The 57,164-nt window shown below is 54.7% G+C and carries 55 protein-coding genes (1 of these 55 running past the window's edge); 7 read left to right on the top strand and 48 right to left on the bottom strand.

What is annotated here, in order from left to right:
* The 10 genes in view from tssH to tssB are tightly spaced (at most 56 nt apart) and all read right to left on the bottom strand, a layout consistent with a single transcriptional unit that may run on beyond the window.
* Window positions 1–1,676, bottom strand: partial view of a type VI secretion system ATPase TssH gene (gene tssH / locus ACT3TF_RS08305; protein ID WP_444672008.1) — the 5' portion only. It extends 976 nt beyond the left edge of the window; only the first 1,676 of its 2,652 coding nucleotides appear in the window; it begins with the start codon at window positions 1,674–1,676; its stop codon lies beyond the left edge, outside the window.
* 8 nt (window positions 1,677–1,684) lie between these two features.
* On the bottom strand, window positions 1,685–2,527 hold the full coding sequence (gene icmH / locus ACT3TF_RS08300; protein ID WP_441686018.1) for a type IVB secretion system protein IcmH/DotU: 843 nt from the start codon (window positions 2,525–2,527) through the stop codon (window positions 1,685–1,687).
* 3 nt (window positions 2,528–2,530) lie between these two features.
* Window positions 2,531–3,865 carry a type VI secretion system baseplate subunit TssK gene (tssK, locus tag ACT3TF_RS08295; protein WP_096277937.1) on the bottom strand — a complete coding sequence of 445 codons (1,335 nt, stop codon included), beginning with the start codon at window positions 3,863–3,865 and terminating at the stop codon, window positions 2,531–2,533.
* Window positions 3,865–4,419 (bottom strand): type VI secretion system lipoprotein TssJ, encoded by a 555-nt coding sequence (gene tssJ / locus ACT3TF_RS08290; RefSeq protein WP_225734152.1) that lies wholly within the window; start codon window positions 4,417–4,419, stop codon window positions 3,865–3,867. The genes tssK and tssJ overlap by 1 nt, the downstream gene beginning before the upstream one ends.
* Window positions 4,416–5,810, bottom strand: coding sequence for a type VI secretion system-associated FHA domain protein TagH (tagH, locus tag ACT3TF_RS08285; protein ID WP_444672007.1), 1,395 nt, complete (start codon window positions 5,808–5,810; stop codon window positions 4,416–4,418). The genes tssJ and tagH overlap by 4 nt, the downstream gene beginning before the upstream one ends.
* 3 nt (window positions 5,811–5,813) lie before the next feature.
* The gene (tssG, locus tag ACT3TF_RS08280; RefSeq protein ID WP_444672006.1) at window positions 5,814–6,836 is read right to left on the bottom strand and encodes a type VI secretion system baseplate subunit TssG; all 1,023 of its coding nucleotides are present in this window, start codon (window positions 6,834–6,836) and stop codon (window positions 5,814–5,816) included.
* On the bottom strand, window positions 6,800–8,563 hold the full coding sequence (gene tssF / locus ACT3TF_RS08275) for a type VI secretion system baseplate subunit TssF (RefSeq protein WP_444672005.1): 1,764 nt from the start codon (window positions 8,561–8,563) through the stop codon (window positions 6,800–6,802). The genes tssG and tssF overlap by 37 nt, the downstream gene beginning before the upstream one ends.
* 18 nt (window positions 8,564–8,581) lie before the next feature.
* Entirely contained in the window at window positions 8,582–9,073 is a 492-nt protein-coding gene (gene tssE, locus ACT3TF_RS08270) for a type VI secretion system baseplate subunit TssE (protein ID WP_096277931.1), read from the bottom strand.
* Between the two features lie 12 nt (window positions 9,074–9,085).
* Window positions 9,086–10,573, bottom strand: coding sequence for a type VI secretion system contractile sheath large subunit (gene tssC, locus ACT3TF_RS08265; protein ID WP_444672004.1), 1,488 nt, complete (start codon window positions 10,571–10,573; stop codon window positions 9,086–9,088).
* A 56-nt stretch (window positions 10,574–10,629) separates the two neighbouring features.
* Entirely contained in the window at window positions 10,630–11,133 is a 504-nt protein-coding gene (gene tssB / locus ACT3TF_RS08260; RefSeq protein ID WP_096277926.1) for a type VI secretion system contractile sheath small subunit, read from the bottom strand.
* Between the two features lie 659 nt (window positions 11,134–11,792).
* On the opposite strand from tssB, the gene ACT3TF_RS08255 reads away from it, so the two are divergent.
* Complete coding sequence (locus tag ACT3TF_RS08255) at window positions 11,793–12,311, top strand: Hcp family type VI secretion system effector (RefSeq protein ID WP_096277924.1); 519 nt, start codon at window positions 11,793–11,795, stop codon at window positions 12,309–12,311.
* A 372-nt stretch (window positions 12,312–12,683) separates the two neighbouring features.
* Here ACT3TF_RS08255 and ACT3TF_RS08250 read toward each other — a convergent pair whose 3' ends face one another.
* Entirely contained in the window at window positions 12,684–13,478 is a 795-nt protein-coding gene (locus ACT3TF_RS08250) for an AraC family transcriptional regulator (protein ID WP_444672003.1), read from the bottom strand.
* Window positions 13,479–13,566: 88 nt separating this feature from the next.
* Between ACT3TF_RS08250 and ACT3TF_RS08245 the strand changes: the two genes are divergently transcribed.
* Complete coding sequence (locus ACT3TF_RS08245; RefSeq protein WP_444672002.1) at window positions 13,567–14,757, top strand: CynX/NimT family MFS transporter; 1,191 nt, start codon at window positions 13,567–13,569, stop codon at window positions 14,755–14,757.
* Between the two features lie 9 nt (window positions 14,758–14,766).
* On the opposite strand, the gene ACT3TF_RS08240 is transcribed toward ACT3TF_RS08245, so the two are convergent.
* Window positions 14,767–15,672 (bottom strand): LysR family transcriptional regulator, encoded by a 906-nt coding sequence (locus ACT3TF_RS08240; RefSeq protein ID WP_444672001.1) that lies wholly within the window; start codon window positions 15,670–15,672, stop codon window positions 14,767–14,769.
* 136 nt (window positions 15,673–15,808) lie between these two features.
* On the opposite strand from ACT3TF_RS08240, the gene ACT3TF_RS08235 reads away from it, so the two are divergent.
* Together ACT3TF_RS08235 and ACT3TF_RS08230 are read left to right on the top strand one after the other, a co-directional pair.
* Window positions 15,809–17,221: an amidohydrolase family protein gene (locus tag ACT3TF_RS08235; protein WP_444672000.1), complete on the top strand. Its 1,413-nt coding sequence runs from the start codon at window positions 15,809–15,811 to the stop codon at window positions 17,219–17,221.
* Window positions 17,218–17,691 (top strand): DMT family transporter, encoded by a 474-nt coding sequence (locus tag ACT3TF_RS08230; protein WP_444671999.1) that lies wholly within the window; start codon window positions 17,218–17,220, stop codon window positions 17,689–17,691. The genes ACT3TF_RS08235 and ACT3TF_RS08230 overlap by 4 nt, the downstream gene beginning before the upstream one ends.
* Before the next feature lie 299 nt (window positions 17,692–17,990).
* Here the strand turns inward: ACT3TF_RS08230 and ACT3TF_RS08225 are convergent, their stop codons facing one another.
* The 16 genes from ACT3TF_RS08225 to ACT3TF_RS08150 form a co-directional block, all read right to left on the bottom strand.
* Entirely contained in the window at window positions 17,991–19,013 is a 1,023-nt protein-coding gene (locus ACT3TF_RS08225) for a tryptophan--tRNA ligase (RefSeq protein WP_444671998.1), read from the bottom strand.
* Window positions 19,014–19,106: 93 nt separating this feature from the next.
* Window positions 19,107–19,541, bottom strand: a complete 435-nt coding sequence (locus ACT3TF_RS08220) for a pilus assembly PilX family protein (RefSeq protein ID WP_444625035.1) — start codon at window positions 19,539–19,541, stop codon at window positions 19,107–19,109.
* Window positions 19,538–20,023, bottom strand: a complete 486-nt coding sequence (locus tag ACT3TF_RS08215; RefSeq protein ID WP_444625034.1) for a PilW family protein — start codon at window positions 20,021–20,023, stop codon at window positions 19,538–19,540. Before ACT3TF_RS08215 ends, ACT3TF_RS08220 begins: the two co-directional genes overlap by 4 nt.
* A complete protein-coding gene (gene pilV, locus ACT3TF_RS08210; protein WP_444625033.1) occupies window positions 20,020–20,484 on the bottom strand; it encodes a type IV pilus modification protein PilV in 465 nt (154 codons plus the stop codon). Before pilV ends, ACT3TF_RS08215 begins: the two co-directional genes overlap by 4 nt.
* Window positions 20,471–20,866 (bottom strand): type IV pilin protein, encoded by a 396-nt coding sequence (locus ACT3TF_RS08205; RefSeq protein WP_096277906.1) that lies wholly within the window; start codon window positions 20,864–20,866, stop codon window positions 20,471–20,473. Before ACT3TF_RS08205 ends, pilV begins: the two co-directional genes overlap by 14 nt.
* 170 nt (window positions 20,867–21,036) lie before the next feature.
* Complete coding sequence (gene ispH / locus ACT3TF_RS08200) at window positions 21,037–22,032, bottom strand: 4-hydroxy-3-methylbut-2-enyl diphosphate reductase (RefSeq protein ID WP_444625032.1); 996 nt, start codon at window positions 22,030–22,032, stop codon at window positions 21,037–21,039.
* Between the two features lie 78 nt (window positions 22,033–22,110).
* Window positions 22,111–22,557: an FKBP-type peptidyl-prolyl cis-trans isomerase gene (gene fkpB / locus ACT3TF_RS08195; RefSeq protein WP_444625031.1), complete on the bottom strand. Its 447-nt coding sequence runs from the start codon at window positions 22,555–22,557 to the stop codon at window positions 22,111–22,113.
* Window positions 22,558–22,576: 19 nt separating this feature from the next.
* Window positions 22,577–23,128 (bottom strand): signal peptidase II, encoded by a 552-nt coding sequence (lspA, locus tag ACT3TF_RS08190; RefSeq protein ID WP_444625030.1) that lies wholly within the window; start codon window positions 23,126–23,128, stop codon window positions 22,577–22,579.
* Window positions 23,121–25,979 carry an isoleucine--tRNA ligase gene (gene ileS, locus ACT3TF_RS08185; protein WP_441685992.1) on the bottom strand — a complete coding sequence of 953 codons (2,859 nt, stop codon included), beginning with the start codon at window positions 25,977–25,979 and terminating at the stop codon, window positions 23,121–23,123. The genes lspA and ileS overlap by 8 nt, the downstream gene beginning before the upstream one ends.
* On the bottom strand, window positions 25,963–27,102 hold the full coding sequence (ribF, locus tag ACT3TF_RS08180) for a bifunctional riboflavin kinase/FAD synthetase (RefSeq protein ID WP_444671997.1): 1,140 nt from the start codon (window positions 27,100–27,102) through the stop codon (window positions 25,963–25,965). Before ribF ends, ileS begins: the two co-directional genes overlap by 17 nt.
* Before the next feature lie 82 nt (window positions 27,103–27,184).
* Window positions 27,185–28,768, bottom strand: a complete 1,584-nt coding sequence (murJ, locus tag ACT3TF_RS08175) for a murein biosynthesis integral membrane protein MurJ (RefSeq protein ID WP_444671996.1) — start codon at window positions 28,766–28,768, stop codon at window positions 27,185–27,187.
* Window positions 28,769–28,877: 109 nt separating this feature from the next.
* A complete protein-coding gene (rpsT, locus tag ACT3TF_RS08170) occupies window positions 28,878–29,144 on the bottom strand; it encodes a 30S ribosomal protein S20 (RefSeq protein ID WP_008959243.1) in 267 nt (88 codons plus the stop codon).
* A 283-nt stretch (window positions 29,145–29,427) separates the two neighbouring features.
* Complete coding sequence (cysQ, locus tag ACT3TF_RS08165) at window positions 29,428–30,207, bottom strand: 3'(2'),5'-bisphosphate nucleotidase CysQ (protein ID WP_444671995.1); 780 nt, start codon at window positions 30,205–30,207, stop codon at window positions 29,428–29,430.
* 29 nt (window positions 30,208–30,236) lie between these two features.
* Window positions 30,237–30,992: an amino acid ABC transporter ATP-binding protein gene (locus ACT3TF_RS08160; RefSeq protein WP_444671994.1), complete on the bottom strand. Its 756-nt coding sequence runs from the start codon at window positions 30,990–30,992 to the stop codon at window positions 30,237–30,239.
* Entirely contained in the window at window positions 30,989–31,657 is a 669-nt protein-coding gene (locus ACT3TF_RS08155; RefSeq protein WP_096277889.1) for an amino acid ABC transporter permease, read from the bottom strand. Before ACT3TF_RS08155 ends, ACT3TF_RS08160 begins: the two co-directional genes overlap by 4 nt.
* A gap of 105 nt (window positions 31,658–31,762) precedes the next feature.
* Window positions 31,763–32,533 (bottom strand): amino acid ABC transporter substrate-binding protein, encoded by a 771-nt coding sequence (locus tag ACT3TF_RS08150; RefSeq protein ID WP_441686158.1) that lies wholly within the window; start codon window positions 32,531–32,533, stop codon window positions 31,763–31,765.
* Window positions 32,534–32,929: 396 nt separating this feature from the next.
* Between ACT3TF_RS08150 and ACT3TF_RS08145 the strand changes: the two genes are divergently transcribed.
* Both ACT3TF_RS08145 and ACT3TF_RS08140 read left to right on the top strand, forming a co-directional pair.
* Window positions 32,930–33,262, top strand: a complete 333-nt coding sequence (locus tag ACT3TF_RS08145) for a hypothetical protein (protein ID WP_096277882.1) — start codon at window positions 32,930–32,932, stop codon at window positions 33,260–33,262.
* A 437-nt stretch (window positions 33,263–33,699) separates the two neighbouring features.
* Window positions 33,700–34,716: a serine hydrolase domain-containing protein gene (locus ACT3TF_RS08140; protein ID WP_444671993.1), complete on the top strand. Its 1,017-nt coding sequence runs from the start codon at window positions 33,700–33,702 to the stop codon at window positions 34,714–34,716.
* A gap of 3 nt (window positions 34,717–34,719) precedes the next feature.
* On the opposite strand, the gene ACT3TF_RS08135 is transcribed toward ACT3TF_RS08140, so the two are convergent.
* The 15 genes from ACT3TF_RS08135 to ACT3TF_RS08065 form a co-directional block, all read right to left on the bottom strand.
* Complete coding sequence (locus ACT3TF_RS08135) at window positions 34,720–35,172, bottom strand: TerB family tellurite resistance protein (protein ID WP_441686152.1); 453 nt, start codon at window positions 35,170–35,172, stop codon at window positions 34,720–34,722.
* A gap of 36 nt (window positions 35,173–35,208) precedes the next feature.
* Window positions 35,209–36,216, bottom strand: coding sequence for a nucleoid-associated protein (locus tag ACT3TF_RS08130; protein ID WP_441686150.1), 1,008 nt, complete (start codon window positions 36,214–36,216; stop codon window positions 35,209–35,211).
* 35 nt (window positions 36,217–36,251) lie between these two features.
* Window positions 36,252–37,013 carry an ABC transporter permease gene (locus ACT3TF_RS08125; protein ID WP_096277875.1) on the bottom strand — a complete coding sequence of 254 codons (762 nt, stop codon included), beginning with the start codon at window positions 37,011–37,013 and terminating at the stop codon, window positions 36,252–36,254.
* Window positions 37,010–37,945, bottom strand: coding sequence for an ABC transporter ATP-binding protein (locus tag ACT3TF_RS08120; protein ID WP_096277873.1), 936 nt, complete (start codon window positions 37,943–37,945; stop codon window positions 37,010–37,012). The genes ACT3TF_RS08125 and ACT3TF_RS08120 overlap by 4 nt, the downstream gene beginning before the upstream one ends.
* A gap of 70 nt (window positions 37,946–38,015) precedes the next feature.
* Window positions 38,016–38,294, bottom strand: coding sequence for a peptidylprolyl isomerase (locus ACT3TF_RS08115; protein ID WP_096277871.1), 279 nt, complete (start codon window positions 38,292–38,294; stop codon window positions 38,016–38,018).
* Window positions 38,295–38,362: 68 nt separating this feature from the next.
* Window positions 38,363–39,580 (bottom strand): serine hydrolase, encoded by a 1,218-nt coding sequence (locus ACT3TF_RS08110; RefSeq protein ID WP_444671992.1) that lies wholly within the window; start codon window positions 39,578–39,580, stop codon window positions 38,363–38,365.
* A gap of 31 nt (window positions 39,581–39,611) precedes the next feature.
* The gene (locus ACT3TF_RS08105; protein WP_444671991.1) at window positions 39,612–40,721 is read right to left on the bottom strand and encodes a heparan-alpha-glucosaminide N-acetyltransferase domain-containing protein; all 1,110 of its coding nucleotides are present in this window, start codon (window positions 40,719–40,721) and stop codon (window positions 39,612–39,614) included.
* 181 nt (window positions 40,722–40,902) lie between these two features.
* Window positions 40,903–41,202, bottom strand: coding sequence for a hypothetical protein (locus ACT3TF_RS08100; protein ID WP_096277867.1), 300 nt, complete (start codon window positions 41,200–41,202; stop codon window positions 40,903–40,905).
* Window positions 41,203–41,520: 318 nt separating this feature from the next.
* Window positions 41,521–42,927 (bottom strand): sugar porter family MFS transporter, encoded by a 1,407-nt coding sequence (locus ACT3TF_RS08095; RefSeq protein ID WP_096277865.1) that lies wholly within the window; start codon window positions 42,925–42,927, stop codon window positions 41,521–41,523.
* Between the two features lie 68 nt (window positions 42,928–42,995).
* The gene (locus ACT3TF_RS08090) at window positions 42,996–44,051 is read right to left on the bottom strand and encodes an ABC transporter ATP-binding protein (protein WP_444671990.1); all 1,056 of its coding nucleotides are present in this window, start codon (window positions 44,049–44,051) and stop codon (window positions 42,996–42,998) included.
* Window positions 44,052–44,055: 4 nt separating this feature from the next.
* Window positions 44,056–45,672, bottom strand: a complete 1,617-nt coding sequence (locus ACT3TF_RS08085) for a glycoside hydrolase family 43 protein (RefSeq protein ID WP_444671989.1) — start codon at window positions 45,670–45,672, stop codon at window positions 44,056–44,058.
* A gap of 13 nt (window positions 45,673–45,685) precedes the next feature.
* The gene (locus ACT3TF_RS08080) at window positions 45,686–46,513 is read right to left on the bottom strand and encodes a carbohydrate ABC transporter permease (RefSeq protein ID WP_444671988.1); all 828 of its coding nucleotides are present in this window, start codon (window positions 46,511–46,513) and stop codon (window positions 45,686–45,688) included.
* Window positions 46,510–47,442, bottom strand: coding sequence for a carbohydrate ABC transporter permease (locus tag ACT3TF_RS08075; RefSeq protein WP_444671987.1), 933 nt, complete (start codon window positions 47,440–47,442; stop codon window positions 46,510–46,512). The genes ACT3TF_RS08080 and ACT3TF_RS08075 overlap by 4 nt, the downstream gene beginning before the upstream one ends.
* Window positions 47,443–47,508: 66 nt before the next feature.
* Window positions 47,509–48,798, bottom strand: a complete 1,290-nt coding sequence (locus ACT3TF_RS08070; RefSeq protein WP_444671986.1) for an ABC transporter substrate-binding protein — start codon at window positions 48,796–48,798, stop codon at window positions 47,509–47,511.
* Between the two features lie 41 nt (window positions 48,799–48,839).
* Window positions 48,840–49,610 (bottom strand): SDR family NAD(P)-dependent oxidoreductase, encoded by a 771-nt coding sequence (locus ACT3TF_RS08065; protein WP_444671985.1) that lies wholly within the window; start codon window positions 49,608–49,610, stop codon window positions 48,840–48,842.
* A 307-nt stretch (window positions 49,611–49,917) separates the two neighbouring features.
* Between ACT3TF_RS08065 and ACT3TF_RS08060 the strand changes: the two genes are divergently transcribed.
* Complete coding sequence (locus ACT3TF_RS08060) at window positions 49,918–51,138, top strand: ROK family protein (protein ID WP_444671984.1); 1,221 nt, start codon at window positions 49,918–49,920, stop codon at window positions 51,136–51,138.
* A gap of 6 nt (window positions 51,139–51,144) precedes the next feature.
* Here the strand turns inward: ACT3TF_RS08060 and ACT3TF_RS08055 are convergent, their stop codons facing one another.
* From ACT3TF_RS08055 to ACT3TF_RS08035, 5 genes are all read right to left on the bottom strand, one after another.
* Window positions 51,145–51,921 (bottom strand): SDR family oxidoreductase, encoded by a 777-nt coding sequence (locus tag ACT3TF_RS08055; protein ID WP_096277855.1) that lies wholly within the window; start codon window positions 51,919–51,921, stop codon window positions 51,145–51,147.
* Between the two features lie 55 nt (window positions 51,922–51,976).
* Window positions 51,977–52,993: an L-arabinose ABC transporter permease AraH gene (gene araH, locus ACT3TF_RS08050; protein ID WP_444671983.1), complete on the bottom strand. Its 1,017-nt coding sequence runs from the start codon at window positions 52,991–52,993 to the stop codon at window positions 51,977–51,979.
* 54 nt (window positions 52,994–53,047) lie between these two features.
* Window positions 53,048–54,541, bottom strand: coding sequence for an L-arabinose ABC transporter ATP-binding protein AraG (gene araG, locus ACT3TF_RS08045; protein ID WP_444671982.1), 1,494 nt, complete (start codon window positions 54,539–54,541; stop codon window positions 53,048–53,050).
* Between the two features lie 59 nt (window positions 54,542–54,600).
* Window positions 54,601–55,596, bottom strand: a complete 996-nt coding sequence (locus ACT3TF_RS08040) for an arabinose ABC transporter substrate-binding protein (protein WP_444671981.1) — start codon at window positions 55,594–55,596, stop codon at window positions 54,601–54,603.
* 73 nt (window positions 55,597–55,669) lie between these two features.
* On the bottom strand, window positions 55,670–56,899 hold the full coding sequence (locus ACT3TF_RS08035; RefSeq protein ID WP_444671980.1) for an aldose epimerase family protein: 1,230 nt from the start codon (window positions 56,897–56,899) through the stop codon (window positions 55,670–55,672).
* Window positions 56,900–57,164 lie beyond the last annotated feature (265 nt).

The raw sequence follows: 57,164 nt of genomic DNA, 5'->3' as shown, positions 1-57,164 counted from the left end.
GCAATCTGTGCTTCTTCAACGCTAGGATTAACCAACGCAAAGGTTTCTTGCAGCTGCGTCAACTGCTGTTCACGCTCGGCCAGCGCCTGATGAATGCCTGCAGGCAGTTGATCCAGCGCATCGCTATTGGTGGCGTCTAGCAACTGGCGATGCATCGCAACAATCGCATCAACACACTCACGCTGCGCCTGCCAAGCGGCTTCCAGGCTTGCTAGCTCCTGCTCAAGCTTGACTAGGCGCTCCGTTAATACGTGATGGTTTTCGCTATCGGGTTCGCGACCCAACAGTCGCTCACGCTCGAGCTGGTCGCGCTCACGCAATGCGGCGGTGTGCTCGCTTTGCAGATGGCTGAGCCTGCGCGGCGGCGTGTCTAACGCCTGTGCTAATCGCGTGCAAGCGGTATCCAGCACGTCGATCGCTTTGTCCGGCAGCTGCCGCCCGGCCAAGTAGCGTGCCGACAGTGCCGCAGCGGCGCGCAAACCGCTGTCGCCAATCAGCACCCCATGGGCACGCTCGTAAACATCGCGCAGGCCGCGCAGAATCACCAGCGCCTGCTCCACGCTCGGCTCAGAGAGCGCTATAGGCTGGAAGCGCCTTGAAAGCGCGGGGTCTTTTTCGAAGTACTTTTTGTATTCACGCCACGTGGTCGCGGCAATGGTGCGCAGCTCGCCGCGCGCCAGCGCAGGCTTGAGTAAGTTGGCCGCATCACCGCCCCCTTCCTGATTACCGGCACCAATCAGCGTGTGCGCTTCATCAATAAACAGCAGCGTAGGGCGCGGTGCGTTTTTTACCTCATCAATCACTGCTTTCAGGCGTTTTTCAAACTCGCCTTTAACGGCAGCGCCTGCCTGCAGGGCGCCTAAATCAAGAGTCAGTAGCTCAACATCTTTTAGCGCTGCAGGAACTTGCCCTGCCACAATGCGTGCTGCCAACCCCTCCACAACGGCGCTTTTACCCACCCCGGCATCACCGATCACAATCGGATTGTTCTTGCGTCGACGTCCCAAAATATCGAGCATCTGGTCGATTTCCGGGTCGCGCCCCAGCACGGGGTCAAGCTCGCCTTGGCGTGCCTGTTCGGTTAAAGAGGTGGCAAACCGCGCCAGCGCACTATCGTTTTCAGGCTTCTCGCTTCCAGACCCCAATCTTTCAGACCCCATGCCAGACTGACGCCCTGCGTTTGAGGATGGGTCACTGGGAGCCTCCGCCGATTCAGCGGCAAGGTGCTCTAAATGGCGGCGCAGCGTTTCGCGATTGATATCCGCCAGCAGGCGCACCGAACCCGCGCCAAGATAGCGCTCAGCGTTATGCAATAAAGCCGTTAGCACGGCGCCACTGCGTAATACACGGTGCTGATATTCGGTAGCGGCGAGCAGCCAGGCGTCTTGTAATAGCTCCACCAGCAGCGGTGAAAAGCTGGGCGTGATGATCTCCAGATCGCGTGGCGGGCGCGTTTCTTCGGCAAGCGTTGCACGCAGCGCCGCAGTATCGATCTCGAAATGCTCGCACAAACAGCGTACATCGCACAGCGGCTGGTCCAGCAGCGCTTGCAGCAAATGCGCGGCAGCAACTTCTGGCGCCTGTTGCTGTGCGCACAGCACTGCGGCTTGTTCGAGTCCTTGGCGGGTGATCGGGTTCAGGCGATCAATAAGCGCCGGTAGCTCTACCCTGAGCATGGTATCTCCTAACGATAGATTTGGTTAAGAAGCAAGGTGATCTGCTCAGCCTGCTGGTCAAGTGACCATGACAGGCCCATATACACCGCCACCATGGCAAGCCCAAATAGCCCAAAGATGCCCCAGATAGGAAAGCCCGTTCGCCGCCCTTGGCGAGCGTTAACAACGTTACGCAATGGCTGCGTAAGCGCCTCTTCAGAGGGCTGATCCAGAGTAGAAAGCTGCTCACCTAGCGCACGAACGATTTGTTCGTACTCATCACGGCCGTGGGTCATCACTCGATAGCGACCTTCAAAACCCAGGCATAGGCATAGGTAAATAAACGCCAGCATGTCGCGGTAACGCTTGGGCTCTTGCTGCAATCGCGCCAGGATAGAAAAGACTTTTTCGCCACCCCAGGTTTCGTTATGAAAGCGCGTTAGCAAGGAGTGTTCCGCCCACTTACTTTGCCGCCCCCAGGACATTCCCATCACCGCTTCATCGATGAAGGAGCACAGCACGTAGCGGTAAGCGAGCAGCGTTGCCCGGTCGTAGCCTTGTTCGGTCAGCTCGATTTCAATCGCGGCAATTTCGTCGACGACCTGGCGATAAAGCCGCTCAACATCGCCTGCGCTATCGAGCTGGCGCACACGTACCACCATGCCCAGCAGGCTGCTCGCGGCGTCTACCAGCGGATTTAAATTGTGGCCGCGCAGGCGAAACCAGTAGTCCTCATCGGCATCCAGCTGCTCGGCGTGGCTGTGTATTAAATGCTCTAGGCCACGCTCATTGATCAGGTCTTCATGGCGTGCTTTGCTGCGCTCAGCGCGTGGGCGCGCCAAATTGCGCTCGTCGGTCGTGAGATGTTGCATGGCTTAACTCCTGATGGCCCAGAACTGCATTTCCAGGCCGGGGAACTCCCCTGCGACGTGGAAGGCAAACCCGCTGGCACCGTTGAGCATTCCCCAGGCTTCGCTCTGACGGTCCAATTGGAAGTAGCTATAACCGGCGTGATAAGGCAGCTCGCGAGGAGCAACCGGCAACGGTTCAAGCGGCACACCAGGCAGCTGAAGACTGATAAGGTCGCGAATACGCTCGACGCTGGCCACTTTGGTTTGCTGTAAGAAAAGCTTACGCAGCCGCTCGTTGGGCATATCTGCCCGCACCGCCAGAATAAACTCCGCCGACTCGATCAGGCTGACATCGGAAAGCGGCGCCACCAGCAAGCCAAAACGGCGCGTTTGTAGCTGAATCGCCACCGCACGTGGCTCAAGCACGGTTGAAAGCGCCTGGCGCATCATCTTCATCAGCGGCCGGAACGCGCGATCAGGGTGATCGTGGTCATAGGCGGGGCACTCTGGCGGCAGCCGCGACTCATCGGTAAAGGTCACTAGCTCACAGGCCACTTCGTGCATGGTGTCGTAAAGCCGCTCAGGATGGAGCTGCCCTAGCCGTGCCAGATGCTGAAAACGCGGCTGAGCACGGTTAAGCAGTTGAAGCAGCATGAAGTCGGTCACATCGGCCACGCCGGCCTGGTGGGGTGTCGAGAGGCGCTGGGCAATATTGCGCGCCCGTTCGCGCATTAGCCCGGCCATTTCACCCACGAAACGCTGAAGCCCAGAAGCCGCCTGCACGTTAAGCAGCGTGGGCAGGAACTGCTCATCCAACACGAGGCTGCCATCCGGGCGACGCTCAACAATACGCGCAACCGCCAAACAGGCGTAGCCGCTGCGATCATCGCGTTCTAAAAGCAGCCGAGGGGAGACGCGTGCAACGTCTAGATCTGCCGAGTCGCCATCGCGGGAATGTAGGTCGCGCACGCTGCGTGACAAGAGACGATAGCGGGCCGGCAAATCATCGCCCGGCCAGCGCACTTCGCCCACGCCATCGGTTGCCAGCGGCAGACCTAAATAGACCACTTGGTTGGTAATGCTCGCATCGCTGATTTCTAGCGGGCTAGGCTCCATATCATCAGCGGGCAGATGAAAAGCAACGCCATCAGGCATAACGCCACTAGCGCGACTGATCGCTATCCGCCCAAAGCTTAAAAACTCGCTGTTCAGTTCCAGCGATAGGAAGCCATATAAATAGTGGCTAACCCCTTTTAGACGCGTATCGATTAAGCCTTCTAGGCTGCGCTGCTGCTGCTGGAAATGCTGGGGCTTGATGAATAAGCCTTCGCTCCACACCACACGATTTCGGCTGGCCATTATTCCTCCTTCCTTAGCTCGACTTCATTGGCACGGAGGTGAACCAGCAGGTGGTAATGCTCGCCACTAGCCTTTACCTTAACGACCTTTTTCCACTCGGCTTCGTTGGGCGTTGCATAAAACGCAATCAGCCCGATGTAACGCGTGTCTTCATCGACTTCAAACGGTTCGTAAAACTTCCACTGCCCGGGCAGTAAAGTGAAGTCGTCATGGGTCAGGTAATTCGTGCCTAGCGCTTCCTCTAAGTCACGGCTTAACTGACCCAAGTCGGCAGCCATTAGCATGGAATCGTCTTTTAGCTGCAGCACCTGAAAGCGCAGCGGCGTTCCTTCACCTTCCACATTGGGATTGACGTTCGGCTCGGCAATCATGCTCAGATCGACCGTGGTGGGCCGATCTTCGGGATAGCCAACGGGGATTGAAGGATCACGCATAACCTGCCACGTTTTCACACCCGCCTCACGGGTTGAAGCACAGCCGGCCAACAGCAGCATGAGGCCGGCCAACCAAACAAGCCGCAGCATCTTCGACATGCTCATGCTTGAGGCGATCATGCCTCCTCCCGCTGCTGGCGACGCACCGACTGGTCATACGCCTGCTCAAAAACTTCCCAAAACAGCTTTTGAAAACCTTGCTGGCGCCCTGAGTTGAGCTCGCGGTAATAGTGGTGATACATCTCCCACGCCCAGCCGCCTTCGTCTTCAATACGATTGCCCGCACCGCGGTAGGCATGAAAACGCTTTAACAGCGCTTCAGGTGAAAACGCATCAAGAATAGTGCCGAGCGCATGGCCAATGGCCTCCTCCACAGCGGCTTGATGCTGGCCTTGATGGCGCAAGCACTCGGCGACGGCCTCAGGGGCGGACAGATGCACAGGGCTACGCTGGGCCGAAAATAGGGTTTCAGCGGTCTCTTCGTAGGACTGCCCCAGCCGCAGAGGATTATCTTCAATCGGCTGTAAACGACGGTCGCGCAGCGGATATTTACTATTATCCTGGGCCTGCTGCAGTATCCGCAGGCCATCGATAGTGGCTCGCAGCGTTTGGCCTGCTTCTTCTAGAAACGCCTGCTGTTCTTCGCTGTCACGAAAACTTAGATCCAAACCTAAGCCTTTAAGCAGCGGATCTGCGCCAACATGGCCAAGCGCCTGTGTTGTGGGTGCTTGCCAGCGATCTTCCAATTGCTCACCAACCGAGCGCTCTAAGTCGTTTAGCTGCCGCTCATCCATGCCACTGCTCCTCTGCGTCGTTGTGCTAGTTGTGCTAAAAGACGGTTTATTAAATGCCTGTTCTTGATAAGACGGCTCTTGATAGCCCGAACCTTGATAGCCTGATCCTTGATAGGTCTGACGCTGTGAAAACGCCACACTCTCCAACGGCTCAATGACGTCTGAAACGGCGTCATCACGGTCTAAGGCCACCATCGGGTCATGCTGAATAGAGCCTGGCAGGGCACCACCCAACGCCTCGATGGGGTCACCCTTTTCAGCCTCATGGCTAAACGTTTCGCCAGCACCCGCTGGCCATAGCGTGGCATCAGCCGTCACGTCGTCATGCTCTTCGTCGATGAGCCGAGAAAGCGAATGGACACCGGGCTGCCAAGCGTGCCGATCGCCTAGGTGCACCTTTAAGCAGTACTCACCGACGAGCAGTTCATCGCCATCGCGCAACGCCACTTTTCGGTTGCGCCCCACCGGCAGCGTGGTGCGGTTGATATAGGTGTGGCCGCTGAGATCGACCAAGCAATACTTGCCGTCAATCTTGATGATTTCGGCATGGCTGGGCCTAATTTGCCCACCGTGATCCTGGAGCAGCCAGTCGTCATGAGGGCTGCTACCCAGCGTGCCGCCGTCCTGTTTAAAAACAAAGCTGCTGACTGAGCGGCCTTCAAGCTGCTCGCTGTTAGTTACCACTAACGTTATGGCTTCAAGCTGATTAGCGTGCATGGCTTAACTCGTCATCTGAATGCGTACACAGCGGCGCGCTGTGCTGTCGTCGCTTTCTGGGTCAACAAACGTGGTCCACCCAAGCTGGCATGAGCCGGTGTCGCCTAAACGCATCGGCTTGACCTCACTCTCCAATAATTCAAGTTCAAGGTCGTAGGCCAGCGGCTCGCGCAGTACGAAGCTCACTAGGGTTCGTAGCGGTTTGTGTTCTTCACCGTCGGGCAGAAAATCTCTGAAACGCGCTAAGTTCAGCCCGCGCAAACAAAGTGCAAACTTGCCTTTAACATCGGCGACACGCTCCCCGGTGACCATATCTTCTCCTAGGGTCATTCCTGCCATGCCGGCGCGGCTTCGCTGGTCCGCTGGAATTTCTACCCAGCGCATCACCCACTCGTCTATCTCGACACTGGCTAAATCAAAGCAGTGGCCCACAATGCCGCACACCACATCCGGCGAGCGCGAGCGCCCCGCTAACAGGCCTGCGTAGGCGAGCATTTTGCTCCAGTTGATTGGCGTTTCGCCGCGCAGGTCGCTGTCGGCAAGCCCAACCAACGCAAAAATGGCGGCGGAAAAACCATCGGCAGCGTCATCTTGATAGCGCACGTAATGGCGATATTTACGCCAATTACGGTGGGCGAGCGTCAGCAGCCGATGGTTGAAGAAGTCTAGAAAATCGCCTGCGGCACCTTCCTGGTGGGCGGCGCTATGCGCCAACGTTTCCAAGTAGTAACCGGGTAGCGGGGACTGCGAACCCTGCAACCCGAGAAAACTGACTTCCATCTCATACTGGCCTGCCTGGCTTTCTCGCAGGGCGAGCACGTCACTGCTGGGAAAGCCTAGCGACGCCGATGCGCTGTAGCGCACTCGTTGAAAAGAGGGCACGCTACCGCTATACCGCTGCTCTAAGTCATCGCCATGATGCCGGTGCAGAAGCTCGACGAGTTGATAAAACTCGTAGCGTCGCGCCCCCTGAATCACGGGGGCAAGCGCTACATTAGGGGCTGCTGCCCCGCCTGTAAGGTCCATGTGTAGCGCTCTTGGTTATGGCGATTAATGACATGCAACTCGTGAAAAGAGTTGATGCTTGCGTAAAGCGAAAAGAAGCGCGCCAGCACGCTACCAAACAAATAGAGGCCGCCTTCGTCACCAAAGGCCTCCTGATCAAGCGTCATCACCGAACGCAAGCCACGCACGGGCAGCCCTTTACGCAGCCGGTCAACCGACTGAGTGTCGATATCGATAATCCCGGCTAAGCGTTTTTGCGCCACCCGCTCAGCCTGGCGGTCCACCAGCGCACGAAAGTCATACGCCCGTAGTACCGAGCACAACGCATCACGCTCAAGCAGCGAGAGATAGTTAAGCGACAGGTTGGAAATCAGTATCCACAGCAGCCCATCGTCAAGCGCAGGGCGCAGCACCGGCGTTGGCCGGGTGATATTGCGAAACGCAGCGTAAGCAGGGCTCTCTTCGGTCGGCACGCACAGGTCGCCAATAGTCAGCTGCTCGGGCAGCTCACGGTTACTGCAGGTCAACTGTAAAGAAATCGTTTCGCGACGCCCCACGCGGGCCCGCTCATCACCGCGCACAAACGCAATGTCATGATCAAAACCATCGCTGCGCAGGCTGTCGCGCACGCGAACGCGGTAATACAGCGCTTCACGCCCCCGGTCTTGCTCTATTTGGTGTTGAAAGCTTTCAAACGGGACGTAGTTTCTTGGATTTCCCTGGGCATCCGCATGCTCGCCCGCCAACCCGCCCTGCACCTGATCAACGCTGAATACCTCGTAGTGAGAAGGCGATCGGCTGCTAGGTCGAATACGGTATTCGCTGCGTTCACCGCTTAAATCGATGGGCTCAGCATCATGCTCAAAGAGATTGATCGCCGGCGTGCAGTACAGCGCCAAGTGCTCATCTTGCACCCGCGCATCGGTCGGCAAGATGCGTGAAAACACACAGCGCAACGTCACGCTGCGCGCCGCTTCCACAGGCAAATACTGGTTTAAATTCAGCACATCGAAAAAATGGAACGCCTCAGGAAAGCAGAGGTACTCCTGCAGTATGCGGTAACCTTGATGAACGTTCTGCGGGTACGGCAGCAGTGCCTGATCGCGCTCAAACCCAACGGCTTTTAAAGCGCTAGCAGGTAATGTCTGTACCTTACCGTCGATCTCTAGCTCAAGGCGGGCCAGGTAATGGCTCATCCATAGGTACAGCGTACGAGCGGTATAGCCATCGCCGCCCAAATGCAGGCGCAGAGCGTTAATTCCCATGGCATTCATCGGCTGATCGCTGCGTACGTCCATGGTCAGCTCAACGATAGACGACTCGCGCGTATGGCGAGCATCTACACCGGCATGCGCTAACGGATAAAGCACCACGTCATGGCAGGTACGAAACTGACACGCAGTACCGTCTACCGGCTCGCTAGCAAGTTCAGTGCCGCGCGTCACTTGCTGCTGCTGGCTTAGCGCGTGCCACGTCGGCGTGAACTGCACCACGGTCATGCTGGGTACGGGGCGAAGGTAGTTCGGCCACAGCATGCTTATTAAGGAGTGAGTGAGTTCCGGGAACTCATCATCCACCTTCTCGCGCATTCGCCCCGTGAGGAAAGCGAACCCCTCTAACAAACGCTCTACGTCAGGGTCCGTGCTACGCTCAGAAAGAAAGCGGCTCAGGCCGGGGTTTGCATCTGCAAACTCCCGCCCCTGGCGCTTCAAGAAGTTGAGTTCATCTCGATAGTAGCGGTTAAGCATGCGTGCCTCTTGGGTCTATCAGTTAAGGCACTGATAACGCTTGTTGTTGAGCAACAAATCGATAGTGGCGTGGGTGTTATCTCTGCCCAGCGCAACCGTTGCATGCACCTGAAAACGTAGCTGCAGCGGGTCACCGTGATTGGGCAACGACTCAACGTCCACGCGTTTGACTCGCGGCTCAAAGCGTTCAATACACTGGCGGATGGCTTGCTGAATATTGAGCTCTAGATCCAAAACGCCGATCGTGGCGTCGTTGAAATCAAGCAGCCCCAGCTCAGGAGCGCACGCACTGTTGCCTGGGTGGCTATTGAGCAAATCAACCAGGTGGCGCTTGACCGACGCCACCACCGCCATTAGCTCGTCGCCTTCGTCCCGCAGCACGGGCTGGTGAGGCGCCGCAAGGCGTTCGAATAAGCGGCTCCCCAACGACTCTCTTCCCTGCGACTCATTTATCAACGACTTGCTTCTCAACGACCCACTTCTCAGCAATCCACCGCTGTCAGCTGCCATGACGGTGTTCCTTTATTCTTTGTCGAGGCGTCCAACAAGTGAGAGTTCGAAGTTAGCACCCATGTATTTAAAGTGCGGACGCACGGACATGGAGACTTGGTACCAGCCTGGCTCACCCTCAACATCAGAAACCTGAATAGAGGCAGCACGTAGCGGGCGGCGGCTACGCACATCTGCAGGCGGATTTTCCTGATCAGCCACGTACTGACGTATCCAAGCATTCAGCTCACGTTCAAGATCCTGACGCTCCTTCCAGGAGCCGACCTGCTCACGCTGAAGCACTTTTACGTAGTGTGCCAAGCGGTTGATGATGAACATGTAAGGAAGCTGTGTGCCCAGCTTAAAATTGGTCTCTGCCGCTTTTCCCTCAGGGGTATTGGGGAAGACCTTGGGCTTTTGAACGGAGTTGGCTGAAAAGAACGCAGCGTTATCGCTACCCTTACGCATGGTTAGTGAAATGAAGCCTTCTTCGGCCATTTCAAACTCGCGTCGATCGGTGATTAACACCTCGGTAGGAATTTTCGCCTGTAGCTGGCCCAGCGCTTCGTAGGTGTGCACGGGTAAATTCTCAACCGACCCGCCGCTTTGTGGCCCAATGATATTGGGGCACCAGCGATACTTGGCAAAACTATCGGCGAGCCGCTCGGCTAGCAGATAAGCGGTATTGCCCCACAGATAGTCTTCGTGACCTTCACTCACATTTTCACGGTAGTTAAAGGTCTTGATGGGATTTTCTACCGGATCATAAGGCGTCCGTAGCAAAAAGCGTGGCGCGGTTAAGCCCAGGTAGCGGGCATCTTCCGACTCACGCAGGCTGCGCCAGCGAGCATACTTGGGCCCTTCAAAAATCGCTTTGAAGTCTTTGATATTCGGCAGCTCCTCAAAGCTATCGATACCAAAAAACGAAGGGGCAACAGATGACATAAACGGCGCGTGTGCCATGGCGCCCACGGCTGACGCATACTGCAGTAGCTTCATGTCCGGCGTGGAAGGTGAAAAGTCATAATGGCCAATGATGCCGGCAACGGGCTCACCGCCGAACTGGCCGTAGCCAGCGTTATAAACGTGCTGATATAAGCCGCTCTGGCTGATTTCAGAGGCGAATTCAAAGTCTTCTAGCAGTTCTTCTTTGGTCGCATGCAGCACATCAAGCTTAATATTCTCACGAAAATCGGTGCGATCAACCAGCAGCTTCAAGCCGCGCCACGCTGACTCTAGCTGCTGAAAGCTGGTTTCGTGTAATACTTCATCAACTTGATGACTAATTTTGCGATCAAGCTCAACAATCATGTTATCAACAAGTGATTTATTGACCTTGGGGGCCGCCTCGCCGCCATTCAGCAGCTCAGCGATAAACGCCGCCACGCCTTGCTTGGCAACATCGTACCCTTCATCGGCAGGCGCCATGCGCGTTTGCGCCATTACCTGATCAAGTAGCGATACCTCTGCTTCTGTCTCTACCGATGCTGCTGTGCCCTGCTGCTTTGCTGACTTACTCATCACTTTGCCTCGAATACGCTATATCGCATTGAAAAAACGCTGCTAATACCTAGGATTTATTTATCCTTATCGGCATCCAGCAAGTGCAGCTCGTTTAACAGCTGCTGGCGCGCTTCGTCGTTTTCCAGCAGCTTCTGCAGCCGATCACGAAAAGCAGGCACGTTCCCCAGCGGCCCTTTCAAGGCAACCAGCGCTTCGCGCAATTCAACGAGCTTGCGTAATTCAGGCACCTGCTTTGCGACTGCGTCAGGCGAAAAATCTTCGAGTGATTTGAAATCAAGATTGACAGCGATATCGTTCGCTTCATCACCTTCATCGAGCCGGTTAGGCACCGCGGTTTGTAAACTCAGCCCCGCCTCACGCATGACCGATTGGAAGTTGCTTTTATCAACAGAGACGGCCTGGCGCTCTTCAATAGGGGTTTCTTCCTCCCCGCCTTTAAAATCACCCACCACCATTAGCTTGAGCGGCAGTTCCGTTTCGGACTGCTGGTCACCGGTAGCTGGCACATACTTGATATTGATGCGCTCTTTCGGCGCAACGGTTCCTTGCTTAGCCATGGAATTTAGCCCTGGAGAGAAATGTATCAATGTAACTGTTAATAGTTCTCAATCTAGGGACGGTAACTAATTGCTTGGACATGCACCAATCACGGCTTCTCTACCTATAACACCCCAGCTGCCTAAGAACCGTTAAGCACTCAGTCATCAAAATAGGATTTACGCCACATTAGCGACACATTTTAAGAAGTTAGGCTGCAAATTATCAAAATAGTAATTAACATTCATTTGCTAATCATAATTTGTAAGATATCTCTTACAAACTCTGTCGGCAATCTCTTAAGGTTATTGACTGAAATCACGCACAAATGAGGCGGCTAAAATGAATAGCGCCTTAATGATTAAGCTGATCAGAGATTGAATAAAAGAAAATATGCACCACGTTTTGAATATCTACGTTACTCAATGAAACCAAAAGCACTCATAAATTACTATAAAAAATAGTCTAAAATTATAACCAAAGATGAATGAGCAATTCGTTGCCAAGCAAGCAAAGAGTTGCTTAAAATAGGCAATATTTTGCCTAATAATAATTAACAATTAATATAATTATAAATAAACTATTGAAATTATTGATTAAATTATAAACGGCATGACCCTTGCTTTATATATTGAGTCAGCGTGACATTTCTTTCTATATCTCAGTCAAGGAGCAGACCATGCCAACACCATGTTATATCAGCATTGAAGGCCAAACTCAGGGCAACATTACCGCTGGTGCCTTTACACCGGACTCTGTCGGCAACATTTATGTTGAAGGCCACGAAGACGAGATGCTGGTTCAAGAGTTCAAGCATGTGGTTACCGTACCGACTGACCCGCAGTCTGGTCAGCCTTCCGGCCAGCGCGCTCATAAACCTTTTATCTTTACCGTTGCTCTCAACAAATCAGTACCGTTGATGTACAACGCTCTTGCGTCTGGGGAAATGCTGCCTAACGTAGCACTCAACTGGTACCGCACGTCTGTTGAAGGTAAGCAGGAACACTTCTTCACCACAACATTGACCGATGCCACGATCGTTGACATCAACCTGCGCATGCCACATGCCCAGGACATCAACAAATCTGAATTTACTCAGTTGATGGATGTGTCATTGGCTTACCGCAAAATCGATTGGGAACACACCGTTGCCGGCACCTCCGGTTCTGACGACTGGCGCGCTCCGATTGAAGGCTAAGCAGAACCGTTAAAACGAACCTGCAAAGCCGCGTGTCAAAGCACAGTGCATGTTGTAAAAAAGCCCCTTCCATTTGGAGAATATAGTAATTTCTATGTAATTCTCTGAATACCGGGCTGCACATCCCATGAATATCATATTCATGGGATGTTTTTTTACGCAGCGTGTAAAAAATAAAAAGCTACCTTGGCTGTTGTTGCCATCTTGGTTTGCTAACCAAGATTGTGCCTGCGTGCTATACCGCCCCGTACCTCTGTCGGAGGAAGACAAGATCTAATCTAAAGCACAGCTGTTTCCTTACTGATGCTAAACAAAGGGCTCACACCTCTCTCTTCTTACTTCAGCTTTCGGCAAGTATCGAACAGCAGGGCATTAACGCAGAGTGGAAAAATATTGTGTAGGCGATTTGCCTAGCGCTTTCTTGAACATCGTGATGAATGCATTCACAGAGTCATACCCCAGAGTGCCGGCCACACTTTGCACAGAGGCGCCCTCTGCCAGATGGCTCAGTGCGATCATTAGATGCAACTGCTGGCGCCAGCGTCCGAAGCTCAGCCCGGTAGCGCTTTGCACTAGTCTCGCCAGCGATCGCTCGCTGGTTGCAAGCCGGGCGGCCCACTGGCGGAGCGTTGTACGGTCACCGGGGTCTGCAAAGAGCGTATCTGCAATCTGTCTGATTTTCGGGTGGTCTGATATTGGCAGGTGCAGCTCTTTAACCGGCGCGTCAGAAAGCTGTTCGAGAAGCACCGCAACCAGCCGCGCTGTTTTGCCCTCGGAAAGGTAAGTAGGCTCCTGTTCAGCAAGATGCAGGATCAACTCCCGGACAAGAGGTGTGATGGCAACGGTACAACATGCTTCAGGCATAACTGCCGCGTCAGGCTCAACAAATAGGAAACAGGTGCGGGCATTTTGGGTAACTCGGCAACTGTGAGGGGTGCCGCCGGGTATCCATACCGCATGCTGGGGAGGAACGAGCCACAGTGCGTTCTGTACCTCACAGCTCACCGCACCGCGCAAGGATAAGATCAGCTGGCCTTTACGGTGATCATGCGGGCTAATACCTGAATGATTCAGTTCGGGCGCGACCTTGAGGGCAATCGCTGCCTGAGCAAACACATCTGAATCGAAATCTTCCGGCGATGAAACGCCTTTTTTGAAATTTGGCATAATTTAGTTATCAGGTGTCATAATCTCTATATTATATGAGCGTTCTATTCTCTACAGTTCTTCTTTTTTATGAGAAGAGTTAGAGAATATGTTAGACACAAAAAACAAATGGCATGCCGTTGCACTCGTAGTGGGCATTCTGTTTATTGCCGCCAACCTGCGGGTTCCGTTTACCGGCATAGCGCCGGTTCTACCGCTAATCCAGAATGATTTTGGACTGAGCAACTCCGCTGTGGGCCTGCTTACTTCACTGCCTTTGCTTGCATTTGCTGCCTTTTCCCCGCTGAGTGCATCTGTAGCCCACAAGTTCGGAATGGAGCGCACCCTGTTTGGCGCATTAGTAATCATTTCGTTGGGCATTCTGCTGCGTTCCGCAGGAAGCGTCTGGGCGTTGTACGCCGGTACTGTACTGATAGGCACGGGGATCGCCCTAGGCAACGTTTTACTGCCTGGCCTGATTAAGCGTGACTTCTCAAAGAACATGGCCTCCATGACCGGCGCTTACGCCATTACGATGGGCGCAGCGGGCGCGGTGGGGTCAGCCGTGATCATTCCCCTGACGCAGGCGTGGGGGTGGCCTATTGCTCTGAGCTTGTTAGTTGCAGTTCCGCTGTTTGCGCTGGTTTTGTGGCTGCCTCAGCTGAAAAAACACGACCCGGTGAACCTGTCCGGTCCGAAAAAATCAGCAACCGTGGCCGTCTGGAAATCGCCTCTGGCATGGCAGGTCACACTGTTCATGGGCCTGAATGCGATGCCTTTTTATGTCGCTGTAGGCTGGCTGCCTACTATTCTGATAGACCATGGCATATCTGCCACACAAGCAGGATCGGTGCACGGAACGCTTCAACTCGCCACGGCAATTCCGGGCTTGATATTAGCTGCCACGCTTCGCCGCCTGAAAGACCAGAAGCTAGCGGCCGTAACGACCAGTCTGCTGGTTGCCATATCCCTGATCGGACTTATTTATGCGCCAAACCTTGCCATGTTATGGGCCGCGCTTTTGGGCTTTGGCTCTGGCGCTAGCATGATGCTCGGCCTGACGTTCATCGGGCTGCGCACAAAAAATGCTGGCGACACGGCGGCGCTGTCAGGAATGGCGCAGTGTGTGGGTTACCTGATGGCAGCAGCTGGCCCCCTGCTGCTGGGTCAACTGCACGACTGGACCGGAGGCTGGACAGCGCCGTTGTTAACAACCGCAGCCATCGCCGTTGCCGGCGCATTCACCGGCATGATGGCCGGGCGAAATGTCCAACTTGAACCTGGTTCATCGTCGAACTGAATCGGCACTTTAGATTGCCGAATTACCATCGCGGACAAGCTCGGTGATCCAATCAGCAAATGCGCTCACGGCTGGCGAGAGAAAACGCTGATGTGGATAGAGCAAGTTGACCGGCACAGAGGCGGGCTGCCAGTCCGCCAGAACTTCAATCAGCCGGCCTTCTTCCAGATGATCTGATACCACTTCCTCAGCAAGCTGTGCCAGCCCTAACCCTTCAAGACACATTTTTATGTAGAGTCCTGTCTCATTGGCGGCCGCAGCGCCGCTGACCGACACTGACATTTTTTCAGTGCCACTGGCAAAGCTCATTTCACCCGCTCGCCTGGCGTGTCCTGAAAAATAATGGACGGCTTGGTGCTGTGCCAAGTCTTCTGGAGTCTGCGGAATACCCTTCTCTGTGAGATAGGCCGGAGAAGCACACGTCACCCAGCGAAATCGGCCGAGCGGTCGCGCGACGAGCGTTGAGTCATTGAGTTCCCCAGTCCGAATAACGCAATCTACGCCCTCCTGAACGAGATCGACCTGCCGATCGTTGACGCCTATCATCAGATAGATATCTGGATACCGCCTGTAAAAGGCTTTCAGATTGGGCATGACGACAAAATGTGCAATGCCGCCAGGCATATCAACCCGCAAACGTCCCTGCGGCCGTTTAACCGAATCGCTCAGGCTAGACTCTGTCTGCTCAATCAGTTTCAGTATTTCGCGACATTGTGCCAAATACTGTGCACCCTCAGTCGTCAGACTGACCCGCCGCGTTGTTCTGTTCAGCAAGCGCACCTGTAAATATTTTTCAAGACTTTTAATCGTGCTACTCACCGTCGAGGCCGGTAAGGACAGCGTTTCCGCCGCGTGAATAAAGCTCCCAGCCTCTGCCACACGGACAAAAATCTGCATTGCCTGAATACGATCCATATTCTTTTTCCATGAGCCACAGCAGAGGTCATCATTGTTCGTTATTTCTGGATAATGAAAACAGTTTAGCTATCTTTTTCAGACGAGTCACTTTGCGTATCTTTTCTTCATCGAATTTCAAAAAGGTGAAATGCAGATGACTGATTATATTCGAAATATAGTACAGACCCATGACTCGCTAACGGCCCGGACGCTTATCCGTGGCGCTACTGTTCTTAGTATGGACGATGATATAGGCAATTTAGTCAGCGCCGATATCCTTATCGAAGGCAGCACCATCATAGCCATTGATGAAGATATTGAGGCCAGTGACGCCGTCATTATCGATGCAGCAGGCATGATTGCCATACCGGGCATGGTTGATTCTCATCGTCACTCTTGGGAGGGGCAGCTACGCCGACTTAATCCGAATGCTACCTGTCTGGAAGACTACAGCAATGCCACGCACTTCTCTTTTGCCAAATACTATCGCCCTGCCGATAATTATATCGGTAACCTGCTAACGGCCTTAGGCTGCATTGACGCGGGTATCACCACTGTCATAGACAATTCCCATAATAGCCGTACGGCTGAGCATTCCGATGCTGCCGTTGAAGCCCTGTTTGATACGGGCATTCGCGCCATACATGCCTCGGGTGCGCCCGTTGCCGGAGAGTGGGACGAAGCGCACTGGCCAGGTAACTGGCAACGCTTGCAGGAAAAGTATTTTAAGAATAACCCTGACAGCCTTGTTTCTCTTGGGGTCATGGCTCAGTTGGAGCCACAGTTGTGGGCCGAGGCTCGTCGATTAGGGCTACCAATTGTGACTGAGTTCTTTGGCTCTTTGATGGCGTCTGAACTTGAATCACTGCATCAGCAAGGCCTTCTTGGCCCAGATAATATCTTTAATCACTGCACGTCATTGCCTGATGAAGGTTGGAAAATTTTGCGTGAAGCGGGTGTGCGGGTCAACGTATGTCCGCGCTCAGATGCGCACTACGGCATAGAAGATGGCATGTTCGCTATGCCGGCTGCGCAGCGTCATGGCATCAATCCTGGGCTAAGTGTCGACAATGAAACGTCTTACAGCACTGACATGTTTATGGAAATGCGCGTGGCATTTTACCTGCAGCGGGTCATGGGCATGCATCAGCAGCATACTTGTGGCTTTAAAGAGGCGCTAACAACACTCCCGGCCGCACAGCTTCTTAAATCGGCGACCGTCGATGGTGCGTATTGTGCTGGATTGCAGGACAAAATTGGTAGCCTGACACCAGGTAAGCAGGCCGACATTGTTCTTATCAATGCTGAGGACATCAACCTTTACCCATCAGGCAATGCATTCGGCACGGTGGTACATGCAGCAGAACGTAGCAATATTGATACGGTTATGATTGGCGGACGTATCGTCAAGCGTGATGGCAAGGTAGTGGGAGTGGACAGCGAGCGACTCCGTGCCGCAGTCGACGAGTCCCGTGAGCATCTTTTCGCAGCCTCAGGCTATCAGCCCGACATTTTTGCTGAGACGTTTTTGCCGCTTGAATCGGCTCAGTCAGGAGAAGCGAGATGAACTCAGTATATTATCTGCTGGCCATCTTCGCCGGGCTAGGCATTACCCTGCAGACCACGTTGAACGGTCAGTTGGCTAAAGGCATCGGAGGAGACTCTGTGGCTGCGGCTTTGTTTTCTTTTACTGCCGGCGCGGTGTGCCTGGGTCTCTTTTCACTCATGCGAGGCGGGATAGTCACCTCGCTAGCCGCTATTCCTGCCCAGCCTTGGTGGAGCCTGATAGGCGGCGTGCTAGGGGCCAGTGCACTGCTTAGTTACGTGGTGCTTGCACCCAAAATTGGTCTGTCAGCCCTACTCGGGCTGGCTATCGCAGGGCAGATTACTTCATCGCTTTTTATCGATCATTTTGGATTGATGGGTGCCGCTGAACGGCCTGTTTCCCTCATCAAGCTGTGCGGGTCGATAGTGATGCTAGTAGGACTGGCCATCGCCCTGTTCGGTGACAGATTATCAGCGCTTTTCCCCAGCTGATTGCTGCGAACGGCCTAATCTGATTTTTTACGCTGCACTCCACTGGCTTTAGCCAGTATGCCAGTTCGCAAATTACGTTTTGGTCTTGTTGCCCACTGCCAGCTATTTGTTTCTTGGTGCATATTAGCCTCTCTAATTAGATGGCCAAATTCACTATGCCACTCCATCTCTAGCATAAAATAGCCCCCTAAGAAGGAGGCTATTATCTAGATTACATACCTTTAGGGCTATACGTACCGGCTGGAAAGGGCTTTTTTCACCAGATGCTAAAGCAGCTAAAAAGCCATAAGGCCCAGCGTCTAAACAAATCGCCCCAAACCTACAGCGGCACGCAAACGGTCCATGGTCTGCGTGGCTTCTTCGCGGGCGCGCTCGGCGCCTTTTTGCAGCACTGCCTCAATATGCGCAGGGTCTGCCATTAGCTCGTTATAGCGCTCCCGTGGGGCGCTCAACTGAGCGTTCAAGTAATCAAACAGCTGATTTTTTGCATCACCCCAGCCAATACCTGCCGCATAAAGATCACGCAGACTAGCGGTTTCTTCTGACGTGGCGAACGCTGAGTAAATTTGGAATAGCGTGCAGCTATCGGGATCTTTTGGCTCACCCGGCTCTAGCGAATTGGTCTTAATCTTACGCACCAGCTTTTGCAGCTTTTTCTCAGCGACAAACAGCGGAATCGTATTATCGTAGCTTTTGGACATTTTACGGCCATCTAAGCCATTCAGCAGCGGCACCTTATCATCGACGACGGCGTCAGGCAGGGCAAAGTGCTGGCCTTTATAAAGGTGATTAAAGCGCCCCGCGATATCACGCGCCATTTCGATATGCTGAATTTGGTCACGCCCGACCGGCACCTTGTTGGCGTTGAACATTAGAATATCCGCGGCCATCAGCACGGGATAACCAAACAGCCCCATAGTGATGCCTTTATCAGCATCTTGATTTTCCGCTTCTTCATTTTCTGCTACCGCTGCTTTATAAGCATGGGCACGGTTCATCAGGCCCTTGGCGCATACGCAGGAAAGCATCCACATCAGCTCGGGGATTTCGTGAATGTCCGACTGACGATAGAAAATGGCATTGTCAGTATCTAACCCCAGCGCCAGCCAGGTCGCGGCAATCTCCAACCGTGACTCCTGAACACGCTTCGGGTCTGGGCACTTGATCAACGCATGGTAATCAGCCAGAAAGTAAAACGATTGAACGTTGGGGTCTTGGCTTGCCTCAATGGCAGGCTTGATCGCCCCAATGTAGTTGCCTAAATGGGGCGTGCCGGTGGTAGTAATACCGGTAAGAACGCGGGTTTTAGCAGACTGACTCATGATTTCTGGCTCGTCGTTGAACGTACATGGCAATATGATACGTGCATCGACATCGCGATGCGACAACTGCGGTTAGTCTCTAAATTCAGGCATTTACTCAAGAAATAAAAAGTAAGGATGGCTCACCACCACCGGCCCTTCTTGATTTGCATATAGCGCGCCAAACGCAACGAGGCTCTTTCTACCATCAACGATTAACGGCAAATAGAAACACACGGCCGTTTCGGTTGCGCATTGGTCATTAACCTGCCCGAGATGAGCAATATCATCCCACGCCATTTCTTCAATCGCGCTGCGTGAGTACGTTTTCGCCCCCCAATCTAGCGCATCCATATCTTGTATGAACGCTGCCTCTAGCGCTTTCGAGTAAGCGGACTCAGCGTTCATCGTGGCCTGCACCACTGCCCGGTAGTTACCCGCTAAGCGCTCGTCAATCAATGCGCCCTGCATGCCCGACATACCTAACATCAGCGCAGCGGAGAGTAGCGCCATAACAATCACCAACGCCGCGCCCCGCTGCTGTCTCATGAGCGAGCCTCCAAAAAGGCCGCCACCTTGTCACGCTCACTCACCGTCCACGTAAACTGGTCGCAGGTTGCATTAGCACTTTCCCGGCAGTCACCGACAAGCAGCGTTACGCTCGTCGACACATCATCAGCATTGGCTTCGTAAAGCGCCGGGCAGTCGGCCGCGCTGTCGACCTGGGCGAGATCAACCAAAGGCTGATGTTGTCGTTCATCTTGAAGCACACAGTAGTGGCGGGTACCGCCATCGGTGCGACGCTCATCGGGCGCTATGGCGTAATTCGCTATATTGCCTTTGCGCGCCGCTTGCGTAAGGGTATTCACCGCAAAGACTAACGCCTCTTGCTTGCGGCTAACGGCATCCACGGCTCTAAACGTTTGGAAGGTGGTTAGAAACAGTTGGCCAGCGCCCAAAATAATGACCGTGCCAATCGCCATGGCCACCATTACTTCAACAAGCGTAAAGCCTCTTTGTCCGCTCGTCATCGTCCGCCTCCCGCTAGATCAGGCAGGACAAGCGTATAGGTCAGCGTATGGTTCAGCGCGTTTGATTCGGCGCCACCTTCGCGACTCGCCAACGCAATCACAATGGTAAATTCACACCCAGAGCGCCGTATGCCACTTGCTGCTTCATCAGCTCTGCGCAGAGGGTTCAACCCATTATCACCAAACCCACTATCACCAAACCAATGAGCCTTCCAGTCTGCTTCGACATCAATACTGGCACAGCCATCGACATCGTCGCTTGCTAGCTGGGCCCAGAGGCGCTCCTGTGCATCCACGGCGGCTAGATTGGCTATCGAATGCTGATAGCCGGTCGTGGCGCTGTGTAGCGCCTTTAGCTGCATGGCCGCCACGCCGATTAAGCCAACGGACAAAATCACCAGCGCAATCAATGCCTCGATTAAGCTAAAGCCCCGCTGCTGGCTCGGCTCACCAACACGCATTAGGCAACCTTTCACCACGTGCATTTAAGCGCAGATCTTCAGCGCAGCCGTCTTCTTTAAACGAGCTGGCGGTTAGCATATAGCCGCTATCGTGGGGTGTTAACGCGATGGCATAGTGCTGATCGGGAGACAGCTCACCAATGGCACAGTCATGATAGGAGTAGGTACGCGAGTAGCAGCGTTCAAGTTCAGAGGCTGCCTGCATTAGGCCGGCGTGAGCATCCGTGCGCACTGATTGCTGCACGTAGCGGGTATAGCTGGGATAGGCAATGGACGCAATCACGCCAATGATAGCGACCACCATCATTAGCTCAATCAAGGTAAAACCGAGCTGGCCGCTCAACGGAAAACGGCCAGTGGAGGAATGAGGAGCATAGGACATGCGACTTTTCTCCTGGGTCAATCCGCTCATACGGCTTAGCGAGCGGATATAGCACGTAGAGATTAGTACCTAACGATAGCTCTTAAAAAACAGCGCTTAGTAAATAGTGCTTAAAAACAGCACTGAAAAAGCGTATTAAAGTTAGCATGTCACAGATTGCTACACGATGCCTAGCCGCTCACAATGACCTTTTCACGTAGTTCTTTAGGCATGGAGAAGGTAATTGTCTCTTCGCGCCCCTGCAGCTCTTCCGGCACCGCAGCACCGAGGCTTTGCAACTTAGCAATAACGCCTTTGACCAATACTTCAGGGGCACTAGCACCGGCGGTAACGCCAACATTGGCTACATTTTCAAGCCACTGAGGATCAATTTGATCAGCATTGTCGATCAGATAGGCCGGGGTACCCATGCGCTCTGAGAGCTCACGCAAGCGGTTTGAGTTCGAGCTATTCGGGCTACCCACTACCAGCAGCAAATCACTCTGATCGGCTAGCTCGCGCACGGCGTCCTGACGGTTTTGAGTGGCATAACAGATATCGTCATTACGCGGCCCTTGGATCGCAGGGAACTTGCCGCGCAGCGCAGCAATGACCTTGGCAGTGTCGTCCATCGAAAGCGTCGTTTGCGTCACGAAAGCCAGTTGCGAAGGATCGTGCACGTCAAGCTTAGCCACGTCTTCCTCATCTTCTACCAAGTAGATATGCCCACCCAGGGAGGTGTCGTAGCGCCCCATGGTGCCTTCAACTTCAGGATGGCCCTCGTGGCCGATGAGCACACACTCTTGACCGCGTTTAGCGTAGCGCAGCACTTCCAGGTGTACTTTGGTGACCAGCGGGCAGGTGGCATCAAAGACCTTCAAGCCACGCCGCTCGGCGTCTGCCTGAACCGCGCGAGACACGCCGTGGGCAGAAAAAATCACGATGACGTCGTCCGGCACTTCATCCAGCTCTTCTACAAACACAGCCCCACGGGCGCGCAGCGTTTCAACCACAAACCGGTTATGCACGACTTCGTGACGCACATAGATAGGCGGGCCAAAGACATCCAGGGCACGGTTAACGATATCGATTGCGCGATCCACGCCGGCGCAAAAGCCACGCGGATTGGCCAATTTGATCTGTATGGGCTGTGCTGGCGTCGGTTGCATAGGTTGCATCGATTGCATAGTAGCGCCTTGATGCGTAAGCGCATCGCTTAGTGAATAAGAACGTCGCTAGTGCTAGTAGGCCTAGTGATAGTAAGCCTAGTGCGTGGTGGCGGGCTTAACGTCCAGCACTTCCACTTCAAACGTGAGCGTACGGCCCGCTAGCGGATGATTAAAATCGACCTCAATGCGCTCGCCGTCGATAGTTTTGACCACGCCAGGCAATTCCGTTCCCGCTTTATCCGCAAACGACATCACCATGCCTATTTCTGGTGCTTCATCACCAAAGTCGGCACGCTTGAGCGTCTGGATATTCTGCGAGTTATGCTGGCCAAACGCATGTTCGGGGGTAATTTGAAAACTACCGCTCTGCCCCGCACCTAAGCCTTTAATCGGGTGCTCAAAGCCTGGTGGCAAATTGCCATCGCCAAATTCAAAGGTTGCCGGCGCTTTGTCTTTGGTCGAATCCACCAGCGTGCCATCTTCTAGCTTCAAGGTGAAGTGTAGCGTCACCTCCATGCCATCATCGATACGGTAGTCGCTCATTACAGCTCTCAATAGTCGATTAATGAGAAGCAGCGTGCGCTTTCTTGCGCCGCCGCTCACCCATGATAGATTCCCAGATTAGTGCAACTGCGCCCAGGGTGATGCCAATATCCGCCACGTTAAAGGCCGGGTAGTACCACCCAGCCACGTGGAAGGAAAGGAAATCAACCACATAGCCATGCACGAGGCGATCATACAGATTGCCTAAAGCGCCGCCAATAATCAGCGGTAGCGCAATCACCAGCAGCTTCTCGTCGTTTTTGACTCTTGATAGCCATATCGTTAGGGCGACGCTGGCTCCAACCGCAATAATGGCGAAAAACCAGCGCTGCCAGCCCGGGTGCGTGGCTAAGAAGCTAAACGCCGCGCCAGGGTTATGCAGCAGCGTGAGATTGAAAAAGGGCAGCACCTCCACCGGCTGTGCGTAGCCAAGCTGGCTGCTGGCCACGTACTTGGTGAGCAAATCGAGCACGATCACCGCCGCAGCGATCCACAGCCAGCTCAAGGGCCGCTTCATGGGCGGCCGCTCACTGGCATCGGTAGCATTGGGCGTATTGGCAGCATTAGGCATAGTAACGAATCTCGCCTTTGCCTTCTGGAAGGTTGCTAATGCAGCGACCGCACAAATCAGGGTGATCGGCATGGGTGCCGACATCCGGACGGTGGTGCCAGCAGCGCTCGCACTTGGTGTTTTCGCTAGTGCTAACCGCGACTTTCAAGCTATCAAGCTCGGTTGCTTCCGCTGAATCACTCGCGTCTGCTAAAGGCTTGAGCGTGACATCGCTGGTCAGCATCACAAAGCGCAGCTCATCGCCCAGCTTGGCCAGCGTCGCCTGCAGCTCATCGCTGACATACAGCGTGACCTCGGCGGCAAGGCTGCCCTTAATCACTTTGGCATTACGCGCATCTTCCAGGCACTTATTCACCGAGTGCTTAACTTCCAATACCTGCTCCCAGAAGGCGCGACCCAGGTCAGCGCTTTCGTCTAGAGTGGCAAGGCCGGTGTAGTATGTTTCAAGCAGCACGCTATCGCCGCGTTTACCGGGGATATTCTCGTGGATCTCTTCAGCAGTGAACGAGAGAATCGGTGCAATCCAACGGCTCAGTGCTTCCACGACATGATACAGCGCGGTTTGTGCACTACGACGTGCCAGCGAATCTGTTTGCGTGGTGTACTGGCGATCTTTAATAACGTCGAGATAGAAGCCGCCTAGCTCACGCGCGCAGAAGCCGTGCACCTGCTGGTAAACATCTAAAAAGCGATATTCTTCATAGGCTTTTTCAATGCGCACCTGCAGCTGGGCGGCGCGATCGACTACCCACTGATCTAGCGCCAGCATGTCGCCGAAGGCCACCTGATTACGCTCAGGATCAAACCCGTTAAGGTTTGAAAGCAGAAAGCGGGCGGTGTTACGAATGCGACGGTAGACGTCTGACGTGCGCTTCAAGATTTCGTCCGATACGGCCATTTCACCGGAATAATCGGTAGAAGCGACCCACAGGCGCAGAATATCGCCGCCCAGCTTGTCCATCACTTCTTGAGGCGCGACCACATTGCCCAGTGACTTGGACTGCTTACGGCCCTGGGAATCCACGGTGAAACCATGGGTCAGCAGCTGGCGATATGGCGGATGACCGTCAATCGCCGAGCCAGTAAGCAGCGAAGAATGGAACCAGCCGCGGTGCTGGTCAGAGCCTTCCAGATACAGGTCGGCACGCGGGCCGCTTTCATGACCGTGCGGGTGCGAGCCGCGCAGCACGTGGCGATGGGTGGTGCCGGAGTCGAACCACACGTCCAACGTGTCGGTGACTTTATCGTACTCAGCGGCCTCAGCACCCAGCAATTCAGCGGGCTCAAGACGGAACCACGCGTTGATTCCTTCTTGCTCAACGCGCTTGGCCGCCTCTTCCATTAGTTCAACGGTACGCGGATGCAGCTCGCCCGTTTGCTTGTGAAGGAAAAACGGAATGGGCACGCCCCAGTTACGCTGGCGGGAGATACACCAGTCTGGGCGGTTAGCAATCATGCTGTGCAAGCGCGCCTGGCCCCAGGCGGGGGTAAACGACGTGGCGGCAATGCCTTCCAACGCGCTCTCGCGCAGGGTTTTGCCGTCTTTACCTTGAATATCCATGCCCACAAACCACTGCGCCGTGGCGCGGTAGATCACCGGCGTTTTATGGCGCCAGCAGTGCATATAGCTATGTTTGATCGGCGTATGCGCCATCAGCGCATCAACATCGCGCAGCTTCTCGATGATATTTGGGTTGGCTTTCCAAATCATCTGGCCGCCGAAGAACGGCAGGTCGTCAGCGTACACGCCGTTACCCTGCACCGGGTTCAGCATGTCGTCGAACTCCATGCCATGCTCGCGGCAGGTGACAAAGTCATCCATACCGTAAGACGGCGCAGAGTGGACAATACCGGTGCTGCCGACCTCTGACTCGACGTAATCCGCTAGATAAATCGGCGACAGGCGGTCATAGAACGGATGGCGGAAATTGATCAGATCAAGCTTGGCGCCTTGCGTGGTGGCAATCACCTCACCTTCCAGGCCAAAGCGCTCTAGGCAGCTTGCCACTAGCTCTTCTGCTAGCAGCAGCAAACGCTCGCCGGTATCAACCAATGCATAGGTGAACTCAGGGTGAACGTTCAGCGCCTGGTTAGCGGGAATAGTCCACGGCGTGGTGGTCCAGATGACCACAGCAGTAGGCTTGGGAAGCTCGCTTAGACCAAAGGCCGCGGCGAGCTTGTCGGTATCTTCCACCGGAAAAGCCACATCAATGGCATCCGATTTCTTATCCGCATACTCCACTTCTGCTTCCGCCAGCGCCGAGCCACAGTCAAAGCACCAGTTAACCGGCTTCAGGCCTTTAAACACATAGCCCGCTTCCACCATATCGGCTAGCGCACGGATCTCGCCGGCTTCATTGGCGTAATCCATGGTGCGATAAGGGTGATCCCAATCGCCGATAATGCCCAGGCGCACAAAGTCAGCCAGCTGCGTTTCAACTTGGGCACCCGCGTACTCACGGCAGAGTTCACGGGCTCTGCTCGGTTCAAGATGCTTTCCGTGGGTCGTTTCTACCTTGTGCTCAATGGGCAGGCCGTGGCAATCCCAACCTGGCACATAGGGGGCATCGAAACCGGCTAAGTTTTTCGACTTAACGATAATGTCTTTAAGAATCTTATTAACGGCGTGACCAATATGGATACTGCCATTGGCGTAAGGAGGGCCATCGTGAAGCACAAACAGCGGCGCGCCTGCACGTGCTTCCCGCAGGCGCTGGTAAATATTCATATCCTGCCACTGGGAAACTCGACCCGGCTCCTGCTTAGGCAGCATGCCGCGCATAGGAAAGTCAGTTTCAGGCAAATTCAGCGTGTGCTTATAATCCATGGTCTGGTCAGCCGTTGGTAGCATCGGCGTCATCCGCCGAAGAAGAATCAGAAGAAATTGTCTTGGAAACAGTTGTCTTAGAAACAGTTGTATTAGAAACAGTCGTCATGGAAACGGCAGCCTCACGCTCAAGCGGAGCCGAGGCCAGCGGAAGAGAGCTGTCTTGTTCAGAACGATTTGAGTCAGAGCTGTCTTTTTCAGAGCTGCCTTGATCACCCGGGGGCGCCGCGAAGTACTGGCGAGCACGGGCCTGATCGCGTTCAATTTGCGCTTTTAACGCCTCAAGGCCGTCAAACTTCACCTCGCCGCGCAGACGCGTGCAGGGAAAAACGGTCATGTGCTGGCCGTAAAGGTCACCGCTAAAATCCAACAGGTGTACCTCTAGCGTCGGCCGTTTTGACCCCACCGTGGGCCGAAACCCTACGTTGGCGACTGCCGGGTAGCGCCGGCCATTTTCAAGCTCAACGATGACTGCAAACACACCGCGTAGCGTTAACGGCTGGGGTAGAAGCGGCAGGTTTGCGGTCGGCACGCCAATCGTGCGGCCTAACTGTTGATCCCGCACCACGCGGCCATCTAACGAATAGGGCCGGCCAAGCAAGCGCGCAGCGGCGGAAAAATTGCCACTGGCCAGCAAGGTACGTACCCGCGTACTGGAAACGCGCTCGTCGTCCACGGTAAAGGTGCGGGTGTGCTCCACGCCAAAGCCCTGGGTGAGGCCAACTTCTGCCAGCAGTGCGAAATCACCAAGACGATCACAGCCAAAGCGGAAGTCATCACCGACCACAAGATGCTTAACACCCAGCCCATCAATCAGCACCTGATCGATAAACTCACGCCCGGTCAGACTGCGCAGCGCCTCGTTAAACGGCAGAACCAACACCTGCTCGGCGCCGAAATCACGCAGCAAGCGGACCTTTTCACGCAGCCGCGTTAAACGTGGCGGCGCTTGATCACCGGCAAAAAACTCACGCGGCTGGGGTTCAAACACCACCACGGTAAGCGGCACATTCCAGCGCGCCGCATGCTCGCGGCACTGCTGCAGAATGGCTTGATGGCCGCGATGCACCCCATCGAAGTTTCCGATCGTTGCAACGCAGCCACGATGAGCCGCTTTTAAGTTGTGCAGACCTCGAATGACGCGCATGGCACCTCAGCCGTTAGAGGACATAAAGCCTCTGATTATAACGAACACGCCGTGTAACAAATACACCCGCTAGCGCGCAGTCTCACGATTGCATTTTAAGATGGCGAAAGCGCAGGCCAAATGCCGCCAGCCACGCAGCGTAAAGCGAGCCACCCAACATTACTAAACCGCTCACCCAGGCTATCCGCTGCCAAAGGCTAAAGGTCAGCCACGCCTGCCAGTCAGGAGCAACAAAATAGAGCGCCCCGCACATTAGCGCACTGCCGCCCACTAGCTGCACAGCGTAGCGTTTCCAGCCGGGCTGAAAGACCAACACACCCTGTTTATGCAGCAAATAGCCCAGCAAGCCAGCATTTAGGAACGCAGAAAGCGCCGTCGCTAGCGCCAGCCCGGCATGGGCCAGCGGCCAAATCAGCACCAGATTCAGGGCCATATTAGCGACCATGGCAATAATACCTACCTTCACCGGGGTGCGCGTATCTTGGCGGGCGAAAAAACCCGGCGCCAGCACTTTAATCAGCATAAACGCGACTAGGCCGAAGGCGTACGCCCGCAGGCTCATGGCCGCCATTTGAATGTCATTGTCGGTCATCGCGCCATAATGAAATAGCGTAATCAGCAGCGGCTCCGCCAACACCGCCAACGCCAGCGCGGCCGGCAAGCCTAACAACAATACAATGCGAATAGCCCAATCGAGCATCGCTGCAAAGTGCTCTTTAGACTGGTCGGCATGGCGTTTCGACAGCGCGGGCAAGATCACCGTACCAATCGCCACCCCGAAAACGCCCAGCGGTAGTTCAACGAGGCGATCTGAATAATAAAGCCACGACACGCTGCCTGCGGCCAGCAATGAGGCCAGCACGGTATCCAGCAATAAATTAATTTGCGATACCGACACCCCAAACAGCGCCGGGCCCATCAGCTTTAGAATCCGCCGCACACCTTCGTGGGCAAAATTGGGCCACGGCGTCGGCATCAGCCCTAAGCGCAGTAAAAACGGTACTTGAAAAGCCAACTGCGCAACCCCGGCGATCAGCACGCCCCAGGCCAGCGCCATGGCCGGCTCTTCCATCATCGGCATTAAGAACAGCGCTGCGCCGATTAGCGAAAGGTTAAGCAGCACCGGCGTAATAGCGGGCACCGCAAAGCGATTCCAGGTATTCATGACGCTGCCGGAAAACGCAGTGAGCGAAATCAGCAGTAAATAGGGGAACGTTAGCCGCAGCATATCTGCGGTGAGCGCCAGCTTTTCAGGATCACGCCCAAAGCCAGGGGCAAACACCCAAATGAGCCACGGCGCGCAGAGCATCGCCACGGCGGTAATCAGCGCCAATATCGCGGTTAAGCTGCCCGCAGTGGCGTTCAGCAGTTCACGAATTTCGTCCCGATTACGCTGAGTGGAATACTCTGAAAGCACCGGCACAAAGGCCTGGTTGAAGGCCCCTTCTGCAAACAGCCTGCGTAGGAAATTAGGGATTTTAAACGCGACGAAAAATGCATCAGCGCCGCCGCCTGACCCTAAAAGGGTAGCGACCACTACATCACGCGCAAGCCCCATCACCCTCGACAGCATGGTCATCGCACTCACCACGAGGCCAGAGCGCATTAGCCCACGGCGGGCTGACGAGGCATGGGGGGAAGTATTGGGTGTTTTTGTCGCCGTCATAAGCTATCCAGAAAACCCGCCCAAAAAACGTATCTAGCAATCGTAACTAGAGAAACCATTCAGACACAAAAAAACCGGCCGCAGCCGGTTTTTTATGGCGCCTGCCGGCTTACGCCGCCAGTGCTTTAATACGCTTGTTCAAACGGCTCTTCAGGCGAGCTGCTTTCTTCTTAGACAGCACGTCTTTGTCTGCAATACGGTCAACGACCGGCTGCATGGCCTTGAACTCTTCCATTGCCTTAGCGTGGTCGCCGGTGCTGATCGCTTTCACTACACGCTTGATGTAGGTGCGGACCATGCTGCGCTGGCTGGATTTCAGGACGCGACGGTTCTCGGCCTGGCGGGCGCGCTTGCGTGCTTGCTTGCTGTTCGCCACAGGGTATCTCCTTGGAGAATAAAGGTTGCCGATAAGCGGCAACGAAATTAAATATGTATTCGTCGGCTGCGCTATCACAGCGCGACGTTTCACCCTACAAAACTAATCCTGAAAAAATAATCCTGCAAAAATCATAAAAGACAGTTGTTTAGCATTATCTTTTCAAAATTCTTGCCTAACAGGATGGCGTAGTCTATCACGCGCTACGCGTGCTTGCTAGCGGTTGTCAATACGTCAGCGAAGGTAAAGTAGAGCATTCCACACCAAACAGAGCCACACAGCACTAGGCAGAACTTCCCCACACTACAAAATCAGGATTCAACACTTGCGCCGGATCCGCGTAGCACAAGGGCTTTCCTTCCAATGTCACCACGCGCCCGCCTGCCTGTTCGACAATCGCCTGGGCGGCGGCCGTATCCCACAGGCTGGTTGGCCCAAAACGCGGGTAAACATCGGCGCGACCTTCCGCGATCAAACATGACTTCAGCGAGCTACCCATGGGCTGCACGCTGTGCTTTCCAAGGGCCGCTAACCAGTTCGACATGCGCGGATCAGGGTGCGAGCGGCTTCCCAGCACGCGCCATGGCTGCCCTACTTGCGGCGCGGGGGCGGTATTAATCGCCACATATTGCCCGTCTTCAACAATTTTAAATGCGCCTAGGCCGCTGGCGGCCACATAAGTGTGCGATAAAGCCGGCGCCACCACCACGCCCAACACCGGCTGTCCGCGCTCAATTAGCGCTATATTGACGGTGAACTCATCGTTGCGCTTAATAAATTCTTTAGTGCCATCCAGCGGGTCCACCAGCCAATAAAACCCCTCGGTGTTAGAGCCTTCAAAGCGCTGAGTGTCTTCTTCTGAAAGTACCGGCACGTCAGGCGTCAACGCCTGTAAGCCTCGCACGATAATCACATGCGCGGCTTTATCCGCCTCGGTTAGCGGGCTATGGTCAGCCTTAAGCTCAACGGCAAACTCACGGCGATACACCTGCATAATCGCCGCGCCCGCCTCAACAGCCAGCTGCTCAACGCTTTTAAGTAACGCTTTGGTCAGTGTCGGCATTTCATTCTCAGACAATATACGTTCAGCGCTTACGGCGCAGCCTGCCCCGAGGGAGCTAAAATTTTGCGCAAAAAGTGCCGCGTTCGCTCATCTTTGGGCGCAGTGAATAACGTTTCAGGCGGACCTTGTTCAACGATACCGCCGTCGTCCATGAACACCACGCGGTCGGCGACTTCTCTAGCGAACTGCATTTCGTGGGTCACAACGATCATCGTTTGGCGCTCAACCGCCAGTTGCTTCATCAGGCTCAACACTTCCTCTACCCACTGCGGGTCAAGGGACGAGGTAGGCTCATCAAACAGAATCACATCGGCATTGGCCGCCATGGCCCGGCCAATGCCTACCCGCTGCTGCTGGCCGCCGGAAAGCGAAGCCGGGTAAGCATCTGCTTTATCAGCCAAGCCGATTCGCTCTAGAATTTCCCTGGCCCGCGCATGCGCCTTCGCTTTGGGCAGCTTATCCACCACGATCATGCCTTCGCTGATGTTCTCAAGCGCGGTTTTATTCGCAAACAGGCCGTAGCTCTGAAACACGAATGCCGTACGACGGCGCAGGGCAAGAATATCTGCCCGGCTGGCGCGCTGGGTATCGATACTCAGGTCACCCACCTGCAGGCGACCTGAGTCCGGCCGTTCAAGGAAGTTAATACAGCGCAGTAGCGTTGACTTACCGGTACCCGAAGGGCCAATGATCACGATAATCTCGCCTTGCGAAAGGCTTAAATCGACATCTTGAAACACCGTATGGACGCCAAAACGCTTCGTAATGCCTTGCAGCGAAATCATCGTTGGTAGGCCTTATTCAGATACGTCTCTAAACGGCGCTGGCCCCAGGAAAGCACTTCCACCACCGCCCAATAGATAAGCGCCACTAGCAAGAAAGCCTCTAAATACAAAAAGCTGCCCGCCGCCTCTTTTTGCGTCGCGCCCATCAGCTCAGTGACACCCAGTGTAAACGCCAGCGAGGTCGCTTTAATCATATCGATGAAGTAGTTCATCAGCGTGGGAGTGGCTACGCGGGTGGCCTGCGGCAAAATAATCCGCCGCATCAGCTGCGGCTGGGTCATGCCAATGGAAAGCGCCGCTTCGGTTTGGCTGCGGTCTATTCCCACAATCGCGGCACGAATGGACTCGGCCATGTAAGCAGAAAAGTGTAGCGTGATTCCCAATACCGCCGCCGTTACGCCATTAATCGACACCAACGCTTCAACCAACTGAGGCAGGCCGTAGTAGAACAAAAACAGCTGAACGAGCAGCGGCGTACCGCGGAAAAACGAGATAAACAGCATTGAAAACCCGTTTAGCACCGGCACTTTTGACACGCGCACGACCGCCAGCAGGCATGCCAAAATCAGCGCAAAGAACATTGCGATGGTCGCCATTTGAAGGGTGAGCGGCAAATAGCGCAGCAGAACCGGCAGCAGCCCCCACATATATTCAAGGTTAAGCATGATAGTTAAACGTATCAATAAACATATAAGTAAACATCGCTACTTCGCTGATAAGCAAACGGCCGTGGCAATGCCACGGCCGCGTTCAACAGGTTAGGCCAAGCGTTACGGCTGAGTGATATCCGTATCAAACCACTTTTCAGATATTTCACGTAGCGCTCCGTTTTCACGCAGCTCTAACAGCGCCGCATCAACACGATCACGCTGCTCACGACCCGCTTCGTCATCGCGGAACGGCAGCGCGTTTTCGATAGTGGTAAACGGCTGGCCCGCCAGCATCAGCGGCAAACCGCGCTCGCTAATGACCTGCGATGCACTCACACGATCCATCACGAAGGCATCAACACGGCCCAAGGCCACATCCTGCTCAACGTTAGACTCGTAGGTGCGGATGTCAATTTCATCGGCATTGGGCTGTTCGCGCAGCAGCTGCTCGTAGTTAGAGCCTAGGTTCACCGCGACACTTTTGCCGGATAAATCTTCAACGCCTTCAATGGCGTCATTACCCGCCTTCACAACCACCTGTGCCCCGTCATACACATAGGGCGCGGTAAATACGTACTTGGCTTCACGTTCAGGGGTAATGGTGATCTGGTTGGCAATCGTATCGATACGCCCAGACTCCAACATGCCCGCCAAGCCAGAGAAGCTTGCAGTAACGAACTCAATGTCATCGCCGGAGAGCTCACCCACCGCATTCATGACATCAACCTCAAAGCCTTTAAGCTCGTCTTGCTCAACGTAGGTGAACGGGAAATAGCCCCCGGACATGCCCACGCGCAGCGTATCAGCCTGGGCTGAAGCGGCAAACAAACCACCTGCAAGGCTAAGCGAGAGTGCCGCAAGGGTAAGACTAAACTGGCGAGTTAACCGCATAACGTTGCTTCCTTACTTAAGTGGTAAAAGGCTAATGAAGATTATCTTACTCGCTCAAACAAAAACGAACAAAGGAATATTAAATCTTCTTTTTATTCTTTTTATGAATATAGTGCCCGACGCGACCTTATCAAACGACTCTCTCACAATAGCGGCTGATAGCAGGCCCACCGCCGCTAAGCTTTCGCCTTTCCAGCAATCACTATTTTCAATCCCGCAGGTTAAGGTTAGTGAGAGCAAATGCCCTGCTCTTGCCTACTCTGGCCAACGTCTATTCTTTGTCATAGGCCACTCCACAACAGACATTGCCCCGATCTAGACATTGGCCAGACTTAGACCTTGGTCTATAATGCACTGCAACAGGCCCACCTTGGGCTGACTGCAGGAGATCATTTGATGCCTTCACTACTTATGCCTGCCGAGCTAATAAAAGCACCCGTGCCTCTTGCGCATGTACAGCGTAGCCTTCGCCAGTGTTTATCGATTGCCGCCGAGCTGCTCTACGACCATGGCCATGTGTTAGAAACCATTACCCTGCCCCAGCGCGGCTTAGCCCGCCGTGAGCTGCTAGCGCTTAGCGCCGCGGCCCCTACTTGGGCAACCTGCCAACAGGTGATGGAAACCAGCGAAGCCGCTACGTTCAACGAGTATGGCCGCTTTGTACTAACCCACCTTGGCCGCGAGCTGATGTTTGATATGTTTGGGCAAGGCGCCGCTGACTGCGCCTAGCAGCTCGCAGATAGAAACACCTGAACGCAGCGCATAAAAAAAGCCCGCCGGTATAAAACCGGCGGGCTTTTTTGTCATGGTATTAACGCAGACCAAGCATCGAAAGAATGAACAGAACTACCACGATAAGACCGATGATATAGATAATATTACGCATAGGGCGCTCCTTGCTTAGTGCGTTTTAGAGAAAATCAAAGGGTTGCTCACCCTTGAGCTAGCACCCATATCCTAGCAGGCTTTTGACCCTTTTGCGTAATATTGACGCGTTTCGGGGCCCAAAATTTGCTTGTAAGCGTGGCTCCGCATTGACCAGCACAGCGCCTGACCATAAGAGACAGACCACTAAAAAGGATCTGTCCCAACGTTTAATGGCAGATTCGGAACCTCCATCCCGCCTGGTTGCTCAAACCTGTATTCTCTACACCAAAGGTATTGCAATGCGCGTTCATGTTTTGCCGATTTCGCTCGCCGTTATGTGGTTATTTCCTACCTTTAGTGCCGCCGCCAATGAACCTTCCGCCAATGCTCTTCAGGCGCTTGATCAGCAGGCCGCTGCACTGAACCGCGTGCATAACGTCGTGGTGGCTTACGAAGGCGATATTGTCCATGAGCTTCACCAAGATGGGCCGGGCGTGGCCTCGCCTGCCAACATTAAATCGCTATCTAAAACGGTGCTTGCGGCCATTACCGGTGCGGCGATTGAGGCGGGCGTTATCGAATCCGTTGAGCAGCCAATCGTTGAGCTGTTTGGCGAACATCTTCCTAACGGCCTTGACCCACGGGTTAACGAGATCAGCGTGGCGCATTTGCTTGCCCAGCAGGCTGGGCTAGAGAGCACATCGGGAAGCAACTATAGCGCCTGGGTCGCTAGCCCCAACTGGGTGAATGATGCGATCACACGCCCGTTCGTTGATGAACCCGGCGGGCAAATGCTCTATTCAACCGGCACCAGCCACTTACTTTCAGCAGCCCTCACCCATGCCAGCGGCGAGACCACTCATGCCCTTGCTCAGCGCTTGCTGGGTGATCCACTCAATATCAATATTCGCCCCTGGTTACGTGATCCGCAGGGCATCTATTTTGGCGGCAACGATATGCAGCTTTCACCGCGGGCGCTGATTGAGATAGGTGAGCTATATCGCAACGACGGCATCGTATTAGATGAAAGCGGCAATGCACAGCGCGTACTGCCTGAAGGGTGGGTTGCTGCATCGTGGCTGCCGCGCGGTTCGTCCCCCTGGACCGGTGACGGCTATGGCTTCGGTTGGTTTATTACCCAGCTGGCAGGAGAAGACGTGTACTACGGGCGCGGCTACGGCGGCCAAGCGCTCTACGTAATTCCCGAACGGGAGATGACCGTGGTAATTACCTCAGACCCCAACCCACCCTCGCCGGGCGGGAAGTTTCAGCAGCAGTTGAATAGGCTGATCGAGACTCTTTTATCACCGCTATAAATGTTAATGGCTTTCTTCCGCCAATAGCTTGGTGCGAATAAAATCGCTGTGGCTAACGTACAGTAAGTCTGCCAAGCGGCGAATCCGATGCTCTTCTAACGGGTCAACGCTGCCGTCAACCCAAGCTAGCTGCCACATAAGCGCGACCAGCTCGCAGCGCTGGTCGTAGTTATAGTGCTCTTTAATCAGGCTGACAAACTGGTAATGATCAACGGCCTCTTCCACCTGCGCTTCGGCCATCGTCATCAGCTCTTCTGCGGCGCTTTCGCTTAACCGATAGCGAGTCAACAGCATAGTGCGCAGGGTGGCCAACTCTTCATCGGTGGTGTTGTAGTCCGCGCGCACGATTTCACACAGCAGTGCCGCCGTGGCTAGCTCCAGCGTTAGGCTGTGATTTTCACGCTGCTCTGGCTGCGCTAGGGTGCGCTGGAAAAAATCACTAATGGCATTCAGCATGGGTGTTCTCCTGGATAGCAACAGGGCCTTTTTGCCTTAATCCTGCTTGGTAAGTTGCTCTCTTAACTGCTTGGGCACTTGCTTGATGATCAAGCGGTCTTGAGCGGCGTCGTATTCAATGCTGGAACCCAGAAGGTGCGAGTCAAAGCTGATTGAAACGCCTCCCGAGCGGCCGGTAAAGCGCCGGAACTGGCTTAAGGTGCGCTTATCGGGCGGAATCTCCGGCGAGAGCCCGTAATCGGCATTGCGGATATGCTCGTAAAACGCTTTAGGCTGCTGCTCATTGACGAGCCCTGAGAGTTCTTCAAGCGTCATCGGTTCCCCGCGGCGCAGCTGCTCGTTGGCGTAGTCCACCAGCGTATCGGTTTTTTCACGGCTGACTTCTTCATCGAAATCTTCTTTTTCGACGTAGTCGCTAAACGCCTTAAGCAGCGTGCGCGTTTCAGCCGGAGAATCTATGCCTTCCTCCATGCCTAGCAACGCGATCAAGCCTTCAGCCAGTTTTTTACCGCCACGGTCTTTCAAGAACGAGACGTACTGCGCGTTGGGCGCATCGCTTTGCCACTGGGTAAGGTTAATGCGCGCAGCTAGCGTGAGCTGGCTAGTATTGAGCTGTGCGGCAGGCACTGCGTGATGCTGAGGATTAATGCCAATGCCTTCGCGCTGGTGCACTAACGCAACAAGCAGAGTTTCCGTATCGCCCTGGCGCTGATGGCTGACCACTAAATAGCCACTGACTGACAGCTGCTCTTGAAGCTGCTTGGCCAGCCGCTCAGCTAATGAAACGGAAAGCTCAGCAAAGCTTTTCTCGCCGGCTAAGTAGTCGCGCAGCCACATGGCCAGCGGCCCCGCCTGCTCGCCCTCTTCCGCGAAGCGCCCCCAGCCCTTGGGCTTGGTGTTGTAGGTGTCATTGAGCGCACCTACCAGGCTCGTCATCACCGGATCGTCACCGGGCTCTGAAGTGCCCGGCGCGGCGGTCAAGGTTAAGCGCTCACCGTCTAGCGTCGGGTCAAGGCGGTGCACAATACTTTGCAGTAGCGGCATAGGGGTTTATCAGTGTCCAAGGGTTAAAAGTTGGCTCAAGGCTTGAGGCGATAGCCGGTGCGGAACATCCAGCTAATAGTGGCCAGGCAAACCGTTAGAAATAGCGCAATCATGCCCACGCTAGCCGCAAGGCTTACGTCGCTAATGCCGTAAAAGCTCCAGCGAAAGCCGCTCACCAAGTACACCACGGGGTTGGCTAGGGTGACGGTTTGCCAAAACGGCGGCAGCATATCGATAGAGTAAAAACTGCCCCCAAGAAAGGTCAGCGGCGTGATGACTAATAGCGGCACAAGCTGCAACCGGTCAAACCCATCGGCCCAAATACCGATAATAAAACCGAGCAGACTAAAGGTGACGGCCGTAAGCACTAAAAAGCTCAGCATCCAAAACGGATGGGCGATTTCTAGCGGCACGAAAAAGTTTGAGGTGGCTAAAATTATCAGCCCCAGCAGAATCGATTTCGAGGCCGCCGCCCCTACGTAGCCAATCACAATTTCAAGGTGCGAAATAGGCGCTGAAAGCAGCTCGTAAATACTGCCGGAAAACTTGGGAAAAAATATCCCAAACGACGCGTTGGAAACACTTTGCGTCAATAGCATCAGCATAATCAGCCCCGGCACAATAAACGCCCCGTAGCTGACCCCGTTGATTTCACTGATGCGCGAGCCAATCGCGGCGCCAAACACCACAAAATATAACGAGGTGGAGATGACGGGCGAAACGATACTTTGCAGCAAGGTGCGACGCGTACGGGCCATTTCCGCCATGTAAATGGCGCGAACGGGATGAAGGTTCATGCGCGCTCCTTAACTAAATCGACGAAAATATCTTCAAGCGAGCTTTGCCGGGTGTTGAGGTCTTTAAAGGCCACCCCTTCCCGCTCCAAGGCGCTCAGCAGCTCTGACATGCCGCGCCCGTCTTCTTCTTGGCGACCGTCGTAGGTATAAATAAGCTCATGGCCTTCTGCTGCCAAACTTAGCTCGAAGCGCTGTAGAGCAGCGGGCACCTCGGTAAGCGGCGTTTGTAGATTAAGCGTTAGTTGCTTGCTGCCTAGCTTACTCATCAATACCGCTTTCTCTTCAACCAGCACAATCTCGCCATGATTGATGACCCCGATACGGTCGGCCATCTCTTCGGCTTCTTCGATATAGTGCGTGGTTAAAATAATGGTGACACCGTTGTCACGCAGTTGGCGCACGACTTCCCACATCTCGCGGCGCAGCTCAACATCAACGCCAGCGGTGGGCTCATCTAGAAACAGAATGCGCGGCTCATGCGAAAGCGCTTTAGCAATTAGCACCCGGCGCTTCATGCCGCCTGACAGCGTCATTAGCCGGTTGTGGCGTTTATCCCACAGCGCCAGCGATTTCAGCACTTTTTCGATATGCGCAGGGTTGGGTGGCTTGCCAAACAGGCCTCGGCTGAAACTGACCGTGTTCCACACCGTTTCAAACGCTTCGTTGGTGAGCTCTTGGGGTACCAGCCCGATGCGTTCGCGGGCTTGGCGGTACTGGCTGACGTTATCAAAACCGTCGATGGTGACGTGGCCAGCGGTCGGATTGACCAAGCCACATACCACGCTAATCAGGGTTGTTTTGCCCGCCCCGTTGGGGCCAAGCAGGGCAAATATTTCGCCGCGCTGAATCGTTAAATCGACACGGGTTAACGCCTGAAAGCCACCTTCATAGGTTTTGTTCAGGCCGTTAATGGTAATAATTGGGTCGTTCAAGGCGTACTCCTCACGCCGCGCCCTCAAAGGGTCGCGGCGCTTGACGGCCTTCAGGCAAACGTTGCTGACATTAGCTGCGGCTGGTGATTTCTAACAGGTGGTAACCGAACTGTGTTTTAACCGGGCCATGGACTTGGCCTACTTCGTCGTTGAAGACGACTTTGTCGAACTCAGGCACCATTTGACCAGGGCCGAAGGTGCCCAGATCGCCACCTTGGCGGCTAGAAGGGCAGCTAGAATGCTGCTTGGCGACGTCAGCAAAATCGCTGCCGCTCTCAATTTCTTTCTTAAGTGCTAGGCACTGTTCTTCACTACTGACCAAAATGTGGCGGGCGCTGGCGCGTGACATAAATTGCTCCTAAAGTGGTTTTTTCGTCGCCGTTTTGATGCCGACGGAAACGAGGACGCACTAGTTTATCATGGCCTGCCAAGAGCACCACTGCGGCGTAACGCTTCACCCACACTTGCCATCGCCCGCTCATGAGTGCTTAAGGCCGCAGGGCCGCGCATACAGCTAACAATCACCCAGGGGCCATCGGCGCTAATATCGGCCTGTTCGCGCTCGGCAATGCCCGCATCGCAGCTGCGCCGCTGCTGAGTACCGGTTTTATGCGCGAAGTTAATGCCTTCACCCAAGCCCGCCTTGAGGCGCTGCTTGCCGGAACTCGTTCGCCGCATCACCTCTAATAGCGCTTGGCGCTGCTCGGCATCTAGATTGTCCGGGCCGTCCTGTTCTTGTGAAAGACCTTGCTGCGCGCCGTACAGGCTCGCCAGTAAATCCCCGTAAGCACTCAGCGTACCGACATTTTCGCCCGTGGCTTCGTAGGCATCAAAGGCGTGGTCGTAATCCGGCTGCGCGAAGGTGTCGGTGCTTACCCCAAGCGCGCGGGCTAGCGCTTGTGGGCGCTGGCTCACCGCGTGTTGACGCAGCGCCATGAAGTCCATGCCGCTCAGCGCGCGGGCATCGGGGTGCAGCTGGCCATAAATGCCTTGGCGCACGCCGACTAGCTTAGTAATAGGGCCGATTTCATAGGGATCACCACCGCTTGCCGCGATCATCCTTCGCGCACGCGCATTAACCGCCGCCAGCCCTACTCGGTCAATCAGCATATCGGTGGCGGTGTTATCACTGACGGTAATCATTTGCTCCATCAAGTAACGGATAGAAATCGGCGTGCCGGGGTCGTGCCAATTAGTGGGGCCTGCGCCATCGACAAAGTCGCTGCGCGCAAGCGTTAAGCGCTCATCTAACGTCAGCGTGCCTGCTTGGCGCTCTGCCAGCACCTGGGCCGCTACCGGCACCTTGATCAGCGAGGCCAAATACCAAGGGTCATCAGCATGCCAAGAGTAGGCTTCGCCAGTGGCCAGGTTCTGTACATAAACGCCTAGCTGGCCGCCAAACACACCTTCGATGGCCTGCAGTCGAGCAGTTAAATCGCCCTGCCAGGTGCTGCGCTTATCTACCTCGTAGTACCAATTGGTCTCGTACCCATTAGTATCGTACTCATTGGTCTCGTCAGCCTGTGCAGAGGCAGGCAGTACGTTGAGAAGAGCTACGATGGGAAGAGCTACGATGGGAAGAGCTACGATGAGAAGCGCTAGCGCTATCAGCCCACGCCGTATCCAGTGTCGCAAATGCGTTACCTCTTAATGCTTTATGTGAAAATCAGCGGTGAGCGGCCATCCAACGGGTCACCCAAATCCATGCGGCGGCACCGATTATCAACAGCCCGCCAATACCGAGCGCCTGTGGATAGCTGTAAAGGCCCTCGCCTTGCAATAGAAAACGCAGCACCAAGAAAATCATCACAATGTGGAAAATAAACGTCTTCAGCGCGTCTGTGCCAATCACAGTCAGCGGCATTAACACCTTGGCGGCACGGGCGCCCCCGGCCAGTGCAAGGGCTAACAGCACCAGCGCACCGCCTAAGCTAAACAGCATAAACTCAAGCCCAGGCGGATGCTTGCCAACGTTATTAGCCACCGCCAGCATGGCCGCGTGCACATCGCCGCTCGCCAATGCTAAGGCATAAAATCCGCCGACCATGAGCGCCCCAAGCCCCAGCAGCGTAAGCACTAAGCGACGCCGTGCGGCGGGTTCAAAGTAGCAGCGTAGCAGCGACTCACCAATAAGCAGCCCGACTAAAATCAACGGTGCACGACTAATTTGCCCCCATGCGTAGTGGTCTTCGTGGTCGACCAGCAGCGCTTTCAGAATATCGTTACCACCGAAGGTCAGGCTCTGCAGCCACACCGTTAGCGCGATGAAGACACCAATCGTGCCGAGTCGGCTCCACAGCGGTGCCCGCGCCCATAGCGGCAAAATCAGTGGTACCCACAGCAGCGCGATAGCGTAAAAGCCTAAGATTTCCGTCCATATCGCGAAGCGCCCGTAGAGCAAGGCATCCACGATATCGCCGGGGGGATAGAACGGCAGCATTTCAATCACGAGCAGCGCTTTGTACCAGAACCATACTTCCACGCCGCGCAGCCAAAGCTTGAGCCTGCGCTTGGGCCAATCATCGCTTTGAGTATGCGACAAAAATGCCACGGCCAAGGCAATACCGAAGACTAAAATAAACAGCGAGGAAGAAAACTTTGTCAAAAAGTGGATCGGCACCATGCCCCAGTCCGGCACATTGCGTATGCCGACTAGCCCACTGACCGCGTGACTCATAATCATCAAGCCAATCGCCAGGCCACGCGCCAAATCAATGGCCTGTATACGGCCCTCTGCTTTGGGTAATTGAGGTATTTGCGACCATGTCAGCTGCATCGAGACATCCTTGTAGAGGAGCAATGCACCACTATATCGTGCGCCTTAGTTGATCGTCTTAACGTTGATGACCTTAACGTTGATGGCCTTAAATGGTCAGGCACAAAAATGCCCCGCAATGAACGGGGCATTTTGTGGCTCATCCTTGAACCCGAGAAAAGTTATTCCTTAAAGATTGCAATTACCACCCGGAATCGCCCTGCTGATCGTCAGTGGTGGGTGCTTCTTGCTCCTCTTCCTCTTCTTCGAAAGTGAATTCTTCCTCTTCCTCTTCATACTCCGTTCCTACGTCCTGGCCTTGCTCTTGCTCAGTGTCGTAAGAGTTGTAGGTACCTTGATCGTCTTGCATGGTTTCTTCTTGCGGCGTCGGTTCTTGCTCTGTGCCACTACCTTCCATTTGTGCAAAGGCGAGAGGGCTAGCCATCAGGCCAAACGATACACCTAGGATGCCAAGCTTCTTGAGAGAATCCTTCTTCATCATGATACTGCCTCCTAATAACGTTACTTCTTAAACCGCAATACGAGAATCATAGAGTGGTTTAAAGGTTAAGAACGTCAGGCCTCTTGCCTGCTCCGTTCTTACCTCTATCATTGCACCCCCCGTGCCAGTTACTGGCAATCATTAATAAAAATCATTACCAAACAGTATCTTATAGTTCTAATATTCATGCCAACCATTTGTTTTTATTAATAAAAATTAATTTTTTATTGCCTATAATTGGCACATGCTCCTTAACGGTACAGCCAAACGGGGCAATGTAAGCCTGCTATGTTTAATTGCCCCGCCTGCATCTACCGTTTACTCATAGGTCATCTCTTCAAGCTCTTTACCGCGTGTTTCTTTGACGAAGAGAACAACGAAGAACACCGATGCCACGGCACTGATCGCATAAAAACCGTAAGCACCGAACAGCCCGACGGAAGCCAGCATGATAGGAAATGTCATGGTAATACCGAAGTTGGCTAACCATTGGAAAAGCCCTGCAATCGCCAGACCCGAACCGCGCATCTGATTGGGGAACATCTCGCCCAGCATTACCCACATCACCGGCCCCCAGGAAGCATTGAAAAACAGCACGTAAAGGTTGGCCGCAACGAGCGCAAACACACCCATGTCATCTGATAAGCGCAGACTGCCATCCACCATTGTTGCGGTAGAGAAAGCATAGGAGAGGCAAGCCAGTGTTATTGTCATTCCCACGGAGCCGCCCCATAGCAGAGGCTTTCTGCCGATTTTGTCGATCAGCGCAATCGCCAAGAGGCAGGCGGCAATACTGACGGCCCCCGAAATCACATTAATCAGCAGCGCATCGCTTTCTGAAAAGCCAACTGACTGCCACAGCACGGCACCGTAATAGAACACTACGTTTATACCGACTAACTGCTGGAAAACCGCTAACCCAATGCCCACCCACACGATGCCATGCACCTTCCCCGTGGTGCGGTTAAGCACATCGCTTAAACGCGGTTTATGATCACGATTCAGTGTGGCATTAACCTCCTGTATTTTGGGTTCAATTTCTTCCTCAGGCATCACCAAGCCAAGTACGCGGCGTGCCTCAGTGTCTTTGCCCGTGCTGATTAAATAACGTGGGCTTTCGGGAATAAACAATAACGCCACTAGGAAGATGGATGCAGGGATTAGCTCAATCCAGAACATCCAGCGCCACGTCGCAAAACCAAACCACAGTTCAGTCATTGCTGAGCCAGAAACGTACGCCAGCACATAATTACTCAGAAACGCCACAAACAGGCCTGAAATAATCGCCACTTGCTGGATAGTAGCTAACCGACCGCGATAAGCAGAAGGTGCCACTTCACTAATGTAGGCTGGCGTCATGACACTGGCTGCACCTACCGCAATCCCACCAAGAATACGGTACAGCACAAACTCCATAGAGCTGCCGGAAATACCCGACCCCCAGGCGCTGACCAGAAAAAATACTGCGGCCACAATAAGCAATGTGCGCCGCCCAAAACGGTCCGCCAAGCGACCGGCAAAGAAAGCCCCTATGGCACACCCCAACAGCATAGAGGCAACATTAAAGCCCGTACCCGCGCTATCGGAGTTAAAAGAAGCCTGCAGGCCATCAACCGTGCCGTTGATTACGCCACTGTCGAAACCGAAAAGAAAACCACCGATGGCGGCAATGCAACATATAACCAGAATGTAAGATGAGCGGCTTAGCGTTCGCTGTTGAGTCATACCTGAAGCTCCTTGTACTTATTATTGAACGTTTTTGTGCCTATTGATGGCTGGAAAATTGATAATAGCTAGCGGTGTAGCGTGCTCTCTCGACTGCTTAAACGTTGGCGGATAGCGTCGTCAGGCAGCCGTTGTCCGCCGGCATCGAACGCGTGAAGCTGGGCCTGTTGGGGAGTAATGAACAGCGTGTCGCCATTACTCAGTTCGACATCGCCGGAGAGGCGCACGGTGAGCGGGCCGGCCTGCTCGCTGTCCACATAGGCAAAGGCGTCAGCGCCAAGCTTCTCGATGAACCGCACACGCCCTTTCCACTCACCCTGATCACGGCTTACCTCTAGATGCTCGGGCCGAATGCCTAGGGTGGTAGCGCCATAGGCCGCCGCTAGCGGCCCTTCGATTAAGTTCATTTTCGGCGAGCCAATAAAGCCAGCGACAAACAGTGTTTCAGGGCGCTGGTAAAGTGCCATGGGCTTGCCCATTTGCTCAATCTGCCCGGCGTTCATCACCACGATGCAGTCGGCCAGGGTCATCGCTTCGACCTGGTCGTGGGTGACATACACCATGGTGGTTTCGAGCCGTTGATGGAGTTCAGCCAGCTCGACCCGCATGCGATTACGTAACGAGGCATCCAGGTTCGAGAGCGGCTCGTCGAACAGAAACACGCCGGGGCTGCGCACAATCGCCCGGCCGATGGCCACCCGCTGACGCTGCCCACCGGATAACTCGGCGGGTTTACGCTCCAGCAGATCCTCTAAATTGAGCAGGCGTGCTGCCTCGGCGACTTTAGCCTCGCGCTCTTTGGGGGGCACCTTTGCCAGGCGCATACCGAAGTCAATATTACGGGCGACCGTCATGTGTGGATAAAGCGCGTAGGACTGAAAAACCATGGCAATATCCCGGTCGCTCGGTTCGGCGGTGGTGACATCCTCCCCGCCGATAGTGATTGTTCCCTGGGTCACAGTTTCAAGACCTGCGATCATACGCAGCAGCGTGGATTTACCGCAGCCGGAAGGCCCGACAAGCACGGTAAAGGAGCCATCTTCGATATGCAGATTTAAGTCTGGGATCACCGTGGTTTTGCCATAAAACGTCTTTTCGATATTGCGTAGTGTTACTTCAGCCATGAGCTTATCTCGTCTCTGAAAGAGGGGCGCGGCGATAGCAGAACGTCTGGAAATCGGCGGGAATGCCGCGGCCGCTAATGTCGTGGGCAGCCATGCCCAGGAAGTTGCCAGTGAAGTAGCCGTGGGCGCGGCCGCTGCCTTCGTCGGAGAGCAGGCCAGCGTCTAACGCGGGACCAATCGACTGCCACTCATCGCCACCTTGGGCATAGCGAAAGCGCAGCTCCTGGGCGTGAATATCCAACCCGAGCCGAATCGTGGCGCCGGGGGCAAGGCTCACGCTCGCATCAGCTATCTCCAGATTCCCGTTAGGCCAATCATCCAGGCAGCTGATAACGTTCAGCACCTTGTCGCCGGTGTCTTTAAGGGTCACCGCTAAGTAATGGAATTTGAAGCGGTTGTAGTAGGCAATCAGCCCGGCAAACTGCTGAATATCCTCAGGCTCAAATTCCAGCGTCGTTTCGGCGCTGCAGTAAATGCTGTCTTGGCGCCTGGCGACTAGCGCCTGCTCAAACCATGAACCGACCGACTCACGGCCAAACAGGCGCAAGTAGCCGGGCCGCTCGGTAAGCGAAAAGAGCCGTTCAGGGTAGGGGGTGCGCAGCCACTGAAACACAGCGGGCAGCGTGTCTGTTTCAAAATCGTAGTGCTCCTCCGGCACAGGAGTCTTTTGTGTAACATCACTCACGGCGACCTTTAACGCCGGGGTATTGCCTCCATTAGCGAGCCGTAGCCAACCATCAGCACCCCACTCCCCCCGCTGAATAGAGGTCTCGCGCCCCAGCGGTGAAAGCCGAGTACCCGGTAAGGGGCGGCCACATAAATGCACCAGGTAGCTATGGCCTTCAGGGCTATCGACCAGATCCGCATGGCCCGCACGCTGTAGCGGGTTTTCAGGATCATGTTGACTCGTCAGAAGTGGATTGTTGGGATGTAACTCGTAAGGGCCTGTCAGCGATTTAGAGCGCGCCATGGTGACCGCGTGCTGGTAGCCAGTGCCGCCTTCCGCCACCAGCAGGTAGTACCAGCCATTACGCCGGTAAAGATGCGGCCCTTCCGTCAGCTTCAGCTCGGTGCCCGTGAAGATAGTCGTAATAGCGCCCACTAAGCGACGTTGCTCAAGATCGTACTCTTGCAGCACAATGCCACCGAAGCGATCCCGCCCTTCCCGCTGGCGATAGTCCCACTGCAGGTTAATCAACCACTTGCGGCCATCGCTGTCATGAAACAGCGAAGGGTCAAAGCCGCTCGAATTGAGGTAGACCGGATCGCTCCAGGGACCCTCGATATGCGGGGCAGTTACTAGGTAGTTATGGCCATCCTTAAAGTTACCCTCGTAACGCTTCATATCGGTGTAGACCAGCCAAAATAGGCCGTCGGCGTAGCTTAGACAGGGCGCCCAGATCCCGCAGGAGTCCGGATTGCCGCGCATATCCAGCTGGCTGGCCCGGCTCAATGGCCGTGTGACCAGCTCCCAGTTAGCCAGGTCGCGGGAGTGATGGATCTGAACGCCGGGGTACCACTCAAAGGTTGAAGTCGCCAGATAGTAGTCGTTGTCTACACGGCAAATAGTGGGGTCGGGGTTGAACCCGGCCAGAATCGGATTATGGATAACATCGTTCATTATGGCCTCTCCTTTATCCTTTAACAGAGCCGCCGGTCAGGCCAGCCACGATGTATTTCTGGGCGGCTAGAAAGAAAATTACCGCCGGAATGATGGTCAAGGTCACGAAGGCCAGAATCATGTTCCACTGGGTAAGGTACTCCCCTTGGAACTGCATCATGCCCAGTGGCCAGGTGTAGATAGAGCGGTCGTTTAACACCACCAACGGCAGCAGAAAATTATTCCAGCTCTGCACAAACACAAACACACCCACCGTGGCTAAAATAGGGGTCGAGAGCGGTAGTGTGAACGACCAGAAGAAGCGCAAATAGCTGCACCCATCCACATAGGCCGCTTCAAATAGCTCTTTGGGCAGTTGATCGAAAAAGGCCTTAAAGAGCAGGATGGCTAACGATAAACCAAACGCCGTCTGGGGTAAGATCACCGCCCAATAGGTATCCAGCAGGCCCAAATCTCGCACCTTGATAAACAACGGTAGAATGGCCGCCGCAAAGGGAAACATCAGGCCGAGCAACAGATAGGAGAGGATCATCTTGGCGCCGAAGAAGCGGATCTGCGAAAACACATAAGCCGCTGCGGCCCCTACCACCAGGGTTAAAAAAACCGTCATTAACGAGATGAAGAAAGAGTTACCCAAATAGCGCCAGAAATTGCTGTCCAGTAGGATGCCGATATAATTGTCGGCATCCCAACTGTCAGGCAACCATAGCGGATTGGTGCGCAACTCAGAATTGCCTTTAAAGCCACCAAAGAACGCCGCTAACAGCGGGCCAATAACAACACTTGCCACCACAATCAGGATGACCACACGCAGGGTGTTACGGGTAGTGATACTTTTCATGCCTTACTCCCCTTGGCAGTGGTGCGTTGGTAGAAAAAGGCGATCCCAATAGCGAGCACAAACAGCACCACCGCAGCGGCACTACCAAAGCCAATATTGAGCCGTGACAGACCAAAGCTATATAGGTAGGTGACGATGGTATGTGTCGAGTTGGATGGGCCACCGTTGGTCATCGGGATAATAATGTCGAAGATCTGCAGCGAGCCGATAATGGCAAAGAAACCACTCACTACAAGGGCGTGCTTAATCAGCGGGATTTGCACAAATAACGCGACTTGTCTTGGTTTTGCCCCTTCCAGCTTGGCAGCCTCAACAAGATCCTTGGGCACGCCCTGCAGGGCGGCAATATAGATCATCATATGGAAGCCAAAGTACTTCCAAACGATCACGGTCATAATCGCTGGAAATGCCCACTGGTGGTCGGCCAGTACATACACCGACTCCTGGCCCATGGCATGCAGCAGCGAACTGGTAATCCCGTAGTCACCGTCGAAAACAAAGCTCCAGATAAGCCCGGCGGCCACTTCTGCCAGAATATAGGGCAGGAAAAAAACCAACCTAAACAGGGTGTTGGTGGGTGTTTTACGGTACACCAATAGCGCCAAACCCAGCGCCAGGGGCATTTGGATTAGTAGCGATACCAGGATCAGTTTGGCGGTATTCCACAGCGCGGTATGAAACACTGAGTGATCCAGCAGGCGTTGATAATTTTGCGCGCCGACAAAATCACTGGGCACACCGTAGCCATTCCAGGAAAAGCCGCTGTAATAAACGGCATCCGCAAGCGGCAGAATGACGAAGAGCGAAAACAGAATTAACGCCGGTGGAAGCAGGATCAATAACGCGGTAAATTTACCGCTCACCAAGCTTTTCTTCACCCGATCGGCATTCCCTCTCCGCTGTACGGCGGTTCGGTCAAGCGTAGTCATGGCAAGCTCCGAGGCAGAACATTGATGAGCACGAGCTATAATGCACGTGCTCTTTTAGCGGGGCGGTCATCTAAACTGCCAAGATTCATCAACCTGGGCCGCGGCCTCTTCCGGGGTGATAACGCCCTGCGCCAAGTCGCCGCTAATGTCATTTATGGTCGCGCCGACGGATGTTCCTAGCGCTTGATCCAGGAACACCTGATGAAACTCAGACTCAGCAAGAATTTCCGCGACACGGCCGGCGTAGGGCGTTTCAAGGGCTTCAGCTGAGCCCTCGGCAACCGGCACAAAGATGCCCGTGGCCGCTGCTTTGCGTTGATTGTCGGCGTTCAGCAGAAAGCGCAGGAACTCTACAGCCTCATCGGGGGCATCACGGGTGACAGCAAAACCGTTCATCCCACCAAAACTCTGTGCATTGCCCTCACCGCCTTCGACCTCTGGAAAAGGAATAAACAGCAAGTCGTCATCCGGGACACCCTCTCCACTGACTGAGCGCTGCTTGGAAGGAAGATAATCCCAGTCTCCCATCACATGAAAGGCGGCCTCGCCATCGCCAAACATGCCGCTGGCACGCTCGTAGGAAGTGGCCATAAAGCCGGGCTGAAAAGGATCAAGCTCAACAAGCGACTGCAGCATCTCGCCAGCGCGTACAAACGGTTCGCCTCTAAAGCCGCCGTTATCACCACTTTTGGCCGCTTCAATGCCCTCTCCACCGGCTAGGCGGGTGACTAAAGATCCCCAATAGAAGTGCAGCGGCCAGCCATCCTGCCCACCAACCGCCATCGGTGTTATGCCCTCTTCGCGCAGCGCAACCACAGCGTCTTCAAAATCGTCCCATGTCTCGATTGCCTGCGCATCGACCCCCGCCCGATCCGTCAGTGCCGTGTTCGTCCAGATACCCACCACCGTGGCGTAGAGCGGTGCGCCATAGACACGACCGTCAAGAGTGAAGGCGCGCACTGCGGACTCGGGGTAGATATCCTGCCAGCCAGCGCGCATCGGCTCGGTTAAGTCGCGGACAAACCCCGCATCCACCTGGTCGCGAAGCCCTTCGCCGCCCCAGGTGTAATAGATATCCGGGCGCTGGCTGGACTGCAGCATGGTGGGCAGACGTGTTTTATATGCCTCGTTGGCAAGATATTCGAACTCAACATTAACCTCGGGGTGCTGCGCTTCAAACTCGGCGACAACATCATCATAGTAGCGCTTTTCAGCACTACTGCTTTCAATCCGTAACACCGTCACAGTGGTATCGGCTGAAGCAGCCACTGACCCCAAAGCAGAAACGAGGGCAACGGCTAGCGCTAAGTGACGTGGGCGTGAACAGGGCACGTTGTACTTGTTAGATAAGTGCATAACGTTCTCCTAACATTATTGAAAAGTTATGATGTAACAAATCAAGACCAGCCGGCATCTACCGCCAGCTCTTGCCCTGTGATCGCTTGGCTTTCGGCGCTAGCCAAGAACAGTACTACGGGCGCGATATGCTGAGGTTCGAGGCGCAGTTTGAGGCACTGGCGGTCTTGAATGGCAGCTTCATCATTTGAGCTAATCCAGTTTTCGAGCTGCCGTTCGGTCATCACCGAACCAGGCACCAGCGTGTTAACGCGGATATTGTGCTCGCCCAGGTCACGGGCTAGGCTGCGGGTCAAGCCATGTGCCGCTGCTTTGGCGGTGACGTAGGCGGGCAGACCGCCTAGCGCCATTTGCACGCTGACCGAACCAAAATTAATAATTCCCCCTCCCCCTGCTTTGATCATCTGTTCCGCCGCCGCCTGGGCGGCAAAGAACATCGGCCGCAGATTGAGCGACATACGCTCATCCCAATAGGCCGCATCCACATCCCGCCAGGAGTGGCGGTCATCGTTGGCGGCATTGTTTACCAAAGTATGGATAGGACCGACGTTTTGGCCGACCTCCGCGATAACATACTGGAGGCTTGCCACATCACGGATATCACAGTGGTAGTAGCGCGGTGCCTCACCCGTCTCTGCGCGTAGCTCCGCGACCAACGCCTCGCTGGCCTCATCGTTGATATCGACGAACACCACCCACGCGCCTTGATAATGAAATGCGCGGGTAAGCGCAGCTCCAATGCCACTGCCACCACCGGTTATAAAGATCACACGCTGCTCAAGGCTCGCATAGCGCGCTGAGTGCTGGTTCATATAAATCCTCACCTCTTTTCACCGTGTTTTAGACATCTATCTACTGTTTAAGGGCTCCAAATGAGTGGCAATGTTTGCGCACCACTAAATGAATGAGGCCACCTATTGATGCTTGTTACTATGACTGGACGGCTTCCCAACATAGATTGTTATAGCGTGATGCTTGATTTACTTTAGACGCTAAATTAAATACTCGCATTACAACTTAGGTCGCATTTTGACACTCGCGTAAACACCTCATGATAGGGGGGCACTCCGCGACAGTTAATAGCCACATATTTTCATCACGAACCATAACGGCGTTCCTATGGCCCTTCCTTCGACTGATACCAGCCGCCGTGACAACACTCTGGCGGTTATTCGTACCCTGCGTGACCAGGGGCCCCTTGCACGTGTCGATCTGGGCAAGCTGAACGGCATCAGCTCCGCCACCGTGACCTCAATCAGCGCAGAATTACTCCAGCAAGGTTTGATTACCGAACATCCCCATGCAACGCCTCGCCCCGCCGTGCGGGGACGGCCTAAAACGCTGATTGCGCTCGATCCACAGGCGGCCTACGTGGTCTGCATTAAGCTATCAATTAATGAGATTCAGCTGGTAGTGGGCAATTTTGCGGGCCAGGTGTGCCACAGCGAATACCATATAATCCCCACCTTGAAGCTGACAGCCGACGATTTAGTCACGCTGCTGCAAGAGAAAGTGAGCGCGGTATGCGCACAACAGCAGGGGAAATTTCAGCGCTTAGCGGGAATCTGTTTAGCGGTGCAGGGAGTGGTTTCATCAGCTTATGGCACGATTATCTGGTCGCCCGCGCTAAGCTTTCGCAACGCATCAATATCCGACCATTTAGTTGAGCACTTTAACTGCAGCGTGCTGCTGGAAAACGATGCCAACTGCATTATCAGCTTTCTGGCAGCACAGCCTGCCTACGCTGACAGCCCCAACTTAGTGGTGATTATGCTGGGCTACGGCATTGGGATGTCGGTACTGATTAACGGCGTGCCGTTTGTTGGCGCTAACGGTTCGGCAGCCGAACTTGGACATAGTAAATATCAGCCGGACGGCACGCTATGTGCCTGCGGACGACGCGGCTGCATCGAGGCCTACGTCAGCGATTACGCACTTTACCGAGAGGCCGTTCACCATTCAGTGCTGCTTAATGACGAGACGACTCATCCCTCAGAGTCACAGATGCGGTCACTAACGCAAATGGCAGCACAGGGCGACCCGCAGGCTATGCGCATTTATGCCGAGGCAGGCCGCGCACTGGGCTACGGTATCGCCAATGTATTGGCGCTGTTTAATCCTGATCTAGTGCTGATCACCGGCGCTGGCGTACGCGGATTTGATGCGATGCAGGAAGCGATGCAACACGCTATCAGCGAAGCGCTAGTGGCAGAACTGGTTGGCTCAACCCGCATAGAAAGCCACGCCTGGGATCAAGACATGACCTGTATGGGCGGCATCGCCATGACGCTTTACGCCACCGATTCTCAGACGCTGTTATCCACCAATGAGCGGGCGTAAAAGCCTTCAATCGTGATAGACCACGCTGCGCCCACCATCAATGGTCAGGCAGCTTGCGTTGATAAAGGGCGCTTCATCTGAGGCCAGAAAAACGACCGTCATCGCCACTTCCTTGGGCTCCCCAAGCCGCCCAGGCGGCAGCAAGGCTTCGATATGCGCTCGCGCCGCGCCAGGGTCATCGAATGTCTGCCAATGCATCTCCACCGCCGGGGTGGCGATATAGCCCGGCGCAATCGCATTGACCCGGACGCCTTGAGCGGCGTACTCAATGCCGAGTGCCCGCGTCAGACCAATCAAACCATGCTTAGCCACCGGGTAGGGAAAGCAGCCGGGGATAATCGAGAAGCTATGCGTAGAGGCAATGTTGATAATGGCACCACCGCCCTGTTCCAACATATCCGGTAACACCGCCCGACTACAGTACCAGGCACCTTCCAGATCGACAGCGAGGCACTGTCGCCAGGCCTCATCCGGCATGGCGAGCGGCTCATGAAAGACATTCATCCCGGCGTTATTAACCAGGGTAGTAAAGGGCCCGTTAATCTCACGCGCCCTCGCCACGGCGGCCTCCACCGCAGCACGATCGGCAATATCGGCGACTAACGCCAGAGCCTTATAGCCTTCGCTACGCAGCTTAGCCACTAGGCATTCGACGCTAGCGCCATCCCGATCCAGCAAGGCGACTGTAGCTCCTTCCTGCACGCAGACCTCGGCGATGGCGCGACCGATGCCGGTGGCTGCCCCGGTCACCAGGATATGCTTAGCGGCCAATCTAGCGGTCATTACCCCACCTCACGTCTTCTTTTCAGTTAGCCAATCAAGCATTAATGTGCGCCTGTCAGGCCCGTTGACGGCGGGTCTGCTTCCAGCGATCAAACATCACCGCCAGCAGTAAAATCCCACCGCGGACTAGGTACTGGTAAAACGTCGGCACGTTGAGCAAGCCCATCGCATTTTGCACGCAACCCATGATCAGCACCCCGACCACCACGCCGGTGATCGTCGCCACACCGCCCGACAGCGCGACCCCGCCCAGTACACAGGCGGAGATCACCGCCAGTTCCAGGCCCATGGAGGTATTGGGGTCGCCCAGACCCATGCGCGAGGCCAGCAGCACCCCTACGACCCCAGCCACCACACCCTGGAGGCCAAAAACAATAATCTTGAGACGGCGGACGTTGACCCCCGCCAACGCGGCGGCCTCTGAGTTACCGCCAGTAGCCAGTACATTGCGCCCGAAGGCCGTCATATTGAGTATCACACCAAAGATCACAAAGCAGGCCAGCATCGTCCATACCGGCAGGGTTAGACCGAGAAAGGAGGCGCTGCCGAGGTCAAAAAAGCCCGGCACGGTAATCATCACAGCGTCACCGCCAGAGGTGATGTAAGCCAACCCGCGCACAAACTCCATCGCCGCCAGCGTCGCGATCAGCGAGTTAATGCCGAACTTGGCAATGACTAGGCCGTTAAAGGCGCCTACCGCGCCGCCAGCAAGAATGCCTCCCATTACACCGACAAACACGCTACCGGTACTGGTGGTCAACGTCGCGGCTACCACCCCTGCAAAGGCCACCGTAGAGGCCACCGAGAGATCCACCTCACCCAGCGCCAATACCAACATCATGGTGGCCGCTAAACTACCGATCAGCGTCACCGACAGCAGCAACCCGACCATATTGCGGCCAGTTAGGAAATCGGGGATGAGCACCGCTAGGGTGATAAACAACAACAAAAAAATCGCAATCATGCCCGAGGTGTCGAGCAGTGTACGTAGCGGCTTGATAAGCCCTTGGCGCCCCGCCGGGCGAGCAGGCGCCTCATGGCCATCGCCTTGGGTTACATCGTTCGTTGTCATGGTTGTCGTCCTGAGCGTGTTCTTTTAAGAGCAAGCGGGCTGAAAAAAGCCGACTTAGGCGGGTAATGCCAGCCCCAATAGTCGTTCGGGAGTGGCCGATTCTCGCGGCACCACGTCCACCAGCTCCCCATCGCGCATCACCGCGATGCGGTCGCAAATAGAGCTGACTTCCGCTAGGTCGCTGGAAATCACCACGATGCTTTTGCCTTGTTCGGCCAGGTCGTAAAGCAGCGAGTAAATATCTCGCCGCGCGCCCACGTCGATGCCTCGGGTCGGTTCATCCATCACGAACAGATCAATCTCTTCAGCCAGCCAGCGGGCCAGAATTACCTTCTGCTGATTACCCCCCGAGAGCTTACCAATGGGCGTTCGCGGGCCCGGCGTTTTAACGCTGAGTTGCTGGATATACGACTCGGCATTACGCCGCTCACGGCCAGGATGGCGGAACATTCCCCAGCGTTTAAAAAAGCGTCGACAGCTGATATTGAGGTTGTCGGCCACGCTGGCCACCGGGAATATACCCTGGGACTTACGATCCTCTGGGCACATGGCAATCCCCGCGCGGATGGCATCCTGAGGGCTTTTAAACCGTCGCACCTCGCCGTTGAATTGCACGCTGCCTGCTTTGGGCGCCTCGACTCCGCAGACCAGCCGTAGCAACTCGCTGCGTCCGGCACCGACGAGACCAAACAGCCCAAACACTTCACCGCGCTTAACGGAGAAACTGACCGGCGCCTTGAGACCGCGCCCCTGAATGCCCTCGACGTTCAAAATCACGTCACCATGTTCGCGAGGGCGATAGCCGTAAACATCGTTGATATCCCGGCCCACCATCTCACTCACCAGGAGGTCGTGGTTGAGCACCGAGATATCCTCGTGTGTGCGAATATGCTGGCCATCGCGGAAGATCGTGACCGCATCGCACATCTCGAATACTTCTTCCATGCGGTGTGTCACGTAGAGCACTACCCGCCCCTCGTCGCGCAGCCGTTTGACGATGCGCTTTAGCTGACGGGTCTCTTGAATAGAGAGGCTACTGGTGGGTTCATCGAAGGCGATGATCTTGGCGTCGCGCAACAGTGCGCGGCCAATCTCAATCATCTGCTGTTGGCCGATGGAGAGATCGCGCACCTTGGTCGAGGGGTGGATATTCCCCTCGCCAAGGTCGGCCAGAATTGCCAGCGCTTTTTCGCGCAACTCGCGGCGGTTAACAAAGCCTCGCCGCGTGGGAAGCTGGCCCAGTAGCAGGTTCTCGGCCACCGACATATTGGGCGAGAGCGTCAGCTCCTGATAGATGATGGCGATCCCTTCCCGCAGCGCTTCTCGGGCGTTACCGAACACATGGCGCTGGCCGTTTATCCACAGCGCTCCCTCCGCCATGCGATTAACGCCGCTCAACACTTTGAGCAGGGTGGATTTACCCGCACCGTTCTCACCCATCAGTGCATGTACTTGACCGGTTTGAGCGCCAAAGCTCACCCTATCCAGCGCGCGCACCCCAGGGAAGACGACGCTAATCGCGTCGAAACGTAGATAAGCATCAGACATGCGTCAAAACTCCCGCGGTCACTTACCGTTACAGATCATGTGCTTCACAAACATGCACGTCACAAACCCAGCTCTGCGCGTACTTCCTGCCAGTTGTCACGCGTCATTAAGACACCTGAGGTTTCGGTATTGGCCGGCGGTTGTGTGTCCTCACTAATCCAGCGATAGAGATCTTCTGCGGTCTGTCGGCCGTGCATGGTAGAGCTGACCGCGACGGTGCCGTGAAAGCCAGTGGGGTTATCGCGTGAGAACTCGGCAAAGGCAGCACCGGAACCGTTGATACCCACACCAATCACGTCTTCGGCCGCTAGGCCGTACTGCTCAGTGGCCCGGACGCCACCCAACACACTTTCCTCGTTAAGGGCATAGATCACCCAGTGCTCATAATCGCCACGTTGAGAGAGCACCGGGGATGCCGCCGAAAAGGCGCTTGTGGTATCGCTGTTTTGCTGGGGCGCATCGAAGATGTTGCTTTCAGGAAAGCCTGCGTCAAGGAGGGCGGCGGTCGCACCGTCGGTACGCTCAACGGCAGTGGGTAGCTCGTTATTGGTAATGCGTAGCGCGGCGACTTTTTCGGGATCCCAGCCGCGCGCCTCCATCTCGGCAGCAATCGCATCGCCTGCCTGCTGGCCAATCTTATAACCTGACATGCCTAGGTGCGGTACGCCTTCCATCGGCTCACCGCTCGAGTTAACAAACTGGTCATCTACAGTGACCACTTTCATATTGTACTGGTTGGCACGGTTCATGATCGCGGGCCCTAGACGCACATCCGGCGGGCAGATCACAAAGCCGTCCGCACCCTGGGCGTAGAGGTTATCAATAGCGGTGAGCACTTCCTGGCCATCTTCGCCGCTCAGGCGTACCACATCGAAACCGAGTTCTTCACCGATCGCCGTAGCGGCCTGTTGTTCGTTAATAAACCATGCCTGCTCCGGTTTTTTAACAATAAAGCCAACTTTCACCTCGTCTTCCTGGGCCTGTACTGACCCCAGCGAGGCCAACATAACAGCGCTACCAAGGGCCAGCCGGGTAAATATCTTAGTCACTCTCATTGTTATGCTCCTGCAATTTTTAACGTTATTTTTATTGATATTTCAATCTTTTATTACCAACCCATTGGGGTGGTTATTCTTCAAAATCCTGCTGTACCGAAAAGCGGTATACCGTACGCGAGCGGTACGTCTCACCCGGTTCTAGGATCGTGCTGGGAAACGTCGCCTGATTGGGAGAATCGGGATAGTGCTGGGTCTCCAACGCAAAGCCGGAGCGGTGCCCGTAAGGCTGACCCTGTTTACCGGTCAGCTCACCGTTAAGGAAATTGCCGGAATAGAACTGGATCGCGGGTTCGGTGGTGGTGATTTCCACCATGCGTCCACTCTGCGGCTCCCAAACCTTGGCAGCCACAACGAGTTCATCCGGTGCTGCGTTATCACGGGCCAGCACAAAGTTGTGGTCATAACCGCCGCCGAAAGCGAGCTGTTCGTTGTCCTGCTCAATCCATTCGCCGATAGGCATCGCCTGGGTAAAGTCGAACGGCGTGCCGTCTACTGCGCGAATCTCGCCAGTGGGGATCAGCGTGTCGTTAACCGGGGTAAACGCAGGGGCGTTAATCATTAGCTGATGATCGAGAATGGTGTCGCTACCCTCGCCCTTAAGGTTGAAGTAGCTGTGCTGGGTGAGGTTAATCGGTGTGGCTTTGTCAGTCACCGCCCGATAATCCACCATCAGTTCGTCATTATCGGTCAGGGTGTAGGTCACTTCGGTCTCCAACCTGCCGGGGTAGCCCTCTTCGCCATCCTCACTGGTATAGCGCAACACAAGCCCAGTGCCCGAATCATTCTCAAACGGCTCAGCCTGCCACAGCACTTTGTCGAACCCTTTCTGGCCGCCGTGCAGGTGGTTGCTACCATCGTTGGTGGCCAATGAGTAGTTTTCCCCATCAAGCGAGAACTGGCCATCCGCGATACGATTGCCGTAGCGGCCAATGATGGCACCGAAGTAAGGGCTGGCCTGTCGGTACTCATCGGAGAGATACGCTTCCAAGGCGTCAAAGCCCAGCGCTATATCATCAAACTCGCCCGTCAGATTAGGGGTTTTCAGCGACAGAATGATGCCGCCATAGTTGGTCACCCGCAGCTCAATCCCATTGGCGTTAGTAAACTGATAGACATCGACCTGGCGACCATCGGGCAAGTGACCAAACACCGACGTCTGGACGCTGTTGTCGGCTTCACTGGCCGTGTCAGTTTCAGCGTTGTCCTGGGCTTGCGCGGCGTTTATCAGCAGCAACACGGCGATAGCGCTGAGCAGCAGAGGAGAACCGTTTTTTAATCGTTGGCTGGACATGAGAGGCATGAGCTTCCTCCTGGTGGGATTTTTGTTGTTAGGTCAGTGCTATTAATACCGATTCAATCACTACAGTAGCCACGTCTTTCATAACCAACCAATATACAAATGCATCACTATCGATATACGTCTAAGTATCAATAACAATTCAAGGCTTATCCCATGGGCATTCTCGATGAGAACGGGTTTCTAGATACGCGACTAAAGTTGCCCCACTGCTCACTCTTTTGCATCGAATAAGCACTCTCACGATGGAGCCACCGGCTCCATCAGA

Origin of the sequence: Halomonas sp. AOP25-F1-15, from assembly GCF_052378675.1 — a bacterium.
GTDB classification, from domain to species: Bacteria; Pseudomonadota; Gammaproteobacteria; order Pseudomonadales; family Halomonadaceae; genus Vreelandella; species Vreelandella casei.
This window is presented reverse-complemented; position numbering and strand designations above follow the sequence as displayed.

Bases quoted from the DNA above. Each gene is read 5' to 3' on its own strand.
- icmH (WP_441686018.1), bottom strand. From the start codon at position 2,527: ATGCAACATCTCACGACCGACGAGCGCAATTTGGCGCGCCCACGCGCT.
- tssK (WP_096277937.1), bottom strand. From the start codon at position 3,865: ATGGCCAGCCGAAATCGTGTGGTGTGGAGCGAAGGCTTATTCATCAAG.
- tssJ (WP_225734152.1), bottom strand. From the start codon at position 4,419: ATGATCGCCTCAAGCATGAGCATGTCGAAGATGCTGCGGCTTGTTTGG.
- tagH (WP_444672007.1), bottom strand. From the start codon at position 5,810: ATGCACGCTAATCAGCTTGAAGCCATAACGTTAGTGGTAACTAACAGC.
- tssG (WP_444672006.1), bottom strand. From the start codon at position 6,836: ATGGACCTTACAGGCGGGGCAGCAGCCCCTAATGTAGCGCTTGCCCCC.
- tssF (WP_444672005.1), bottom strand. From the start codon at position 8,563: ATGCTTAACCGCTACTATCGAGATGAACTCAACTTCTTGAAGCGCCAG.
- tssE (WP_096277931.1), bottom strand. From the start codon at position 9,073: ATGGCAGCTGACAGCGGTGGATTGCTGAGAAGTGGGTCGTTGAGAAGC.
- tssC (WP_444672004.1), bottom strand. From the start codon at position 10,573: ATGAGTAAGTCAGCAAAGCAGCAGGGCACAGCAGCATCGGTAGAGACA.
- tssB (WP_096277926.1), bottom strand. From the start codon at position 11,133: ATGGCTAAGCAAGGAACCGTTGCGCCGAAAGAGCGCATCAATATCAAG.
- ACT3TF_RS08255 (WP_096277924.1), top strand. From the start codon at position 11,793: ATGCCAACACCATGTTATATCAGCATTGAAGGCCAAACTCAGGGCAAC.
- ACT3TF_RS08250 (WP_444672003.1), bottom strand. From the start codon at position 13,478: ATGCCAAATTTCAAAAAAGGCGTTTCATCGCCGGAAGATTTCGATTCA.
- ACT3TF_RS08245 (WP_444672002.1), top strand. From the start codon at position 13,567: ATGTTAGACACAAAAAACAAATGGCATGCCGTTGCACTCGTAGTGGGC.
- ACT3TF_RS08240 (WP_444672001.1), bottom strand. From the start codon at position 15,672: ATGGATCGTATTCAGGCAATGCAGATTTTTGTCCGTGTGGCAGAGGCT.
- ACT3TF_RS08235 (WP_444672000.1), top strand. From the start codon at position 15,809: ATGACTGATTATATTCGAAATATAGTACAGACCCATGACTCGCTAACG.
- ACT3TF_RS08230 (WP_444671999.1), top strand. From the start codon at position 17,218: ATGAACTCAGTATATTATCTGCTGGCCATCTTCGCCGGGCTAGGCATT.
- ACT3TF_RS08225 (WP_444671998.1), bottom strand. From the start codon at position 19,013: ATGAGTCAGTCTGCTAAAACCCGCGTTCTTACCGGTATTACTACCACC.
- ACT3TF_RS08220 (WP_444625035.1), bottom strand. From the start codon at position 19,541: ATGAGACAGCAGCGGGGCGCGGCGTTGGTGATTGTTATGGCGCTACTC.
- ACT3TF_RS08215 (WP_444625034.1), bottom strand. From the start codon at position 20,023: ATGACGAGCGGACAAAGAGGCTTTACGCTTGTTGAAGTAATGGTGGCC.
- pilV (WP_444625033.1), bottom strand. From the start codon at position 20,484: ATGCGTGTTGGTGAGCCGAGCCAGCAGCGGGGCTTTAGCTTAATCGAG.
- ACT3TF_RS08205 (WP_096277906.1), bottom strand. From the start codon at position 20,866: ATGTCCTATGCTCCTCATTCCTCCACTGGCCGTTTTCCGTTGAGCGGC.
- ispH (WP_444625032.1), bottom strand. From the start codon at position 22,032: ATGCAATCGATGCAACCTATGCAACCGACGCCAGCACAGCCCATACAG.
- fkpB (WP_444625031.1), bottom strand. From the start codon at position 22,557: ATGAGCGACTACCGTATCGATGATGGCATGGAGGTGACGCTACACTTC.
- lspA (WP_444625030.1), bottom strand. From the start codon at position 23,128: ATGCCTAATGCTGCCAATACGCCCAATGCTACCGATGCCAGTGAGCGG.
- ileS (WP_441685992.1), bottom strand. From the start codon at position 25,979: ATGCTACCAACGGCTGACCAGACCATGGATTATAAGCACACGCTGAAT.
- ribF (WP_444671997.1), bottom strand. From the start codon at position 27,102: ATGCGCGTCATTCGAGGTCTGCACAACTTAAAAGCGGCTCATCGTGGC.
- murJ (WP_444671996.1), bottom strand. From the start codon at position 28,768: ATGACGGCGACAAAAACACCCAATACTTCCCCCCATGCCTCGTCAGCC.
- cysQ (WP_444671995.1), bottom strand. From the start codon at position 30,207: ATGCCGACACTGACCAAAGCGTTACTTAAAAGCGTTGAGCAGCTGGCT.
- ACT3TF_RS08160 (WP_444671994.1), bottom strand. From the start codon at position 30,992: ATGATTTCGCTGCAAGGCATTACGAAGCGTTTTGGCGTCCATACGGTG.
- ACT3TF_RS08155 (WP_096277889.1), bottom strand. From the start codon at position 31,657: ATGCTTAACCTTGAATATATGTGGGGGCTGCTGCCGGTTCTGCTGCGC.
- ACT3TF_RS08150 (WP_441686158.1), bottom strand. From the start codon at position 32,533: ATGCGGTTAACTCGCCAGTTTAGTCTTACCCTTGCGGCACTCTCGCTT.
- ACT3TF_RS08145 (WP_096277882.1), top strand. From the start codon at position 32,930: ATGCCTTCACTACTTATGCCTGCCGAGCTAATAAAAGCACCCGTGCCT.
- ACT3TF_RS08140 (WP_444671993.1), top strand. From the start codon at position 33,700: ATGCGCGTTCATGTTTTGCCGATTTCGCTCGCCGTTATGTGGTTATTT.
- ACT3TF_RS08135 (WP_441686152.1), bottom strand. From the start codon at position 35,172: ATGCTGAATGCCATTAGTGATTTTTTCCAGCGCACCCTAGCGCAGCCA.
- ACT3TF_RS08130 (WP_441686150.1), bottom strand. From the start codon at position 36,216: ATGCCGCTACTGCAAAGTATTGTGCACCGCCTTGACCCGACGCTAGAC.
- ACT3TF_RS08125 (WP_096277875.1), bottom strand. From the start codon at position 37,013: ATGAACCTTCATCCCGTTCGCGCCATTTACATGGCGGAAATGGCCCGT.
- ACT3TF_RS08115 (WP_096277871.1), bottom strand. From the start codon at position 38,294: ATGTCACGCGCCAGCGCCCGCCACATTTTGGTCAGTAGTGAAGAACAG.
- ACT3TF_RS08105 (WP_444671991.1), bottom strand. From the start codon at position 40,721: ATGCAGCTGACATGGTCGCAAATACCTCAATTACCCAAAGCAGAGGGC.
- ACT3TF_RS08100 (WP_096277867.1), bottom strand. From the start codon at position 41,202: ATGATGAAGAAGGATTCTCTCAAGAAGCTTGGCATCCTAGGTGTATCG.
- ACT3TF_RS08095 (WP_096277865.1), bottom strand. From the start codon at position 42,927: ATGACTCAACAGCGAACGCTAAGCCGCTCATCTTACATTCTGGTTATA.
- ACT3TF_RS08090 (WP_444671990.1), bottom strand. From the start codon at position 44,051: ATGGCTGAAGTAACACTACGCAATATCGAAAAGACGTTTTATGGCAAA.
- ACT3TF_RS08085 (WP_444671989.1), bottom strand. From the start codon at position 45,672: ATGAACGATGTTATCCATAATCCGATTCTGGCCGGGTTCAACCCCGAC.
- ACT3TF_RS08080 (WP_444671988.1), bottom strand. From the start codon at position 46,513: ATGAAAAGTATCACTACCCGTAACACCCTGCGTGTGGTCATCCTGATT.
- ACT3TF_RS08075 (WP_444671987.1), bottom strand. From the start codon at position 47,442: ATGACTACGCTTGACCGAACCGCCGTACAGCGGAGAGGGAATGCCGAT.
- ACT3TF_RS08070 (WP_444671986.1), bottom strand. From the start codon at position 48,798: ATGCACTTATCTAACAAGTACAACGTGCCCTGTTCACGCCCACGTCAC.
- ACT3TF_RS08065 (WP_444671985.1), bottom strand. From the start codon at position 49,610: ATGAACCAGCACTCAGCGCGCTATGCGAGCCTTGAGCAGCGTGTGATC.
- ACT3TF_RS08060 (WP_444671984.1), top strand. From the start codon at position 49,918: ATGGCCCTTCCTTCGACTGATACCAGCCGCCGTGACAACACTCTGGCG.
- ACT3TF_RS08055 (WP_096277855.1), bottom strand. From the start codon at position 51,921: ATGACCGCTAGATTGGCCGCTAAGCATATCCTGGTGACCGGGGCAGCC.
- araH (WP_444671983.1), bottom strand. From the start codon at position 52,993: ATGACAACGAACGATGTAACCCAAGGCGATGGCCATGAGGCGCCTGCT.
- araG (WP_444671982.1), bottom strand. From the start codon at position 54,541: ATGTCTGATGCTTATCTACGTTTCGACGCGATTAGCGTCGTCTTCCCT.
- ACT3TF_RS08040 (WP_444671981.1), bottom strand. From the start codon at position 55,596: ATGAGAGTGACTAAGATATTTACCCGGCTGGCCCTTGGTAGCGCTGTT.
- ACT3TF_RS08035 (WP_444671980.1), bottom strand. From the start codon at position 56,899: ATGCCTCTCATGTCCAGCCAACGATTAAAAAACGGTTCTCCTCTGCTG.